59 protein-coding genes, 1 tRNA gene and 1 pseudogene (1 of these 61 cut by a window edge) are annotated in these 55,438 nt (G+C 64.5%); 24 read left to right on the forward strand and 37 right to left on the reverse strand.

The annotated features are described in order from the left end of the window. The first annotated feature begins 243 nt into the window (after positions 1-243). The 3 genes from ASD45_RS13285 (at position 244) to ASD45_RS13295 (ending at position 3,143) form a co-directional block, all read left to right on the forward strand. Positions 244-906: a pyroglutamyl-peptidase I gene (locus ASD45_RS13285; protein ID WP_056911916.1), complete on the forward strand. Its 663-nt coding sequence runs from the start codon at positions 244-246 to the stop codon at positions 904-906. Between the two features lie 24 nt (positions 907-930). Then, positions 931-2,253: a TIGR03808 family TAT-translocated repetitive protein gene (locus ASD45_RS13290; RefSeq protein ID WP_056911917.1), complete on the forward strand. Its 1,323-nt coding sequence runs from the start codon at positions 931-933 to the stop codon at positions 2,251-2,253. Between the two features lie 110 nt (positions 2,254-2,363). After that, a complete protein-coding gene (locus ASD45_RS13295) occupies positions 2,364-3,143 on the forward strand; it encodes a DUF3750 domain-containing protein (RefSeq protein WP_244485353.1) in 780 nt (259 codons plus the stop codon). Here ASD45_RS13295 and ASD45_RS13300 read toward each other — a convergent pair. From ASD45_RS13300 to ASD45_RS13345, 10 genes are all read right to left on the reverse strand, one after another. Then, entirely contained in the window at positions 3,140-4,237 is a 1,098-nt protein-coding gene (locus ASD45_RS13300) for an NADH:flavin oxidoreductase/NADH oxidase (RefSeq protein ID WP_056911918.1), read from the reverse strand. The two genes, ASD45_RS13295 and ASD45_RS13300, sit on opposite strands and share 4 nt — an antisense overlap. 68 nt (positions 4,238-4,305) lie before the next feature. Beyond that, positions 4,306-4,629 (reverse strand): cytochrome c, encoded by a 324-nt coding sequence (locus tag ASD45_RS13305; RefSeq protein WP_056911919.1) that lies wholly within the window; start codon positions 4,627-4,629, stop codon positions 4,306-4,308. Between the two features lie 26 nt (positions 4,630-4,655). Beyond that, positions 4,656-4,913 carry a TIGR03809 family protein gene (locus ASD45_RS13310; RefSeq protein ID WP_056911920.1) on the reverse strand — a complete coding sequence of 86 codons (258 nt, stop codon included), beginning with the start codon at positions 4,911-4,913 and terminating at the stop codon, positions 4,656-4,658. A 243-nt stretch (positions 4,914-5,156) separates the two neighbouring features. Continuing rightward, complete coding sequence (locus ASD45_RS13315; RefSeq protein WP_244485464.1) at positions 5,157-6,059, reverse strand: branched-chain amino acid ABC transporter permease; 903 nt, start codon at positions 6,057-6,059, stop codon at positions 5,157-5,159. A 68-nt stretch (positions 6,060-6,127) separates the two neighbouring features. Then, complete coding sequence (locus tag ASD45_RS13320; RefSeq protein WP_056911922.1) at positions 6,128-7,015, reverse strand: branched-chain amino acid ABC transporter permease; 888 nt, start codon at positions 7,013-7,015, stop codon at positions 6,128-6,130. A gap of 140 nt (positions 7,016-7,155) precedes the next feature. Then, the gene (locus tag ASD45_RS13325) at positions 7,156-8,367 is read right to left on the reverse strand and encodes an ABC transporter substrate-binding protein (RefSeq protein ID WP_056911923.1); all 1,212 of its coding nucleotides are present in this window, start codon (positions 8,365-8,367) and stop codon (positions 7,156-7,158) included. Positions 8,368-8,407: 40 nt separating this feature from the next. Beyond that, positions 8,408-9,124 carry an ABC transporter ATP-binding protein gene (locus tag ASD45_RS13330; protein WP_056911924.1) on the reverse strand — a complete coding sequence of 239 codons (717 nt, stop codon included), beginning with the start codon at positions 9,122-9,124 and terminating at the stop codon, positions 8,408-8,410. Further along, entirely contained in the window at positions 9,117-9,875 is a 759-nt protein-coding gene (locus tag ASD45_RS13335; RefSeq protein ID WP_056912775.1) for an ABC transporter ATP-binding protein, read from the reverse strand. The genes ASD45_RS13330 and ASD45_RS13335 overlap by 8 nt, the downstream gene beginning before the upstream one ends. Positions 9,876-10,058: 183 nt before the next feature. Continuing rightward, positions 10,059-10,829, reverse strand: a complete 771-nt coding sequence (locus ASD45_RS13340) for an aldolase/citrate lyase family protein (protein WP_056911925.1) — start codon at positions 10,827-10,829, stop codon at positions 10,059-10,061. Positions 10,830-10,935: 106 nt separating this feature from the next. Beyond that, positions 10,936-11,151, reverse strand: coding sequence for a SlyX family protein (locus ASD45_RS13345; protein ID WP_056911926.1), 216 nt, complete (start codon positions 11,149-11,151; stop codon positions 10,936-10,938). Positions 11,152-11,265: 114 nt separating this feature from the next. Between ASD45_RS13345 and hydA the strand changes: the two genes are divergently transcribed. Beyond that, positions 11,266-12,681, forward strand: coding sequence for a dihydropyrimidinase (gene hydA, locus ASD45_RS13350; protein WP_056911927.1), 1,416 nt, complete (start codon positions 11,266-11,268; stop codon positions 12,679-12,681). Positions 12,682-12,690: 9 nt separating this feature from the next. Then, complete coding sequence (locus tag ASD45_RS13355) at positions 12,691-13,698, forward strand: NADP-dependent oxidoreductase (protein ID WP_056911928.1); 1,008 nt, start codon at positions 12,691-12,693, stop codon at positions 13,696-13,698. Between the two features lies 1 nt (position 13,699). Here ASD45_RS13355 and ASD45_RS13360 read toward each other — a convergent pair whose 3' ends face one another. The 4 genes from ASD45_RS13360 to ASD45_RS13375 all read right to left on the reverse strand — a co-directional run bounded on the left by ASD45_RS13360 (position 13,700) and on the right by ASD45_RS13375 (position 16,016). Beyond that, on the reverse strand, positions 13,700-13,981 hold the full coding sequence (locus ASD45_RS13360; protein ID WP_056911929.1) for a hypothetical protein: 282 nt from the start codon (positions 13,979-13,981) through the stop codon (positions 13,700-13,702). Positions 13,982-14,105: 124 nt separating this feature from the next. Continuing rightward, positions 14,106-14,774 (reverse strand): CoA transferase subunit B, encoded by a 669-nt coding sequence (locus ASD45_RS13365; protein WP_056911930.1) that lies wholly within the window; start codon positions 14,772-14,774, stop codon positions 14,106-14,108. Then, on the reverse strand, positions 14,774-15,505 hold the full coding sequence (locus ASD45_RS13370) for a CoA transferase subunit A (RefSeq protein ID WP_056911931.1): 732 nt from the start codon (positions 15,503-15,505) through the stop codon (positions 14,774-14,776). Before ASD45_RS13370 ends, ASD45_RS13365 begins: the two co-directional genes overlap by 1 nt. Positions 15,506-15,647: 142 nt before the next feature. Beyond that, positions 15,648-16,016, reverse strand: coding sequence for a hypothetical protein (locus ASD45_RS13375; protein WP_056911932.1), 369 nt, complete (start codon positions 16,014-16,016; stop codon positions 15,648-15,650). Between the two features lie 139 nt (positions 16,017-16,155). Between ASD45_RS13375 and ASD45_RS13380 the strand changes: the two genes are divergently transcribed. Then, positions 16,156-16,563 (forward strand): RidA family protein, encoded by a 408-nt coding sequence (locus ASD45_RS13380; RefSeq protein WP_056911933.1) that lies wholly within the window; start codon positions 16,156-16,158, stop codon positions 16,561-16,563. A gap of 11 nt (positions 16,564-16,574) precedes the next feature. Here the strand turns inward: ASD45_RS13380 and hpxZ are convergent, their stop codons facing one another. From hpxZ to ASD45_RS13395, 3 genes are read right to left on the reverse strand one after another with little or no spacing between them, the layout of a single operon-like run. Then, positions 16,575-16,964 carry an oxalurate catabolism protein HpxZ gene (gene hpxZ / locus ASD45_RS13385; RefSeq protein ID WP_056911934.1) on the reverse strand — a complete coding sequence of 130 codons (390 nt, stop codon included), beginning with the start codon at positions 16,962-16,964 and terminating at the stop codon, positions 16,575-16,577. Positions 16,965-17,024: 60 nt separating this feature from the next. After that, entirely contained in the window at positions 17,025-18,410 is a 1,386-nt protein-coding gene (locus tag ASD45_RS13390; protein WP_056911935.1) for an AtzE family amidohydrolase, read from the reverse strand. Between the two features lie 2 nt (positions 18,411-18,412). Beyond that, positions 18,413-18,592 (reverse strand): DUF4089 domain-containing protein, encoded by a 180-nt coding sequence (locus tag ASD45_RS13395; protein ID WP_056911936.1) that lies wholly within the window; start codon positions 18,590-18,592, stop codon positions 18,413-18,415. 227 nt (positions 18,593-18,819) lie between these two features. Here ASD45_RS13395 and ASD45_RS13400 point away from each other — a divergent pair, with 227 nt between their 5' ends. From ASD45_RS13400 to ASD45_RS13415, 4 genes are all read left to right on the forward strand, one after another. Further along, on the forward strand, positions 18,820-19,851 hold the full coding sequence (locus tag ASD45_RS13400) for an amidohydrolase family protein (RefSeq protein WP_056911937.1): 1,032 nt from the start codon (positions 18,820-18,822) through the stop codon (positions 19,849-19,851). 12 nt (positions 19,852-19,863) lie between these two features. Next, positions 19,864-20,763 carry a hypothetical protein gene (locus ASD45_RS13405; protein WP_056911938.1) on the forward strand — a complete coding sequence of 300 codons (900 nt, stop codon included), beginning with the start codon at positions 19,864-19,866 and terminating at the stop codon, positions 20,761-20,763. Positions 20,764-20,871: 108 nt separating this feature from the next. Next, on the forward strand, positions 20,872-21,591 hold the full coding sequence (locus ASD45_RS13410; protein ID WP_056911939.1) for a Crp/Fnr family transcriptional regulator: 720 nt from the start codon (positions 20,872-20,874) through the stop codon (positions 21,589-21,591). Next, positions 21,588-21,806, forward strand: a complete 219-nt coding sequence (locus ASD45_RS13415; protein WP_056911940.1) for a hypothetical protein — start codon at positions 21,588-21,590, stop codon at positions 21,804-21,806. Before ASD45_RS13410 ends, ASD45_RS13415 begins: the two co-directional genes overlap by 4 nt. 10 nt (positions 21,807-21,816) lie before the next feature. On the opposite strand, the gene ASD45_RS13420 is transcribed toward ASD45_RS13415, so the two are convergent. The 3 genes from ASD45_RS13420 to ASD45_RS13430 form a co-directional block, all read right to left on the reverse strand. Continuing rightward, positions 21,817-22,560 (reverse strand): DUF72 domain-containing protein, encoded by a 744-nt coding sequence (locus tag ASD45_RS13420; protein WP_056911941.1) that lies wholly within the window; start codon positions 22,558-22,560, stop codon positions 21,817-21,819. Between the two features lie 99 nt (positions 22,561-22,659). Next, positions 22,660-23,715 carry a DNA topoisomerase IB gene (locus ASD45_RS13425; RefSeq protein WP_082540823.1) on the reverse strand — a complete coding sequence of 352 codons (1,056 nt, stop codon included), beginning with the start codon at positions 23,713-23,715 and terminating at the stop codon, positions 22,660-22,662. Between the two features lie 67 nt (positions 23,716-23,782). After that, positions 23,783-23,962 (reverse strand): DUF3606 domain-containing protein, encoded by a 180-nt coding sequence (locus ASD45_RS13430; protein ID WP_056912776.1) that lies wholly within the window; start codon positions 23,960-23,962, stop codon positions 23,783-23,785. Between the two features lie 430 nt (positions 23,963-24,392). Between ASD45_RS13430 and ASD45_RS13435 the strand changes: the two genes are divergently transcribed. Both ASD45_RS13435 and ASD45_RS13440 read left to right on the forward strand, forming a co-directional pair. Next, positions 24,393-26,618, forward strand: coding sequence for an ATP-binding protein (locus ASD45_RS13435; protein ID WP_056911943.1), 2,226 nt, complete (start codon positions 24,393-24,395; stop codon positions 26,616-26,618). A 33-nt stretch (positions 26,619-26,651) separates the two neighbouring features. Further along, positions 26,652-26,849 carry a hypothetical protein gene (locus ASD45_RS13440; protein WP_056911944.1) on the forward strand — a complete coding sequence of 66 codons (198 nt, stop codon included), beginning with the start codon at positions 26,652-26,654 and terminating at the stop codon, positions 26,847-26,849. A 98-nt stretch (positions 26,850-26,947) separates the two neighbouring features. Here ASD45_RS13440 and ASD45_RS13445 read toward each other — a convergent pair whose 3' ends face one another. From ASD45_RS13445 to ASD45_RS13470, 7 genes are all read right to left on the reverse strand, one after another. Next, entirely contained in the window at positions 26,948-29,011 is a 2,064-nt protein-coding gene (locus ASD45_RS13445) for a hypothetical protein (RefSeq protein WP_082540824.1), read from the reverse strand. Positions 29,012-29,098: 87 nt separating this feature from the next. Next, positions 29,099-30,541, reverse strand: coding sequence for a glycosyl transferase family protein (locus ASD45_RS13450; protein ID WP_056911946.1), 1,443 nt, complete (start codon positions 30,539-30,541; stop codon positions 29,099-29,101). Next, a complete protein-coding gene (locus ASD45_RS13455; RefSeq protein ID WP_056911947.1) occupies positions 30,538-32,388 on the reverse strand; it encodes a cellulose biosynthesis cyclic di-GMP-binding regulatory protein BcsB in 1,851 nt (616 codons plus the stop codon). Before ASD45_RS13455 ends, ASD45_RS13450 begins: the two co-directional genes overlap by 4 nt. Further along, positions 32,385-33,599 (reverse strand): UDP-N-acetylglucosamine 2-epimerase (non-hydrolyzing), encoded by a 1,215-nt coding sequence (gene wecB, locus ASD45_RS13460; RefSeq protein ID WP_082540825.1) that lies wholly within the window; start codon positions 33,597-33,599, stop codon positions 32,385-32,387. The genes ASD45_RS13455 and wecB overlap by 4 nt, the downstream gene beginning before the upstream one ends. 15 nt (positions 33,600-33,614) lie before the next feature. Continuing rightward, entirely contained in the window at positions 33,615-33,773 is a 159-nt protein-coding gene (locus tag ASD45_RS23505; protein WP_156380842.1) for a hypothetical protein, read from the reverse strand. A 235-nt stretch (positions 33,774-34,008) separates the two neighbouring features. Continuing rightward, a complete protein-coding gene (locus ASD45_RS13465) occupies positions 34,009-34,236 on the reverse strand; it encodes a hypothetical protein (protein ID WP_056911948.1) in 228 nt (75 codons plus the stop codon). 384 nt (positions 34,237-34,620) lie between these two features. After that, positions 34,621-34,893, reverse strand: coding sequence for a hypothetical protein (locus ASD45_RS13470; RefSeq protein ID WP_056911949.1), 273 nt, complete (start codon positions 34,891-34,893; stop codon positions 34,621-34,623). 258 nt (positions 34,894-35,151) lie between these two features. Between ASD45_RS13470 and ASD45_RS13475 the strand changes: the two genes are divergently transcribed. Continuing rightward, on the forward strand, positions 35,152-35,388 hold the full coding sequence (locus tag ASD45_RS13475; RefSeq protein ID WP_156380843.1) for a hypothetical protein: 237 nt from the start codon (positions 35,152-35,154) through the stop codon (positions 35,386-35,388). Between the two features lie 67 nt (positions 35,389-35,455). On the opposite strand, the gene ASD45_RS13480 is transcribed toward ASD45_RS13475, so the two are convergent. Beyond that, a tRNA-Gln gene (locus ASD45_RS13480) sits at positions 35,456-35,530 on the reverse strand. A 156-nt stretch (positions 35,531-35,686) separates the two neighbouring features. Here ASD45_RS13480 and ASD45_RS13485 point away from each other — a divergent pair. Further along, a complete protein-coding gene (locus ASD45_RS13485; RefSeq protein WP_056911951.1) occupies positions 35,687-37,411 on the forward strand; it encodes an acyl-CoA dehydrogenase in 1,725 nt (574 codons plus the stop codon). A 104-nt stretch (positions 37,412-37,515) separates the two neighbouring features. Here ASD45_RS13485 and ASD45_RS13490 read toward each other — a convergent pair whose 3' ends face one another. Beyond that, complete coding sequence (locus ASD45_RS13490) at positions 37,516-37,893, reverse strand: hypothetical protein (RefSeq protein ID WP_156380844.1); 378 nt, start codon at positions 37,891-37,893, stop codon at positions 37,516-37,518. Positions 37,894-38,039: 146 nt separating this feature from the next. Here ASD45_RS13490 and ASD45_RS13495 point away from each other — a divergent pair, with 146 nt between their 5' ends. Both ASD45_RS13495 and ASD45_RS13500 read left to right on the forward strand, forming a co-directional pair. Next, entirely contained in the window at positions 38,040-38,900 is an 861-nt protein-coding gene (locus ASD45_RS13495) for an NAD(P)-dependent oxidoreductase (RefSeq protein WP_056911953.1), read from the forward strand. Positions 38,901-39,080: 180 nt separating this feature from the next. Beyond that, on the forward strand, positions 39,081-40,010 hold the full coding sequence (locus tag ASD45_RS13500) for a histone deacetylase family protein (protein ID WP_056911954.1): 930 nt from the start codon (positions 39,081-39,083) through the stop codon (positions 40,008-40,010). Positions 40,011-40,085: 75 nt separating this feature from the next. Here ASD45_RS13500 and ASD45_RS13505 read toward each other — a convergent pair whose 3' ends face one another. Next, complete coding sequence (locus tag ASD45_RS13505) at positions 40,086-40,802, reverse strand: SDR family oxidoreductase (RefSeq protein WP_162249422.1); 717 nt, start codon at positions 40,800-40,802, stop codon at positions 40,086-40,088. A 51-nt stretch (positions 40,803-40,853) separates the two neighbouring features. Here ASD45_RS13505 and ASD45_RS13510 point away from each other — a divergent pair, with 51 nt between their 5' ends. From ASD45_RS13510 to ASD45_RS13535, 6 genes and pseudogenes are all read left to right on the forward strand, one after another. Beyond that, on the forward strand, positions 40,854-41,666 hold the full coding sequence (locus tag ASD45_RS13510; RefSeq protein WP_056911956.1) for an SDR family oxidoreductase: 813 nt from the start codon (positions 40,854-40,856) through the stop codon (positions 41,664-41,666). A gap of 76 nt (positions 41,667-41,742) precedes the next feature. Then, positions 41,743-41,994 (forward strand): exodeoxyribonuclease VII small subunit, encoded by a 252-nt coding sequence (locus tag ASD45_RS13515; protein WP_056911957.1) that lies wholly within the window; start codon positions 41,743-41,745, stop codon positions 41,992-41,994. A gap of 168 nt (positions 41,995-42,162) precedes the next feature. Continuing rightward, positions 42,163-44,085, forward strand: coding sequence for a 1-deoxy-D-xylulose-5-phosphate synthase (dxs, locus tag ASD45_RS13520; protein ID WP_056911958.1), 1,923 nt, complete (start codon positions 42,163-42,165; stop codon positions 44,083-44,085). 10 nt (positions 44,086-44,095) lie between these two features. After that, positions 44,096-44,823 (forward strand): annotated as a pseudogene (locus tag ASD45_RS13525) (TlyA family RNA methyltransferase). 129 nt (positions 44,824-44,952) lie between these two features. Further along, positions 44,953-46,380 carry an MATE family efflux transporter gene (locus tag ASD45_RS13530; protein ID WP_056911959.1) on the forward strand — a complete coding sequence of 476 codons (1,428 nt, stop codon included), beginning with the start codon at positions 44,953-44,955 and terminating at the stop codon, positions 46,378-46,380. 43 nt (positions 46,381-46,423) lie between these two features. Beyond that, positions 46,424-47,662, forward strand: coding sequence for a methyltransferase (locus ASD45_RS13535; protein WP_056911960.1), 1,239 nt, complete (start codon positions 46,424-46,426; stop codon positions 47,660-47,662). Between the two features lie 39 nt (positions 47,663-47,701). On the opposite strand, the gene ASD45_RS13540 is transcribed toward ASD45_RS13535, so the two are convergent. The 5 genes from ASD45_RS13540 to fabI all read right to left on the reverse strand — a co-directional run bounded on the left by ASD45_RS13540 (position 47,702) and on the right by fabI (position 52,526). Further along, entirely contained in the window at positions 47,702-48,550 is an 849-nt protein-coding gene (locus tag ASD45_RS13540; protein ID WP_056912777.1) for a DUF1194 domain-containing protein, read from the reverse strand. Between the two features lie 82 nt (positions 48,551-48,632). Beyond that, a complete protein-coding gene (gene ribB, locus ASD45_RS13545) occupies positions 48,633-49,724 on the reverse strand; it encodes a 3,4-dihydroxy-2-butanone-4-phosphate synthase (protein WP_056911961.1) in 1,092 nt (363 codons plus the stop codon). Positions 49,725-49,863: 139 nt separating this feature from the next. Further along, complete coding sequence (aroC, locus tag ASD45_RS13550) at positions 49,864-50,982, reverse strand: chorismate synthase (RefSeq protein ID WP_056911962.1); 1,119 nt, start codon at positions 50,980-50,982, stop codon at positions 49,864-49,866. An 80-nt stretch (positions 50,983-51,062) separates the two neighbouring features. After that, positions 51,063-51,656, reverse strand: coding sequence for a histidine phosphatase family protein (locus tag ASD45_RS13555; protein WP_056911963.1), 594 nt, complete (start codon positions 51,654-51,656; stop codon positions 51,063-51,065). A 57-nt stretch (positions 51,657-51,713) separates the two neighbouring features. Beyond that, complete coding sequence (fabI, locus tag ASD45_RS13560) at positions 51,714-52,526, reverse strand: enoyl-ACP reductase FabI (protein WP_056911964.1); 813 nt, start codon at positions 52,524-52,526, stop codon at positions 51,714-51,716. Between the two features lie 190 nt (positions 52,527-52,716). Between fabI and ASD45_RS13565 the strand changes: the two genes are divergently transcribed. Together ASD45_RS13565 and ASD45_RS13570 are read left to right on the forward strand one after the other, a co-directional pair. After that, complete coding sequence (locus ASD45_RS13565) at positions 52,717-53,208, forward strand: sigma-70 family RNA polymerase sigma factor (protein ID WP_156380945.1); 492 nt, start codon at positions 52,717-52,719, stop codon at positions 53,206-53,208. A gap of 12 nt (positions 53,209-53,220) precedes the next feature. Beyond that, positions 53,221-54,018, forward strand: coding sequence for an anti-sigma factor (locus tag ASD45_RS13570; RefSeq protein WP_056911966.1), 798 nt, complete (start codon positions 53,221-53,223; stop codon positions 54,016-54,018). A gap of 21 nt (positions 54,019-54,039) precedes the next feature. On the opposite strand, the gene ASD45_RS13575 is transcribed toward ASD45_RS13570, so the two are convergent. Together ASD45_RS13575 and ASD45_RS13580 are read right to left on the reverse strand one after the other, a co-directional pair. Next, on the reverse strand, positions 54,040-55,041 hold the full coding sequence (locus tag ASD45_RS13575; protein WP_056911967.1) for a J domain-containing protein: 1,002 nt from the start codon (positions 55,039-55,041) through the stop codon (positions 54,040-54,042). Between the two features lie 132 nt (positions 55,042-55,173). Further along, positions 55,174-55,438 carry the 3' portion of an RT0821/Lpp0805 family surface protein gene (locus ASD45_RS13580; protein ID WP_244485355.1) on the reverse strand. Its footprint extends 254 nt past the window's final position, so the window shows 265 of its 519 coding nt (coding positions 255-519); its start codon lies beyond the right edge, outside the window; it ends in the stop codon at positions 55,174-55,176.

The raw sequence follows: 55,438 nt of genomic DNA on the forward strand, positions 1-55,438 counted from the left end.
ATTCGCCAAGCCCGCGGGCACCGCATCCTGCTCCACCGTCACGACGCCTCATGAAAGCGCCCTCGTTTGAGCCGGACGGAAGGAATATAGTCTAAGAGCAGATTTGGGTCAATAGTCCTAGATCAGGATAACTGTCTTTTTGGCGCGCTCGATATCGCCGGCCGCAATTTCCCTTTATTTATCAATCAACAATCACGCGAATGCCCCCGCCGGCAGACTCGAGTCCGGAGCAGAATCTCCTCCATGCCCACCATCCTCATTACCGGCTTCGGTCCCTTCCCCGGCGCGCCGTACAATCCGACGATGAAGCTGGTGCGCGCGCTCGCAAGGCTGCGACGGCCGGCGCTGGCGGATACGACGATCGCCACGCACATTTTCACGACCAGCTACGCCGCCGTCGACCGCGACCTGCCGGCGCTGGTCGCGCAGCATAGACCCGACGCGCTGCTGATGTTCGGCCTGCACGGCCGCGCCAAGGCGATCCGCATCGAGACGCGGGCGCGCAACGCGCTGGCGCTGCTGCCCGACGCTTCCGGCAAGGTTCTGCGGCGCGGGGTGATCGCTCCTGGATCGCCTGCCGCGCGGCGGATGCCGATGCCGGCGCAGCGCCTGCTCGCGGCCTCGCGCGAAACCGGAATGCCCGCCGTGCTGTCGCGCGATGCCGGGCGCTATCTGTGCAATTATCTGTGCTGGCGCAGCGCCGAGAGCAGCGTGCGGCTCGCGGCCTTCGTCCATGTGCCGCCCGTGTCGCGGTTCGCGCGGCCGAAGAAACCGCATAAGTCATTCCGGGTGCGCCCGCTTCCCGCCCGTCGTGGAGTGACCGGCAAGCGCTTGTCCGCCGCCGATCTCCTTCGTGTTGGTGAAAAAGTGCTGGCGGCTTTGAATGCCGCCGTTAACCGGACCTAATCAACTTTTCCGCATGCTGGCGGCATGCCGCTCACACGCCGCTCGCTAACCGCCGGACTTCTCGCCAGCGCCTTTGCTGCGCCCGTTGCCGCGCGCGCCGACGAGCCCAAGGGCTTTGACGCCGCGCGATTTGGCGTCCGCGCCAATGCCGAAGCCGACCAGACGCAGGCGCTGCAGCGCGCGATCGATGCCGCGGCCAAGTCGCGCACGCCGCTGTGGCTCGCGCCCGGCCGCTACCGCACCGGCCCGCTGACGTTGCCCGCGGCCGTCCAGATCGCCGGCGAGCGCAACGCAACGCGCCCGACGCTTACCGGCGCCGGCAGTTTGCTGTCGGCGCGGGGCGGCGCCATCGCGCTCAGCGGCGTGACGCTGGATGGCGGCGGACGCGCCGAGGCGCTCATCGATTTCACCGCCGTCGCCGACCTGCGCATCGCCAATTGCGCTTTTACCCAGGCGCGCGGCAACGGACTGACGCTGACGCAATGCGCCGGCACCGTCTCGGGCAACACCATCGCCGATTGCGGCGACAACGGCCTGATGAGTCTCGACAGCCGCCTCACCGTCCGCGCCAATACGATTCAGCGCACCGGCAACGGCGGCATCCGCGTCTGGCGCAGCGCCAAACAAAGCGACGGCAGCGTCATCGAGGACAACGTCATCGAGGACACCGCGGCGCGCGCCGGCGGCGACGGCCAGAACGGCAACGCCATCAACGTCTATCGCGCCGCCGATGTCACGGTGCGCGACAATGTCATCCGCCGCGCCGCTTTCACGGCGATCCGCGGCAACGCCGCCTCGCGCATCAAGATCATCGGCAATCAGTGCTTCGCGCTCGGCGAAGTGGCGATCTATTCGGAATTCGAGTTCGAAGACGCCACCATCGAGCGCAACCTGATCGACATCGCCGCCGTCGGCATCGCCGTCACCAACATGGATCGCGGCGGTCATGGCGCGGTGGTGCGCGACAACACCATCCGCAACATGATCAACAAGCGCCCGCAAGGCGGCCCGGATTCCCACGGCGTCGGCATCGGCGTCGAAGCCGATACCGAGGTCACCGGCAATACGATCGAGAATGCGCCGGTGATGGGCATCGAGGTCGGTTCCGGCAAATACCTCCGCGACGTCACGGTGGCGCGGAACACGCTGCGCCGGACCGGCATCGGCATCGGCGTCACCGTGGTCGAGGGCGCCGGAAAGGCGTCGATTACCGACAATGTCATCGCGCAGGCCAGGGACGGCGCCGTGGTCGGCATGCACTGGGACAAGGCGGCGACCGGCGACCTCACCCGCGGCGGCGCCGAGCGGTTCCCGAACCTGACGATCCGCGACAATAAGGTGAGCTGACGGGCCTTTTCCCTCGCCCGCGAAGCGTCAGAACGGGGCGCAGGCCTTGTCTCATCGGCGCCGCGAACCCAGCTTAAGGGCTGGGCCGAACCACACCCCGATCCCTCACCATGACATCCCGTCGTTTCAACCGCCGCGTCGTCTTCATGCTTTTGCTGTTTGCCGTGTTTCTCATGCCGCTGATCGCTCGCGCCGCGCTGTATGCCGCCGGCGACGCGCCGCGTTCGTGGCGCGACGCCGACTGGTCCTCGACCGGCGCGCTGCCGGCCGCCAAGGACTATGGCCCGGCGCGGCTGGTCGTCTTCACCGGCGCCACCGGCGCCTGGAAGGCCATCTTTTCGGTGCACAGCTGGGTGGTGTTCAAACGCGCCGGCGAGACGCGCTGGACGCGCTATGACGTGGTCGGCTGGGGCTCGCCGGTGCGGCGCAACGGCTGGCCCGCCGACGGCCGCTGGTACGGCAACGTGCCGGCGACCCTTGTCGATGTCAGCGGCGCCGAAGCCGAAAGCGTGATCCCCAAGGTCGAGGCCGCGGTGCGCGACTACGCCTATGCCGCCAATGGCGACTACCGCATCTGGCCTGGCCCGAACTCCAACAGCTTCACCGCCGCGGTGCTGCGCGCGGCGCCGGAACTCAAGACCGCCCTGCCCGCCAATGCCGTCGGCCGCGATTACCGTCGCGGCCTCTATGCCGGCTTCACCGACAGCCGCACCGGCGTCGAACTCAGCGCCTTCGGCCTCGCCGGCATCAAGGCCGGCTGGATCGAAGGCTTCGAGGTCAACCTGCTTGGTCTCGTCGCCGGCTTCGACCTGCGCTACCCGGCGCTGAAACTGCCCGGCTTTGGCTGCGTCGGCATGACGCCGCCGGTGGCGACCGAAGCCAACAGCTAGGCCTTCGGCGTCGCCGACCACATCTTCGCGCCGGCGCGCAGATATTGCGGCGGCACCGCAACCTCGCCGCCCAACGCCTTGGCGCAGTGCCAGCCGAAATGCGGATCGTCGAGGAAGGCACGCGCCGCCGCCACCATGTCGGCCTTGCCCGACGCGACGATCTCCTCGGCCTGCTGCGCCGTGGTGATGAGGCCGACGGCGCGCACCTTGATGCCGGAGCCTTTCTTGACCGCCTCGGCGAGCGGCACGTTGTAGCCGAGCCCAGTCGGGTTATGGATGCCGGCAGCGACACCGCCGGACGACACGCAGACGAAGTCCAGGCCCGCGGCCTTGAGCGCCTTGGCGAGCGCGGCGGCTTCGTCCGGGGTGATGCCGCCTTCCTTCCAGTCCGAGCCGGTGATGCGCGCGCCGAGCACGACTTCCTTCGGCACCACGGCGCGGACCGCCTCGGTCACCGACAGCGGGAAGCGCATGCGGTTCTCCAGCGAACCGCCGTATTGGTCGGTGCGCTTGTTGGAGATCGGCGACAGGAACGTGTGCATCAGATAGCCGTGCGCCATGTGCAGCTCGATTTCGTCGAAGCCGATGCGCAGCGCGCGCTTCGCCGAATTGACGAAGGCGTCGCGCACGCGGTCCATGTCGGCTTCGGTCATTTCGCGCGGCGTGTGCCAGCCGTCGCCGAACGGAAGCGCCGACGGCGCGATGGTCTGCCACGGATCCTCGTTGGGGCGCAGATAACCGGCGCCGTCCCATGGCTTCTGCGACGACGCCTTGCGGCCGGCATGGGCGAGCTGCACGCCGAACTTGGCGGTGCCGAAGGTCTTGGCGGCGGCGATGACGCGGCCGAGCGCCAGTTCGTCGTTGTCCGAATACAGCCCCATGCAGCCATGCGTGATGCGGCCGTGGCGCTCGACATGCGTCGCCTCGACCACCACCATCGCCGCGCCGGAATTGGCCAGCATGCCGAGATGCATCATGTGCCAGTCGGAGGCGGCGCCGTCGTCGGCGGAGTACTGGCACATCGGCGCGACGATCAGGCGATTGGCAAGTTGAACGCCGGCCAGCGGAAGCGGCGAAAACAGCGCACTGCTCATGGGGGATACTCTCACTGCGAAGGATGACGGAGGACGGTCGAGGCCGTGGCCGCGCCGCACCAGGAGCGTCAGCGCTTGACCTGGATGGAGTTCAGATAGTCGATGATGGCACCGACGTCATCCGACTCAAAGCTGATTTCAGGCATGTCCGGATGGCCGGACATGATGCCCTCGCCCAGCGACTCCTCGAGCGAGTCGATCGGATATCGTTGTCCGAGCACGCGAAAGGCCGGCGCATCCGGCCGCGGGCTGGCGCCGGTGCGGCCCACCGCATGGCATTGACCGCAACTCTTCGTGAGCAATTCCTCGCCTCGCTTCAGGTCGGGGGCGGCGGGAGCGTCTTGCGCCGACGCGGCGGCCGGCCAGCCGACCATCAACAGCGCCGCCGCCATGGCGATCAGCGCCGGATGTGAGCGGCTCAGGCGGCCGGGCGAATGAAGTCCCGCCGCGGCGTTTCGCGCGGTATGGGAGTCTCCGGCTGGCCGGCCAGTTGGCGCCATTTCTTCGCCGCCTCGATCACGTCGAGCATGCGGGCCGCGAACGCTTCCTGAGTGTAGTAATGCTTCCAACGGCCGCTGCGGTACAGTTCGGTAAAATAGGCAAGACGCTGTTCGGCGAGATCGTGCCATCGATGCGCGATCTCCTGCAACTGCGGACTGCCGGGGGGACCCTGCATGGGTTGCTCGGATAGTCGTTGGCCAGTGCCGAATCGTCTACCCCCTGATCGTTACGTGACTGGTAACGACGAACAATCCTACAATGACGACCCCGCACGCATGTGGATAACACTGGTTGTTTAAGCTGATTCGCCAGTGTTTAAAATAGCCTAGCGGCTACCGGGTTTAATAATTTGTTATTTTTAATTGCCGGCACGGGCGCCGTTATTGCCGGCGCCCGCCTGTGCAATCAAACAAACAGGTCAGCGTTTAAACAGCGCGGCGATCTCGCCGACGATGCCGCGGCGGAACAGCAGCACGCAGGTGACGAAGATCACGCCCTGGATGACCAGCACCCATTCGCCGACCACCGACAGCTTGAACTGCATGAACAGGATGACAAAGGCGCCGACCACCGGCCCGAAGATGGTGCCGAGGCCCCCAACCAGCGTCATCAGCACCACCTCGCCCGACATCGGCCAGTTGACGTCGGTCAGCGATGCGATCTGCAAGGTGATCGCCTTGGTCGAGCCGGCGAGACCGGCGAGCGAGGCCGACAGCACAAACGCGATCAGTTTATAGCGCTCCGTCCGGTAGCCGAGCGAAATCGCCCGCGGCTCGTTCTCGCGGATGGCCTTGAGCACCTCTCCGAAGGGCGAGTGGATGATGCGGTAGATCAGAAAGAAGCCAGCCAGAAAAATCACGAGCACGACGATGTACATCGCGGTCGTGTTGCGCAGATCGATCAGCCCGAACAGATAGCCGCGCGGCACCGCCTGGATGCCGTCCTCGCCGCCGGTGAATTTCGCGCGCAGGGCGACGAAATACATCATCTGCGCCAGCGCCAGCGTAATCATGGCGAAATAGATGCCCTGCCGGCGGATTGCGAGCGAACCGGCAACCAGGCCGAGGACCGCCGCCGTCAGCGTGCCGAGGAGGATGGCAAGCTCGGGCGTCAGGCCCCAGCCCTTGGCGGCATAAGCGCAGACATAGCTCGCCCAGCCGAAATAAAGCGCGTGGCCGAAGGACAAAAGCCCGACATAGCCGATAAGCAGGTTGAAGGCACAGGCAAACAGCGCGAAGCACATCGCCTGCATCAGGAACAGCGGATAGGTGAAGAACGGCGCGACGATAAGGCCGACGATCATGATGGCGAAGAAGATCATGTCGCCGTTGCGCCGCAGCGCCGAGGGTTGTCGCGAGCCGGTGACGGCGAGAGAGGGCGTCGTGTCCATCAAGCTCTCCGTCCGAACAGTCCGGCCGGGCGCACCAGCAGAACGATCGCCATGACGACGAAAATCACCGTGTTGGAGGCCTCCGGGAAGAACACCTTGGTCAGCCCCTCGACGATGCCGAGGCCGAACCCGGTGACGATGGCGCCCAGGATCGAGCCCATGCCGCCAATCACGACGACGGCAAAGACCACAATGATCAGCTCCGAGCCCATCTGCGGCGACACGTTATAGATCGGCGCCGCCATCACGCCGGCAAAGGCCGCGAGCGCCACGCCGAAGCCGTAGGTCAGCGTAATCATCAGCGGCACGTTGATGCCGAAAGCCCGCACCAGCGTCGGGTTCTCGGTCGCGGCCCGCAAATAGGCGCCGAGCCGCGTACGCTCGATCACCAGCCAGGTGGCGATGCAGACGGCGAGCGAGGCGACGATCACCCAGGCGCGATAATTCGGCAGGAACATGAAGCCGAGGTTCTGCCCGCCGCGCAGCGAATCCGGCAGCGTGTAGGGCAAACCCGCGGAGCCGAGGAAATTGCGGGCGATGCCTTCGACGATCAGCGCCAGGCCGAAGGTGAGCAGCAGCCCGTAAAGATGGTCGAGCTTGTAGAGCCACTGCAGCAGCGTGCGCTCGATGATGATGCCGAAGGCGCCGACGACCAGCGGCGCTACGATCAGCGCGGTCCAATAGCCGAGCCCGGTCCATTGCAGCAGCAGGAACGCCGCCACCGCGCCCAGCATGTACTGCGCGCCGTGGGCGAAATTGATGATGTTGAGCATGCCGAAGATGACGGCCAGGCCGAGACTGAGCAGCGCATAGAACGAGCCGTTGATGAGACCGATCAACAACTGGCCGAACAGAGCCGCCGACGGAATGCCGAATATCGTAACCATGCTCTCTCTCTTTATATCCCTCCCCCGCAGGGGGAGGGTGGATCATCGCGAAGCGATGAGCCAGGCGGGGTCATGGGCAACCCCACCCGGCTCGCTATGGCTCGCCACCCTCCCCGCGAGCGCGGAGAGGGATAAGCCGATCAGCCGCTAACCATCGGGCAGTTGCCGTCCTTGAGCGGGCGGAACGCTTCATCCGGCGGGATCGTGGCCTTGATCTTGACGATGTCGCCCGGATATTTCGATTCTGCCGGGCTCTTCACCTCGAACAGATAGGCCGGGTGCATGCCGCGTCCATCGGCGCGGATCGTCGTCTTGCCGTAGACCGGATCTTCGGCCGGTGTCTTCTTCATTTCGGCGACGATGGCCTTGCCGTCCTTGGAGCCGCCGACGGCCGCAACAGCGTTGAGATACTGCAGCGTGCCGGAATAGACGCCCGCCATGTTCATGCTCGGTACCTTGCCGGCCGAGTCGCGCATCTTGTCCCAGCGCTTCGTCCACGCCCGGGTGCCGTCATTGAGGTCCCAATACCAGGTCGAGGTGTAGGTCAGGCCTTGCGCGGTCTTCAATCCCAGCGCCAGAACGTCCGGCGCGAAGATGAGCAGGCCGGCGAATTTCTGGCCGCCCGCGACGATGCCGAATTCCGCGCCCTGCTTGATGGCGTTGATGGTGTCGCCGCCAGCATTGGCGAGACCGATGACCTTGGCCTTCGAAGCCTGCGCCTGCAACAGGAACGACGAGAAGTCGTTGGTGTTGAGCGGGTGGCGAACCTTGCCGACGACCTTGCCGCCGTTCTTCTCGACCACCGCCGCGGTGTCACGCTCGAGCGCGTGGCCGAAGGCGTAGTCCGAGGTCAGGAAGAACCAAGTGTCGCCGCCGGTCTTGACGATGGCCTTGCCGGTGCCGTTGGCGAGCATCCAGGTGTCGTAGGTGTAGTGCACCGTGTTTGGCGAGCACTTCGGGCCGGTGAGATCGGACGAAGCCGGACCCGAGGCGATGAACACGCGATTCTTGGCGCGGGTCACTTCGTTGATCGCGAGCGCCACGCCGGAGTTCGGCACGTCGGCGATCATGTCGACGCCGTCGCGATCGATCCACTGGTTGGCGATGTTGGTGCCGACGTCGGCCTTGTTCTGATGGTCGGCGCTAACAACCTCGACTTTGTAATCCTTATGTTTGGCCATGAAGTCTTCGGCCGCCAGTTTGGCGGCGATGACCGAACCGATGCCGGTGTCGTCGGCGTACAGCGACGACATGTCGGTGAGGACACCGATCTTGACGGTCTTGTCCTGCGCGGACGCCGTGCCGCACAGCAGAAGAGCGGTCAATGCCGCCAGGCCTAGGGTGTTACGCATCGATGTATTCCTCCTGTTTTGTTATTGAACCGTAAGAACATCAAACTCCGAGATAGTCGTGAAGCTTGTCGACATTCGCATCCAGTTCGTCATTGGCGAACCTGTCGATGATACGTCCATGTTCCATGACGTAGTAGCGATCCGCCACGGTCGCGGCGAAACGGAAATTCTGTTCGACCAGCAGAATGGTGAAGCCCTGCTGTTTGAGCGCCCTTATGGTCTTGCCGATTTGCTGGATGATGACAGGAGCAAGACCTTCGGTCGGTTCGTCGAGCAGCAACAGCCGCGCGCCCGTGCGCAGGATGCGGCCGATCGCCAGCATCTGCTGTTCGCCGCCCGAAAGCTTGGTGCCCTGGCTGGAGCCGAGGCGTTCCTTCAGGTTGGGGAAGAGATCGAAGATCTGCTCGATGCTCAGTCCGCCGGGTCGCACGACCGGCGGCAGCATCAGGTTTTCCTCGACGCTGAGACTGGCGAAAATGCCGCGCTCTTCCGGACACAACGCGATGCCGGTGCGCGCGATGTGGTTGGACTGCTTGCCGATGAGTTCCTGGCCCTCGAAACGAACCGAGCCGGTGCGGTTGGTGACGATGCCCATGATCGACTTCATGGTCGTGGTCTTGCCGGCACCGTTGCGGCCCAGCAGCGTCACCACCTCGCCTTCGCGCACGTCGAACGAGACGCCGTGGAGAATGTGCGACTCGCCATACCAGGCCTGAAGCTCTTCAACCGCGAGCAGCGGGGTGGTCACGTCAAGCATGGCCCGTCCCCATATAGGCTTCGCGGACGTCCGCGTTGTTGGAGACCGTGGCGTAGTCGCCTTCAGCCAGCACGCGGCCGCGCGTCAGCACCGTAATGGTGTCAGACAAGTCGGCGACCACCGAGAGATTATGCTCGACCATCAGCACCGTGCGATTGGCGGCGACGCGGCGGATCAGGTCGGCGATGCGGGCGATGTCCTCATGCCCCATGCCGGCGGTCGGCTCGTCGAGCAACAGCATCTCCGGCTCGAGCGCCAGCGTGGTGGCAATTTCCAGCGCGCGCTTGCGGCCGTAGGGCAGTTCGACCGCGTTCCAGTGGACATAATCCGACAAACCGACATCGGCGATCAGTTCAAGCGACCGCTCGTTATATTCGTCGAGCACCGACTTGGAGCGCCAGAAATCCAGCGAACTGCCGCGCTTCAGCCGTTGCAAGGCGATACGGACATTCTCCAGCACGGTCATGTGCGGAAACACCGCCGAAATCTGGAACGAGCGCACCAGCCCGAGCCGCGCAACATCGGCCGGCTCCTTGTCCGTGATGTCCTCGCCCTTGAACACAATGCGTCCGCTGGTGGGCTGGAGGAACTTGGTCAGCAAATTGAAACAAGTGGTCTTGCCGGCGCCGTTCGGGCCGATCAGCGCGTGAATGGTACCGCGCCGGACCCGCAGGTCCACGCCGCCCACCGCGGCAAAGCCGGCAAATTCCTTGGTCAGACCCTCGGTTACGAGGATCAGTTCCGCATCCATGAGCATTTCCCCTCGCCCTCATTCTCGGGAACATTTTCTGTTCCGGCAAGGGCCTTGCGCTCAGGGGTATTTGATTAGAAGCGATCTGGCAATTAGCCTTACGCAGGAAGGCTGCCTCAAGTGGAGGCAGCACCCGCTGCAACATTAAATCCCTGTAACAGAACGATGAAACCGGCCGTCGTGTCAGGCCGGCTTGAACTTCTTGGCCAGGGCATCCGCGTTCTTGGCCAGAAGGCCGACGTCAGAACCGACGGCCACGAACAGGAAGCCCCAGTCGATATAGCGGCGGGCTTCTTCCTCATTGCTGGTCAGAATACCGGCGGGCATGCCCACCTTTGTCAGGCGCTCGACCGCATCCTTCATCGCCGCCTGCACGTCGGCATGCGCCGGGTTGCCGAGATGGCCAAGCGAGGCGGCAAGGTCGGACGGTCCGATGAACACGCCATCGACGCCATCGACGGCGGCGATGTCCTCGAGCGCATCGAGCGACTGACGCGTCTCGACCTGAACGAGGACGCAGATCTCGCTGTTCGCCTTGGTGAGATAGCCGGAGACGCGGCCATAGCGGCTGGCGCGCGCCGAAACCGACACGCCGCGAATGCCATGCGGCGGATAGCGCGTCGCCGCGACCGCGGCCTTCGCTTCCTCGACCGACTGCACATAAGGAATGAGCAGCGCCTGCGCGCCGATGTCGAGGCAACGCTTGATGAGAACGGCGTCGTTCCAGGCCGGCCGGATGATAGCCGTCGCCGTGCCTTTCTCCATGGCCTGGAGCTGCGACAAAAGATCCGGGATCTCGTTCGGCGAATGTTCGGTGTCGAGCAGCAGCCAGTCGAAACCGGAGTCGGAACAGATCTCGACCGCGACGTTGCTGCACAAGCTCTGCCACAGGCCGACCTGCAGTTTCTTGGCGCGGATGGCGGCTTTGAAGGCGTTGCGCCTGAATTCGGTCATGGATCGTTCCCGTCCCGTTTTGTTGTCGGTCGCACCGATGCTGTACCGGCTCGACCGAGAAAATCAAATGCCTAGGTGCGCGGGCGCGCGTCCCCGGTCCGCCTCCTCAATAATGCGGCGGCGGCGGTTCCGGCTCGCCCGGCGCGGCGATCGCCGCCTCCCGCACCTGGTCGGCAAGGCGCTCGACTTGCCGCTTGAGCTGGTCGATCAGCTTCCACTGCTCGGTAACCGCCTCGCTCAAATCCTCGATGGCGCGCTCCTGGTGGCTGCGGTCGGTCTCCAGGGCAACGAGGCGGGCATTGAGCGCAGCAAGATCGTCCATGGGTTGAAGTCCCTTGAGATGAGTGTCACCCGTTTACCGGGCGACCATATCGCAGTTGCAGCAAAAGTCTGAGATACTGCCGCGACCCGGCAACTCGACCAAGATTCAGGACCCATGACCTTCGACACCATCATCCGCGGCGGCACGGTCGCGACGGCTTCCGACACCTTCGCCTGCGATGTCGGCATCACGGCCGGCCGGATCACCGCGCTGGGCACCGATCTCGGCCAGGCCGCCGAGATCGTCGACGCCAAGGGCCTGCTGGTGCTGCCCGGAGGCATCGACAGCCACGTGCATATCTCGCAGCCGTCCGGCCCCGGCATCGTCATGGCCGACGACTTCGCGTCGGCGACGCGCTCGGCGGCCTTCGGCGGCAACACCATGGTGCTGCCCTTCGCCATGCAGCAGAAGGGCGAAAGCCTGCGCGAGGTGGTCAAGGACTATCACAAGAAGGCGGACGGACAGTGCTACGTCGATGTCTCCTTCCACCTCATCATCGCCGACGCCAGCGACCGCGTGCTCGGTCAGGAACTGCCGGCGCTGGTCAATGACGGCTACACCTCCTTCAAGGTGTTCATGACCTATGAGGGCCTCGCCCTCTCCGACATGGAAATGCTCAATGTCATGACCGTCGCGCGCGAGACCGGCGCCCTCGTCATGGTGCATGCCGAGAACTACGACGCCATCCGCTTCCTCACCGACCGCCTCGAACGCGCCGGCAAGATCGAGACCAAGTACCACGGCACGTCGCGGCCGATCGCGGTCGAACGCGAGGCGACGCACCGCGCCATCTCGCTTGCCGAAATCATCGACGTGCCGATCATGATCGTGCACGTGTCGAACCGCGAGGCGATGGAAGAGATCGCGCGGGCGCAGCGCCGCGGCCTCAAGATCTACGGGGAGACCTGCCCGCAATATCTGGTGCTGACCGAGAAGGACATGGATGGCCTCAACATGGAGGGCGCCAAATATGTCTGCTCGCCGCCGCCGCGCGACGAGGCCAGCCAGGTCGCGTGCTGGGAGGGCTTGGAGCAAGGCATTTTCTCATTGTTCTCCTCGGACCACTGCCCGTTCCGTTACGACGATCCGCAGGGCAAGCTCAATCCGAAGGGCCGCACCTCGTTCCGCTGGGTGCCGAACGGCATTCCCGGCGTCGAAACGCGGCTGCCGATCCTGTTCTCGGAAGGCGTCGGCAAGGGCCGCATCTCGCTCAATCAGTTCGTCGCCCTGACCGCGACCAACCATGCCAAGACCTATGGGCTCTATCCGAAGAAGGGCACGGTCGCCGTCGGCGCCGATGCCGACATCGCGATCTGGGATCCGAAGCGCACGGAAACCATATCGCAAAAGCTGATGCACGGCGGCTCGGACTACACGCCCTATGAAGGCATCGAGGTCACCGGCTGGCCGGTGTCGACGATGGTGCGCGGCAAGTTCGTCGTTCGCGACGGCAAGCTGGTCGGCGCGCTCGGCGCCGGCGCTTACGTTCCGCGCGACAAGTCAGAACTGGCGAAACCGCGGGTGGCTTAAGGAATGCCCATGCCAATCAACCGCCAGGTCCGCCTCAAATCCCGCCCGAGCGGCATTCCGCAGGCCGAGCATTTCGAACTCGCCGAAGCGCCTGTGCCGGAGCTTGGCGACAAGCAATTCCTCGTCCGCAACGAATTCCTCTCGGTCGAGCCGGCGATGCGCGGCTGGGTGTCGGCGGTCGCCAACTATTCGACGCCGGTCGCCATCGGCGAAGTCATGCGCTCGTTCTCGGCCGGCACGGTCGTCAAATCGCGGCATCCCGGTTTCGCCGAAGGCGATCAGGTGATGGGCATGCTCGGCTGGCAGGACTACGCCGTATCCGACGGCAGCAACATCACGCGCAAGCTCAAGGAAGCCGACCTGCCCTTATCGCTGTCACTCGGCGTGCTGGGTCTCAACGGCGTCACCGCTTATTTCGGCCTGCTCGATCTCGGCCTGCCGAAACCCGGCGACACCGTCGTCGTCTCCACCGCCGCCGGGTCGGTTGGCTCCGCCGTCGGCCAGATCGCCAAGCTGATGGGCTGCCGCACTGTCGGCATCACCGGCGGCGCCACCAAGGTGGCGCTGTGCAATGACGCCTTCGGCTACGATGCAGCGATCGACTACAAGGCCGGCGATCTCGACGCGGCATTGAAGGCCGCCTGCCCGCGCGGCGTCGACGTCTATTTCGACAACACCGCCGGTGCGATCAGCGACACCGTCATCCAGCAGATCGCCACCGGTGCCCGTATCGTCATCTGCGGCACCGCCTCGATTGCGTCCTGGGATCCCTGGCCGCTGGGCCCGCGCGTCGAACGCCACATCCTGGTCAAGCGCGCCCGCATGAGTGGGCTGCTCATTTTCGATTACGCGCACCGCTATGAAGAGGCGGTCGGCCGGCTGGCGCAATGGATCCGCGACGGCAAGCTTCAATACCGCGAAGACATCGTCGACGGCATCGAGCATGCGCCGGGCGCCATCGCCGAACTGTACCGCGGTGAAAATCTCGGCAAGCGGCTGATCAGGCTCAAAGCCTGAATCAGGTCGGCGCGAGTTTGCGATTGATGTAGCCGAGCAGCCGGGCCAGTGGCGCACGCAGGAAAGGCACGTCGAGCGCCAGCAGCGCTAGGCCGAGCGGGATCATCCAGAACCCCAGGATCGGCAGAAAGCCGACAACGCCGCCCGCCACTAGCACCAGCGACAGCGGCACGCGCACCCAGACCGCGCCGGGCTTGCGCACGCGATCGAGCGTGCCCGCCATCCACGAGGGCAGATGCTTGTTGAGTGCGTCGAGCTGGCGGTCGAGGTCTTCCTTGGCCATGCCTTGTCAGGCCGGAACCGCCGCTTTGGTTCCCGGAAAGGCGGCGGATGCAACGCCGCAGCCCGAAAAGAAAATGCCCGGCGCAAGGCCGGGCATTTTGCGTTTTCAGTGCTTCGCCGAAGGCCTAGTGCTTGACCTTCGGATCGACCTTGAAGGTCGCCTGCGTGTTCTTCTTGATCTCGTCGAGCGTGACGCCGGGCGCCAGTTCGATCAGCGTCATGCCGCCGTCGCCCTTCTTGTCGATGGTGAAGACGCCGAGATCGGTGATCACCATGTCGATGACGCGCGAGCCGGTCAGCGGCAGATCGCAGGTGTGCAGCAATTTCGGCGAAACGCTGCCGTCCTTGGCCTTGGCGACGTGCTCCATGATCACGACCACCTTCTTGACGCCGGCGACGAGGTCCATGGCGCCGCCCATGCCCTTCACCATCTTGCCGGGGATCATCCAGTTGGCGAGGTCGCCGTTCTCGGCCACCTGCATCGCGCCCAGCAGCGCCAGATCGATGTGACCGCCGCGGATCATCGCGAACGAATCCGCCGACGAGAAATAGCTCGTGGTCGGCAGTTCGGTCACCGTCTGCTTGCCGGCATTGATCAGATCCGGATCCTCGTCACCCTCATAAGGGAACGGGCCGAAGCCGAGCATGCCGTTCTCGCTCTGCAACTGCACGGTCATGCCGTCGGGAATGTAGTTCGACACCAAGGTCGGAATGCCAATGCCGAGATTGACGTAGAAGCCGTCGCGCAGCTCCTTGGCGGCGCGCTCGGCCATTTGATCGCGGGTCCACGGCATTAGACTTCCTCCCCTGCACCGAACGCGCCTGCGGCGGGACGCTTGCGCGTCGTGCGCACTTCGATGCGCTTTTCGGCATTGGTCTTGATAATACGTTGCACGAACACACCCGGCGTATGGATCTCGTCGCCGTCGAGTTCGCCCGGCTCGACGAGGTGTTCGACCTCGGCGATGGTGATGCGGCCGGCGGTGGCCATCATCGGGTTAAAGTTGCGCGCGGTCTTGCGGTAAACGAGGTTGCCTTCGGTGTCGCCCTTCCAGGCGTGTACCAGCGCGATGTCGGCGACGAGGCCGGTCTCGAGGATGTAGCGCTCGCCGTTGAACACCTTCTCTTCCTTGCCCTTGGCGATCTCGGTGCCGACGCCGGTCTTGGTGTAGAAACCGGCGATGCCGGCGCCGCCGGCGCGCATGCGCTCGGCCAAGGTGCCCTGCGGGTTGAACTCGATCTCCAGTTCCCCGGCGAGGTACTGCTGCGCGAACAGCTTGTTCTCACCGACATAGGACGCGATCATCTTCTTGATCTGCCGGGTCTCGAGCAGCAGGCCGAGGCCCGCTCCGTCGATGCCGGCGTTGTTCGACACGCAGGTCAGGTTCTTGGCGCCGGAGTCGCGCAGCGCTTCGATCAGCGTCGAGGGCATGCCGCAGAGGCCGAAGCCGCCGGCCATGACCATCATGCCGTCTTTGACGATGCCGGCGAGCGCCGACTTCGCATCAGGAAATACTTTCTTCATTCTGTCCCTGCCGTTTCACCCGGGTTCGATGTTCTTGCCTGGCCCGTTTCTAGCCGGACTTTTGCGGGAGCGAAAGGTCATCTCGCAGCCGCGAATTGGCGTTCCGGGGTGGCGAACCGGCGGCGCTCAACCGGCCGAACGACTAGCGCTGCGGCGTCACGTCAGTCACGGGGTTGCGCGGCGGCGTCACGTCGGTGACCGGATTGCGCGGCGGGGTGATGTCGGTGACGGGATTGGCCGGACGCGTGGGCGCGGCCGGCACCGCCGGCTTGGGCGGCGCTGCGGGCACGGCGACGGGCGTCACCGGGGCGCCCAACCGCGTCGGCAGCGGCAGACCGTGCGGGTAGTAGCTCCAGGCAATGAACAGCACTGCGAACAGGATGGCGGTCAACCCGGCGGCCGTGGAGCGGCTTTGCCAGGACAGAAGATTGCCGATCAGGCTGGCGATGAACACGAAGAAGGCCAGGATGATGACATAGAGCCAGTTCACCTGGGCAAGATCGATCGGCATGGGTCGTGTTCCAACGTTGTTCGGCGTTCAATCTAACCATTGCCGTGCCAGGCCGCCACCCGCCCCCTCCGCGGCCGCGCGTTCAACTTATGCTATACCGTCTCTCGACGGGTGCGGACTTCTTTATAGGGAGGCGACAGTGGCCGATATCAAAATCATCAATCCGGAGGGGCTGGGAAAACCGCTCGGGCAGTATTCGCATATGACGCGGGTGAAAGCGTCGGAGTTTCTGTTCATTGCCGGCCAGGTCGGCGTCGACAAGAGCGGCAACGTCATTGGTGTCGACGATTTCGACGCCCAGTGCGTGCAGACCTTCGCCAATGTCGAGACCGCGCTGAAAGCCGCAGGCGCCGGCTGGGGCAACATCGTGCAGTTCACCACCTATCTGGTGCATTCGCAGGACATCCCGAAATTCATGAAGTACAGGCTGCGCGAATTCCCCAAGATGTTTACGAACGGCGCCTACCCGCCGAACACGCTACTGATGATCGACCGGCTGGTGAAGGAAGAACTGCTGGTCGAGGTGCAGGCGGTCGCGGCGGTCTGACGCCACCGCTGCTATTTCGGCGCGTCGATCAGGCTGACATGGGCGGCGACGACGCGCCAACCTTCGGGGAATTTTACCCAGGTCTGCATCTGCCGACCGATCTTGCCCGGCGCTGACGGCCGCTCGTACAGCGTCGCGGCGGTGGCGAACTCGCGGCCATAGGTGGTGATGGCGGTCTTCGACAGCGTGCGGCCAAGCCCGACGGGCGAGCGCGCCGCGCGGAACGACTTGATCTCGGCATAGCCGTAGAGGATTTCGCCGGCGCCGTAGCGGATGGTGCGCGGATCGTCGCGGAACAGTTCATCGAGCTTGGCGACGTCATTGTTGACCAGGGCCTTTTCGTATTCGTCAAAGGCCTTGCGCACTTCGGCGACGACTTCGGGGATATCGATTTCCGGCATGTTCGTTCTCGTCTCTTCTTTTCCGTGATCCCCGGGCTTGCCCCGTGATGACGGCTTTTGTTACAGCCTCGGCCTTGGCGCCGCCGCCACGCCCATTTTCTCCAGCGCATAGGCGACGCGCAGCGCCACATCCTCGCGCCACGGCGCGGCGATGATCTGCACGCCGATCGGCAGCGGCTTGAGCGGCACCGGCACCGCGGCCACCGGCAGGCCGATGAAGGAGATGGGCTGGGTATAGAGCCCCATGTTCGGCCGCACCGACAGTTCGACGCCGTCCAGCGTGAAGTTGACCTGGCCGAGCTTTGGCGCGGTTACCGGCGTCGCCGGGGCGATGATGGCGTCGCACTCCTTGAACAGCGCGAGCACCGCCTCGCGATACCAGCGGCGGAAATTCTGCGCCTTGACGACCAGAGTCGAGGGCACCATGGCGCCGGCGATGAGGCGGTCGCGCACTGCTGGATCGAAATCGCCGGCCTGACGACGCAGGCGCTCGAGATGCAGCGCTGCGCCTTCAGTCGCGGTGATGACGTAAGCCGCGGCACGGGCGCGATGCGCATGCGGAATTTCAATCTCGCGCGCGTTGAGCGCCTTCGCCACGGTGTCGAGCGCGCCTAAGGCTTCGGGCGATGCGCCTTTGCGGAAATAGCCGCCGGCCACCGCGACGCGGAGGCCATTAAGCCCCTGCTCCAGGAATGGCGCCGTCGATTCCGCCGGCCGGTCGACGCAGGCGGCATCATCGGCGTCGAAGCCCTGCATCGCGTCGTAGCTGAGCGCCAAATCGCGCACCGTGCGCGCGAACGGCCCAAGATGATCGAGCGAGGCGACGAAGGGAAACGAGCGCGCGCGCGTCAACCTGCCGTAGGTCGGCTTCAGCCCGAAGATGCCGCACAGCGATGACGGCACACGAATGGAGCCGTTGGTATCGGAGCCGAGCGCCAGCGGCACCATGCCGCCGCCGACGGCGCTCCCCGAACCACCGGACGAGCCGCCGCTCATGCGTGCCGGATCGTGCGGATTGCGCGAAGGGCCGTCATGCACGTTCTCGCCGGTGAAGTCGTAGGCGTATTCGCCCATGTTCAGCGCGCCGACCAGCACCGCGCCGGTGGCTTCCAGTCGCTCGATCAGCACGGCGTCGCGCGACGCCGGCGTGCGCGCGCGGTTGATCTTCGAGCCGGCCACCGTCGGCAGTCCTTCGATGTCGAACAGGTTCTTCACTGCGAACGGCACACCGGCGAGCGGCAGCTTCGATTTGCCAGGCGAAGCGTCGATCGCCCTGGCGCGCGCGACCGCGCGTTCGGCGGTCACCGCGGTGAAAGCATTGAACACTGGATTGCGCCGGTCGATGACGGCGAGGATCTGCGCCGTCACCTCGGCCGCGCTGACATTCCCCGATCCGACCGCGCTCGCGATCTCGGCTGCGGTGCTCCAGGTGTGATCGCCGCTCATGGTCACACCTTGTAGATCGGCGCCGGCTCTGCCTCGTCCGGCAGCGCGAATTCAGCGACGGTGGCAGCGTGGCCGAGCGTGACCGCGAGATTGGCTTTGACGGCCGGCTTCCAGGCCGGGTCGAGGGGCAGGTTCAGCGCCTCGGCGGCGGCTTCGATATAGCTGTCAAGCTTGTCGGTCATTCGGATCTCGCGGGAAGCGGCGGAGCTTTAGATCCCACCGGGTTGTAGCGCAGGGCCCTGGCCATGCAAAATCGAAGCCAACGGCGGCGCGCCCTCCCCTCCACGGCCGCGGTATCCCTGCCATTCGTACCGGGGACGTGGACCCAATGCCGTTGACCATGTATGACCGCGCCATTATCCGGGCGCGGGCGCGGCCGGGACGCGACCAGTTCTAAGGGAAACGATCCATGATCATCGATTGTCACGGGCACTACACCACCGCGCCCAAGCAGCTCACCGCCTTCCGCGACCAGCAGATCGCCGGCCTCAAGGATAAGTCGCAGCGGCCGACCTCGACCAATCTCGGCATCACCGACGATGAGATCCGCGAGAGCCTCGAAGGCGCGCAGCTCAAGCTGCAGCGCGAGCGCGGCACCGACCTGACGATCTTCTCGCCGCGCGCCTCGGCCATGGCCCATCATGTCGGCGACGAGGCGACGAGCGCGCAGTGGGCGGAAGTCTGCAACGACCTGATCTACCGGGTGTGCAAGCTCTATCCGCAGAATTTCGTTGGCGTCTGCCAGTTGCCGCAGGTGCCGGGCGTGCCGCCGCAGAACTGCATTCCCGAACTCGAGCGCTGCGTGAAGGAGCTCGGCTTCGTCGGCCTGAACCTCAATCCCGATCCGTCGGGCGGCTGGTGGAAGGAGCCGCCGCTCACCGACCGGCACTGGTATCCGATCTACGAGAAGATGGTCGAGCTCGACGTGCCGGCGATGATCCACGTCTCGGCGTCCTGCAACCCGTGCTTCCACGCCACCGGCGCGCACTACATCAACGCCGACACCACCGCGTTCATGCAGTTGCTCACCGCCGACCTGTTCAAGGATTTCCCGACCCTGAAGTTCATCATCCCGCACGGCGGCGGCGCCGCGCCCTATCACTGGGGCCGCTATCGCGGACTGGCGCAGGACATGAAGAAGCCGCCGCTCGCCGAGCATTTGTTGAAGAACGTGTTCTTCGACACCTGCGTCTATCACTATCCCGGCATCGAACTGCTGACCAAGGTCATTCCGGTCGACAACATCCTGTTCGCCTCGGAAATGGTCGGCGCGGTGCGCGGCAAGGATCCGGAGACCGGGCATTTCTTCGACGACACCAAGCGTTACATCGACCAGCTCTCGATGCTGAGCCCGGAGAACCGCACCAAGATCTTCGAGGGCAATGCCCGCAAGGTGTTCGGCCGGCTCGACGCCGTGCTGAAGGACCGTGGCCTCAATTAATCAAGAGCATTCATGACGGACTATCCAGCCGCGGGCCCCGTCACGCTCGCCACCAACCTTGCCGACTATCCGGTCACCCGCGCCCTGAAATCGGGCGCGGTGAAATCCGAGCTGGTAAACTTCGACTTCTGCGGCCCGAAGATCGCCAACCAGGGCTTCAAGCCGATGGTGCGCGAGGGCAAGTTCGATGCCGGCGAGCTGGCGATCGTCACTTTCCTGCAGGCCAAGGTCTACGGCAAGCCGTTGACGTTGCTGCCCGCGGTGGTGATGGCGCGCGGCCAGCACCACACCATCAATTACAATGTCGCACGCGGCCCCCTCGCGCCGAAGGACATCGAAGGCAAGCGCTTCGGCAGCCGCTCCTATTCGGTGACGACCGGCGTCTGGGTGCGTGGCATCCTCAAGGACGAGTACGGCGTCGACAGCAGCAAGGTGACGTGGTGCACCACCGACGACGGCCATCTCGCCGAATACCAGGACCCCGCTAACGTCGAACGGCTGCCGGCCGGCTCGAATGTCGAGAAAATGCTGATCGAGGGCGAACTCGACGGCGCCATTCTCGGCGGCGACCTGCCGGATGAGCCGCGCGTCGCGCATCTGATTCCCGAGCCGCAGAAGGTCGCGGAAGCGTGGTCGAAGAAACACGGCATGGTGCCGATCAACCACCTCTTCGTCGTGCGCAGCGACCTGGCGCGGCAGCGTCCCGACGTGGTGCGCGAGATCTTCCGCGTCCTGAAAGAGAGCAAGGCGCAAGGTGTGCTGTCAGGCGGCATCGACCCGGTGCCGTTCGGCGTCGAGAACAATCGCAAGGCGCTCGAGACGATCATCCGCTACAGCTACGAACAGAAAATCATCCCGCGCCTGTTTACGGTCGATGAGCTGTTCGACGACGTGACGCGCGATCTCGTCTGATTTCGCTCGAATCCCGGAGGCGACACGCTTCCCGCGCGCGGCGCGGGAACAATTGTTCGCGCGGCCAGTTGGAAAACAAACTCCACAATCCAGCCGATAAGCGAGCGCATGGCCTTCGTCGAGCCTCTCATCACCAAGATGCAATCAATTGGCGCGCTGGACGACAAGGATCGTGCGCTGATCGAGACGCTGGCGGTCAATCCGAAGCGGCTGACGCCACAGGAATATCTGCTGCATCAGGGCGATCACCCGACGAACAGCGTCATCGTGCTGAGCGGCGTGCTGGCGCGCTTTCAGGAGTTGCCGGAAGGCGACCGCCAGGTCGTCTCCTTCCATCTGCCGGGAGAAATGCCCGATCTGCACTCGCTCTTCATCGGCCACATGGATCACTCGCTTGTCGCCATCACCGAAGCCGTCGTCGGACAGGTCCCGCATGACGAGCTGCGCCGCGTCGTCCGCGAGTCGGCGACCTTGATGGGTCTGTTGTGGCGCGAAACGCTGATCGACGCCGCGATCTTCCGCCAATGGATCGCCAACAATGGCCGACGCGGTGCGCTGGCGGGCACGGCGCACCTGCTTTGCGAGCTGATGCTGCGCGCGCGCTCGATCGGCGGGCTGCGCTCCGACGGCTCCTGGCCCATGCCGTTCACCCAGCAGCAGCTCGGCGACGCCCTCGGCCTGAGCCTCGTCCACATTAACCGGACGCTCAAGACGTTGCGCGAAGCCAACGTCGCCGTCATCGAACGCGGCGTTCTGCGCGTCCTCGATTGGGACGAACTGAAACGCATCGCGGGCTTCGATCCGGCTTACCTGCATCTGAAGTCTTGAAAGTCGAATTCAAACAAGTCCGCCTGGCAATCGACGACGAGGCCCGCCTCGTCGAACTTGACGGTCGCCTCCTCGGGATTGTGACGCTGCATGACGCCGGAGAGCTTGGTCCGCTGGTGCATGTCGAGACCTATTTCCGCGGCGATGCACCGGACACCTTCAAATCGCTGGCCGACATGGAAGCCTGGATCCACAGCTCGCTCGCAGCGAAATGACCAACGGCGGTCAGCGCAACGTCAGGCGTCGCATCAGCTTCAAGGCATCGAAGGGCGCGGCGCTCTTCTGGTCGTTGTCAAAATATACATAGACCATGCGCCCTTCGTCACGCCATGCCCGACATCGCTCGGCCCACCGGCGCAAGGTCCGCTCGGAATACGCGCCCTCGTAAGCGCCGCCCGGGCCATGGCCGCGGACATAGACATGCGCCGCCGTTACCTCCCACGGTGACGGTGCGTCGTGGTGGTCGGACAGACACAGCGAGATGCCGTTGCGCTCGAGAATGCGCAGCACCTCGTCGCAATACCAACTTCGGTGACGAAACTCGAAAGCGTATTGCCTGCGCCGCGGCAGCAGTTTGATGAAGCTACGCAGCCGCGCGGCATCGAGCTCGAATTGCGGCGGCAGTTGAAACAGCACCGGCCCGGCCTTGCGGCCGAGAATCTTGAGCCGCTCTTCGATCAGCGCCAGGCTGTTCACCGAGGTCTCGCCGAGCCGCTTCCAGTGCGTGATGAATTTCGACGCCTTCCAGGCGAACACGAAATCATCGGGAGTCCGTTTGGCCCAGTCGGCCACGGTCGTCAGGCTCGGCGTGCGATAGAACACGCCATTGAGCTCGGCGGTTGCGAACTGCGTTGCATAATACTCAAGATGATGCTTCAGCATCACCTCGGTCGGAAAGAACGGGCCGCGCCAGGATGCGTAATTCCAGCCCGACGTCCCGATCAGAATGCGGCTCTTCTTAACGCGCATAACGTTCCAAAACCCCGATGCCTCTCCTCCAACGGCTCATGGGTGGCGGAAGTTCACTGACGCCAGGCCCGGGCCCGCGATGCCGTCATGCGGGCGAACTCAACGCGCGTCGCTGGCGACGTTGAGCAGGGTACGCAACATGGCCTCGCCCCCGGCGGCCTTGCGGCGCGCCATCGCCAGCAGCGAGCCGTTTTCGAAGGACTGCACCACGACCGCGTGCACATAACTCTTGCGACAGATCGCCGGCGTGTTGGCGAGCTCTTCCGACACGACGCAGAAGCATTCCTTGAGCTGCCTCCGCCGGCCGGCGTCGCTCGGCTTGGGCTCGATCTTGACCAGGGTCTCCAGGGCGCGGGCGCACGCGATCAGCGTGCGGAAGTCCTTCAGGGAGATGTCGGCGCTGGCGATGGCGTGCAGGAGATCATTGGCATCGCGCCGCCGCGCCACGGCGACGGCGCCATCGGCCGTGCGATACTGGAACAGCCGCTTGCCAGGCAGCGCCTGCAGCCGCTTGATAGCCTTGGCGAGGCGTCTGGATTTGACCTCCCGTTCGATGAGCTTGCCACCCTTGCCGCGAAACTTGAGCGCGATGCGGTCGCCGCGCAGCGTCACGTCCGACTTGAGCAAAGTCGCCGCGCCGCGCGTACCATGCTCGCGCGCATACACCTCGCTGCCCGGCCGCAGCGCGGTCAAAGCGATCAGGTCGATGACCGCAGCGAGGGCGAACTCCCGCGTCAGCTCCTTGTCGCGGAGATGGCGGCCGAGCGCACGGCGAATTTTCGGCAACAGACGGACAAGCTCCTTGAGCCGCCGCGCCTTTCGCTGTTCGCGCCGCTTGTCCCAGTCCGGATGGTAGCGATATTGGATACGGCCCGCGCTGTCGCGGCCGATAGCCTGAATGTGGGCGTTCGGGCTCTCGGCGTAGCGCACGTCTTCGTATGCGGACGGTACCGCCAGTCTCTTGAAGCGGTGCAGGAGGCGCTCGTCGGCCACGCGCCGGCCGTCCCGGACGTACAAGAAGCCGCGGCCGTTACGGCGGCGCTCGATCGCCAACTCCGCGACATCGACGCGCCGCAGCCGCACATCGCCGTTTTTCGCGGCGAGCCGAGCCTTCAACTCTCTTGCCGCCCTCTGAGCGGTGTTGGCTGCTGGCATGATCAGGCCACCCTGACGGTCACAACAGTGGCCTGCGCCGGCGGATTTTCGGTGAGGTCAAACACGATTATGAGCGGCCCAAGACTTCGCGGACCGCCTTCGCGGAATTGCCGTGCTGATCCACGAGGCCGGTGAGCCGCTCTCTGGAAATGCCGAGAGCCTTGGTCCAGTAGCGCACTTCCCACTCCTCACTGAGGCTGATGCGGCGCGCGTCCTGCAGCGTAAGCCCCTTCAATTTGTCGGCCATGCATTCCTCCAGCTGGTGGCGAATCAACGGCACGACGGGTCCGCGGTTCCACAAGGTGAAGAGGGCGAACCTCGCCACCCCGCCAAAACTTGTTTGCGGGTCTCGACGGGCTCTACCTTCCACGGCTGAATTTGGTTTAGGTGCCCGCTGGCAAAGCCGACTCGCGAGGCCCCGCCGTTATCGAGTGCCGATATCGCCCCGCAGGAGGCGCGGGACGAACTTTGCAACTCCAGGGGCCCTGCGCCGTTAAGACAGGGGGCAAAGAAGCGAGTCCGTCCAGGGCGATGTTGAAACGTTGCACTGCAGCACGAAAAGCGAAGGGCGTTAACGCACCGCAGGCCCGAACGGTTGCCTGGTTGCGCAATAAATAATTTGAGTCCAGCGAGCGGTCGCTCGTGGTAGCTCGATATTCCAGGGGGACAATTCTTCTATGGCCGACCGCGAGGTAATTTCTACACCCTTGCTCATCACGGCACCGCAGTGGCGGCAGATCGTCAACAGCGCCACCGATACCGCCATCATCACCACCGATCCCGACGGAAAGGTGACGAGTTGGAATGAGGGCGCGCGTCGCCTTCTTGGCTGGCAAGAGCTGGAGATGCTCGGCCAAAGCCTGGAACGCCTGTTTACCGACGAAGACCTGCAGAACGGCACGCTGGCGCGGGAATTTCGCGACGCCGCAGACAACGGCCGCGGCGGCGGCGAAGAAGGTTGGCGCGTCCGCAAGGACGGCGCGCGCCTGTGGGCGACCGGCGAGATCACGCCCATCCTCAGCGAGGGCGGCGACATCATCGGCTACGTCAAGATTCTGCGCGACCGTACGCAACGCCGCGAAGCCGAAGAAAGCCTTCGCGACGAACGGCGCGCGCTGGAAATCCTCAACCGTGCCGGCTCGGCGCTTGCGCTCGAGAACGATCTGCAGCGCGTTGTGCAAATTGTGACCGACGCGGGCGTCGAACTGTCCGGGGCCGAGTTCGGTGCCTTCTTCTACAATGTCACCAACGACAACGGCGAGAGCTACATGCTCTATACGCTGTCGGGCGCGCCATTCGAGGCTTTTTCGAAATTTCCGATGCCGCGCAACACGGCCATCTTCGCGCCGACCTTCAACGGCGAAGGCATCCTGCGCTCCGACGACATCACGAAGGACCCACGCTACGGCCGCAACACGCCGCGCAAGGGCATGCCCGAGGGCCATTTGCCGGTCCGCAGCTACCTTGCGGTGCCGGTGAAGTCGCGCTCCGGTGATGTGATCGGCGGTCTGTTCTTCGGCCACGCGGCCACCGGTGTGTTCACCGAACGGGCCGAGCGCGGCATGGAGGGGCTTGCCGCCGAGGCCGCAGTCGCCATCGACAATGCCCGGCTGACGCGGTCGGCGCAGAGAGAAATCGACGTGCGCAAGCACGCCGAAGAAGCGCTTCGCGAACTGAACGCGACCTTGGAGCGCCAGGTCGCGGAGCGGACCGAGGAATTGCGGATCAAGGACGAAGCACTGCGCCAATCGCAGAAGATGGAAGCAGTCGGCCAACTTACAGGCGGCGTCGCGCACGATTTCAACAATTTGCTGCAGATCATCATCGGCAATCTCGAAACGCTTCAACGCACGGTGCCGGAGTCATCTGGCCGCATGCATCGGGCGGTGCAGAGCGCCATGAACGGCGCGCGGCGCGCTGCTTCGCTGACGCGGAGACTGCTCGCCTTCTCGCGGCGTCAGCCGCTTGATCCGAAGCCGATCGACGTCAATGTTCTCGTCACAGGAATGTCGGAACTGCTGCACCGCTCGCTTGGCGAGACCATCGAGACCGAAACGGTGAGCGCCGCGGGCTTGTGGCGGGTCGAGGCCGACGCCAACGAACTCGAATCCACGATCCTCAATCTCGCCGTCAACGCCCGCGACGCCATGCAGACCGGCGGCCGCCTGACCATCGAAACCGCCAACACCTATATCGACGAGGCCTATGCCGCCGGCCAGGCTGAAGTCACGCCCGGTCAATACGTTGCGATCTCGATTTCCGATACCGGCGAAGGCATGGACGCCGACACCATGGCGCGCGCCTTCGAGCCGTTCTTTACCACCAAGCCGGTCGGGCGCGGCACCGGTCTCGGCCTCAGCCAGGTTTACGGCTTCGTCAAACAGTCGGGTGGTCACGTCAAGCTGTACTCGGAGCCGGGTCAGGGCACGACGGTCCGCATCTATCTGCCGCGATGGGACGGAGACCTCGAGGTCGTCGAGCCGCAGCATGACACTCCCATCCCGGAAGGCGAGCGTGAGGAAACGATCCTCGTCGTCGAGGACGATGATGATGTGCGCGCGTTCTCGGTCGAATCGTTGCGCGAACTGGGTTATCGCGTGGTCGAGGCCCATGACGGCGCCGCGGCACTTCGCCTGATCGAGCGTCAGCCGCGCATCGACCTACTCTTCACCGACGTGGTGCTGCCCGGCGGCATGACAGGCGCCCAGATCGCGGCGCAGGCCCGCGCCATGCGCACCGATCTCAAGGTGCTCTTCACCACCGGCTATGCGCGCAACGCCATCGTTCATCACGGCAGGCTGGACAAGGGCGTGCAGCTTCTGACCAAGCCCTTCTCGTTTAAGGATCTCGCGGCCAAGGTCCGTGACATTCTCGATGGCACGGGCAGATCGGCAGAATCGTGACCGACGCCTCTCGGCCCGCGACAGGCGGCATATATGGCCAACATTTCACTTAGGATTCGTCTGTTCAACGAATCCTATCGTATCGCCTGGCAACGGCTGACGATGAGCGACGAGAAGACGGCGCCCAGCGATCTCGCGGTCCGCCTGAGCGAAAACATCCAAGCCCTGATCAAGGCCGGTTACGAGGATGTCGACGCCATTGTCGACGAGACCGTCAGGCGGATGAGCTGAAGGCCGGCTGTGTCCTGCCGAGCCTGTTTCGCGTGATATCGCAGCCTTGTTCTGTCGGCCGCTGACCGCGGCGGAACGCGGGGCCAAGAGTGGCGGCTTTAGTACGAAACCGAGGTCGTGAAAAACCAGCCCCCGCCGCGCGAGTCGCCCGCCACTTTGACCCGGTATTGTCCCGTCAGGTCTATATAGGACGCAGGGCCTGAGTATTTGTCCTCCCGAAACCAGACCCTGATGTTGAGACCAACTCCCGCACCAAGCGTGCTGGGGGTCGCGAGCAGAGAGTCATACGCTGTACCCGCCACCAGGAACGGCGTCGCGACAACGTTCTTGCTCGAGGCAGGAAGGCGAAACGAATGGCCGAAGCGCAATTCGGCATTGGCAAGCGTTTCATGGACCTCCGTGAAGCGATCGACTTCTCCGTATATCTGCCAGTATCGCCAGTGCTCCGCGTCGTAGCGCAGCTCTCCTCCCTCTCCTTTTGAATAGGCGAGTCGGAAGAGCCAGTCGTGCCGGGCGGCGTCGCCAAGAGGAACGAGGCGGCTCGCCTCGAGGATCAGATTGTGCTCGGCCAGAGGCTTCCATCGAGCGCCGACGCTGCCCTGGATCGTCTTGGAGCCAGTGGCGCCGCCGCTGCCATCGTAGAGTGTCTCGAACGCGCGCACGAATAACTCGACGGTCTGGCCATTGCGGTTACCAATGACGGGCGGCCGCCAGTAGATCTCGCCTCCGACCTGGAGCGTATTGGCGCCAGAACCTGGTATCGAAAAACCGGGATTGCTCCCGATTCCGATCGGCCCATAGATCATCGACGCATAGGCGCCCCAGGTGCGGCTGGTATTCGAAACGTCACGGCGGATTTCGAGCAGGCGCTGCGGCGTCAGATCGATAATACCATCCGCGTGAGCGTCGATCGCCCTGCGAAACAGGCTTTCCGCCCGCGCATTATCGAAACGTCGTTTGGCGACATAAGCCGCGTCGAGCAGCGCGTTGCCTCTCAGCGCTCCAGCGTGGTCCGCGCGCGAGAAGTAATCATCCGCCGTGGCGTCGTCGCCGACCTGGTTTGCCAGATACGCGATCTCGAGCGGCTTCATATCCGCCAACTCACCGGACGCCATCGCGGCGGAAAACCGGCTTTGCGCTTCGCCGTTGCGCCCGAGGGCGACGAGTGCGGAAATGGCACCGCGGGTCATAGCGGCGCGCTCGGTTCTATTCCGGGCGCCCGGCCGCGCCAGCGTGAACGCTGCCAGCGCTTCGTCCTGGCGGCCCAGCGCCTGAAGCGCGAAACCCCGCCGAGCTACGACGTCGTAGCCCCGCTCCCCTGCCAGAGGCTGCAAGACTGCGAGCGCGCGGGCCGGCTGTTTGGCCGAAAGCGCGGCGTCCGCCAAGGAGAGACGTGCGGTTCGCCGCTTGTCGGCCGCGAGACCCGGCTCTCGCAAGGCTCGCGACAAGTCATCCATGGCCGGGCCGAAGCGACCAAGACGTTGACGCAGATAACCGCGCTGCAGCCGCAGTTCGGCGGAGCCCGCGTTAGCAGCCAGGCCCTCGGTCGCCGCACTTTCTGCCTCCGCAACGCGACCCGCCGCCGCCAACGCATTGACCAGCAGCAGCCAGTATTCCGGTTTGCCGGGGGCAAGCGCCACGGCGCGCCGGCCGCTCGCAACAGCAGCGGCATAGTCTTTCCGAGCGAAAGCCTTGTAGCCAGCGTCGGCGGCCGTGAATGCCTCGTCGACGCCCGCGGCCGGAGTTGCTATCCGCGAGGCCAACCGATCGCGGATGCTGCGCAGTTCATTGACGCCGACGTTCGCAGCGATCGCCTGATCCGCGGCAGCAATAGCGCCCGGCAGATCGCCCGCGGCAGCCAGTGAATTCACCAGAAGAATGCGAAGCTGCGGCAGATCCGGCCGCAGCGCCACCGCTCCCCGTGCCGACTCGACGGCCTGCCGATAATCTCGAGCTTCGTAAGATCGATACGCGCGGTCGGCGAGCGTCCATGCGGGGCCGGAAAGCTCCTCCAATTGCGCAAGAGCCGGATAAGGACAAATCGCGACAGTCCAAATAACGATCGCGCCTGCGAGGTCACGCCAGCGGCAAAATGAAACCAGTTTTGTGAACGGGGCGCCGACGTGCGGGGGCCAAAGCGGATCGGGACATTGGGCAACCATAAAACCCTGCCTGGACCGAGGAAGAGGCGATCCTAGTCCAGACGCAACCCGCGCTTCCTACCCTATAATACCAACTCGCATCATCCGCTAAACAGGATAGGTATGCATCGTCTTGTCCCAGACGATTTGCCGCCCGGTAACTTTGTGCCGCACGAATATGTACACGGCACGCGCGGTCGCAAAATAGTTCAGGAAATTCGACACGATCATGCGCGGGCCAGCCATAAGGCCGTTCGCCAAGCCGTAGATACTCGCCGTAAAGAAGGTTCTCTGAAGGATGCGATTGAACAAAAAGAAAAGATTGAAGCCAAGCAACATTCGATATGTATCTGTATCGAGCCACTTGTACTGCAACACCTGATCGCTCGGAAACAGATGAAACAGAAAGTGCAGGACGATCAGGTTCAACATCACGAAATAAGCCAGCAGCGCCGCCGGCGCGGTGATCAGGCTCTTACGGTCGCGCAAGAAGAAATACTTGGCGCCGGCGCCGCCGATCCACCCATGCTGCGACCACCCCTGGAACACGATGCCGATCAACCAGCGCGCCCTTTGCCGGTACGCCGCCCGGAAGTCTGACGGAAACAATTCGCGGGTCGCGATCGGCAAGCGCTTTTCCACGCGAATCGGCTGCCCCGCCTCGTCCAGCGTCTCGATGGTAAAAGCGATAGGAAATCGAACAAAGACTTCCCGCATCTGCAACTTGCTGAGCCGAAACGCGATGTCGTAATCCTCGGTCAGGCTTGCCGTAGAAAATATCTCCCCCTTCCGCTCGTCGCGCAGCGCGCCAATCGCACGGCGACTGAAGCACGCCGACACGCCGGCACAGGGTACGACACCGGTTATGCTCTCACGAACAACGAGGTCCTTCGAATGCCATTCGGCAAACTCGTCCATATAAGTGCCGGCGACGAAGTGATGCAGCTCGCGCGGAAATGAATAGACCGGCAACTGGATGAGATCCATCCGATCCAGCAAATAGTTGAAAAGCAGAAGCTCATAGGGATGGATCACGTCTTCGCTGTCGTGCAACGCAATGCCGACAAACTCCATATTGGCGTTTCGTTCGAATTCGACGATCTTGGCCATGACGATATTGAGGCAGTCCGCTTTGTTTGTCGGACCGGGCCACGGCACGACGGCCATGGTGACGTTCGGCACAACTGCCGCCGCGGCGCTGACTTCGGCGATTGTTTCCGGATCGTTCTGGTAGACGCCGACGAAGAACCGATAATTCCTGTAGCGCAACGACTTGTAGTTTGTTTTCAGCATCGCCTGGATGACATCGTGTTCCATCCAGGCCGGCACCATGATCGCGATCGGCCGCTCGGCTTTGGCTTCCAGCACTTCGACCTTGAGCGCGGGATACTGCGATTTGATCCAGTACCAGCGGTAAAGCTCGCGCAGCCAGTACCAACAATCGATGAAGAGGTCGTCAAGGCTGACGATCAATATAACGACCGTCATGCCATAGGTCAGGATCTCAGCGACCTCCTGGTAAACGACGAGGGTATAAAGGAACTGATTCATTTGCCGTCGGTGCGCCTGTGACGGTCGAACATCGCCTTGAGAATGGCGCGGCTGCTCAGAATCAGGCTCACAAGGGCAAGGCCAACGAGCCAGAACGCGATACCGGCTTTGCTGGAGATGCTCTGCCAGAGCGACCAGGCCTGCGTGCCGATCGAGGGACCCTCATGCGTGGCAGTGTTCTGCCAGACGACCCCGCTATTGGCCACCAACGCTTTCGATCCCTCGCCAAGGTACAGTGCCCGCGGCTGCGGGATGTCCTGGACATCGCTCAATTGCACAAGCAGTGTGCGGCCACCGTCATCCGCCGACAGGACGGCGAGCGGCGAATTGACTTCGTAGCGGAGCTCTCGCGCTGCGATCTGATCCGCCATGGTAAGGGTGAGCCCCGCGGGCCCGACGACCTCGAAGCGGATCGTTCCGGTGTCGCTCGGCGATGATGGCGTTCCGAACGCAACGGAAAGCTTTCTCGCCTGCGTTCCAAGCGACGCCAGTATCTTCGATGAGAGCCGCAGAAACGGACCGATAACGTTTGCGTCTGCAGCGCCCGCGGGAAGAACGACCAGCCCCTCAACAGCGAATGCATTGGCTACGCCGACGAAGCCGTTCCCCTTGCTGTCGCCGAGATTCAACCCTGAACCGGGCAATATCTGTGCCGCCTGCCCCCGGTCTGTCGCCGCACAATAGATTTTGCCGGCGGCCCGCTCGATTGTCACCCGCAACGTATTTGAAAACCGCAGCAGAGATTCCGGCAGGTTGACGGAGATATCTCCTTGGCCGGGTTCAGGCCGCGTAGCGCCGACGATCTGATCGTTGAGGTACATCGTTAGAATGGGATTCTCTCCCGACCAATCCGGCGCAATGAAGAACTTGAGTAGTGCGCTTTCCGGCAATCTGCCGTTGCTGGTCACAAGCGGAAAATTCAGACGCCACTCGCCAAAGCGTTTGATTTGCTGCGCCGACGGCAGAACCGGGAATGCGCGAAAGTGTTCCTCCGTCGGCTGGTCCTTCACCGGCCCTTGGGAGGCCACCACCTTCCCTCCCACCAGCGCGCCGGGCGCCACCTGCAGCATACGCTCGAATGCCGTGAAATCGGCGGCCGGATCGACCACGATGTCGACCCTGTTGCCATCGCGCTCGATCCGGACCGACGGTGAACCTGCCGTCGCTTCCTGGACAGGTGCGATGCGGACCGCCACTGCGTCTGCGCCCCGCATGGTCTCAAAACGAGGTTCCCGCCCTTGACCCATCAGAAGCGTGCCGACACGAAGTGCGGTTGCGGCAATCTCCGGCGTAACGGCCTGCTGCGCGGGCAGAAGCACCAGCGCGCGGTACGGTAACAAAGCGATAGCATCGGCGACCGAATTGACACGACCAATATCGACATCAAAGGCTATACGGCTCGTCGGCGCGACCGTGACCGAATTGGCGAGATCGACATCGTCGCTGCATGAATCGGCATCGGTCCGCAGGTCGGCATCGAACCGAATGTTCAGTGCATCGACACCGTTGAGTCTTTCGGAGCCCAGTGCGATCGTGCGTTGAAACGGGGTGGCGCCGCTTGTGGCATTTAATCCGAGCGCGTCGACCGGCCGGCCGTTCAAGTCAACGCCGAAGCTGCCATGCCGCAATGTCGGCGTGCTGGATTGCCCGTCAATTGTGAGGCGCCCATTGGTGATCGGCACATTTCGTGGCAGCGCGACATAGACACTCGAGGTCGCCTGGCCGCGGAGAACAACGCCATCGGGGAAGCCGCGCTCACCCACGGTCGTCTCGATCGTCACCGGCTGCGCCTGAGCGCTTCCTGTCAGCAAAGCGACAACGATCGCGGTCTGCGCTAAATTCTTCACGGTTGGCCCTCTACAATTTCGACCGCGCCCGGCCTCAAATAGTTGCGTTCGATTTTCGAATTCTGATCCGGCACCAATCGTAGGCGCATGGCATCGACGATCCGTTCTCCCGCGTGACCGTCGCCATAGGGAAAGACCGAACGCGCCATGCGCCCGTAGGATTGTGGATCGTCATGGAGCTCCGAGACTGCACGCACGATGCGCCCGCGATCGGTACCGACGAGCTTCACGACGCCGGTGTCCAAAGCTTCCGGCCGCTCCGTCACTTCCCTGAGGACAAGAACGGGTTTGCCCAAAGCCGGCCCCTCCTCCTGCATCCCGCCGCTATCGGTCACCACCAGCCAGCTCGCCTGCATGGCGGCAACAAGCTGCGGATAGTTCTGGGGCTCGCTCAGGATGATGCGAGGATGTCCACCGAGAATACGTTCGGCGACGAGTTTGGTATTGGGATTGGGGTGCACCGGAAAGAAGATGGCAATGTCCGCATAGCGATCAACCACCTCGCGGAGCGCGAGAAATGCCTCCTCCAACGGCCGCCCATAATTCTCGCGGCGATGGGCGGTGAGAAGAATGGTTTTGTGCGATGTCGGAAAACCGGCCGGCAGATGCGGCTTGCGCGGGACCATCTCAAGCAAGGCGTCAATTACGGTATTGCCCGACATGATGCAGTCGGCACCACGAACGCCTTCGGCGGCCAGCGCGGCCATGGCTCTTGTAGTCGGCGCGCAGTGAAGTGAGGTCGCCAAAGCGACGGCTCGACGATTGAATTCCTCGGGGAACGGCGCGGTGATATCGTCGGTGCGCAGGCCTGCCTCGATGTGCACAAACGGAATGCGCCGATAGAACGCGACAATGCCGGCAGCCAGCACGGTAGTCGTGTCACCTTGCGCCACGACGCAGGATGGATTGAGGGCTTCCAGGCTTTGGTCGAGACCATCGATCGCGCGCGCCATCACCTCGGTGATTGAGCCGCGCGAGCGCACGATTTCGATGCGCTCGTCGATAGAGATGTCGAAATCCTTGATCGCCAGATCAAGCAGATGCGTATGCTGGCCGACGGCAATCACATGGGGCCGAGCCCACTCACTCGCTGCCAGACACCGAATGACCGGCGCCATCTTTATGACTTCTGGTCGCGTGCCCATGATACACGCGCAGAGGCGACGGGCCTGATGCGGGATGTCGGCATCGCGCCTTTGACGATCATGCATCTATCTGTCGATTCACTATCGGCCTGCTACGAATGCCGTGGCGAAGAACGACATTCCGAGACCCACACCAATGCCAATGAACGCACCGGCATGCCCTGCCGACCACGCGCCGAGAAGCCCCAGCAATATGGCGAAGACAAACCCGATAAACGTGAGCATGACGGCAACGGGCATTTATCTCTCGACAACCGGTCGCGTAAAAGCACCACTCTCTTAACGCTAAGTCGAAGATGGTGGCCGGTCGGAGATTCTCAATAGTGCACAAAGCCGCTTATGCGGCGCGCGGTCATCATCGTACCATCAATGGCGAAATTATTTATGCTCGCGCCTGTTGGCGAACGCGTATGGAAAGCGTGAGTGGTACGATGGCACGCATTTCATATAAAACAGCGCGGTAGAAATGACGACCCTACGGGTCTTTTCGCGCCTTGTTTAATCGGCCAACGCCGCAAATGACGGCCCCAAAGGCAATCAGCTGGAGCGTTGGATACGAGATGAGTGCGGCCAGGACTGCCCATGAGGCGGCAATCAGTATGACATCCTGGGCCGAGGTGAAAGCATTCTCGCCCTTCACCTTCGCCGGGGCAGCGACACCGGCATCATGACTAATAATTTGTGGCGCCTCGTCGCAATCCATATCAACGCCCCGCCGTCGAAGACTGTGCAACAAGATTTGTCTATCGGGCGGCGATAAAGATCGCGTGGCGTGCATGCTCTCAAGTTGATTGGCCATGCACACGCATTATTAATCAACCCGGGACGGCGGTGGCGCCGTGCGCAGACTTGCCCTGCAACACCTCGCTGCATCGATTGCCGGCCGCTGCACTAGGCCTTCCATTCATCGCTGACGTCGATCCAAGATCGTTGGGACGCGACGCGCCATTGATTGGCGCACGGCGCCACTACTCGAAATTTTGGCTCGCCCTGCGGCAGTCGCAAATGATGGAAGCGGGCCGCGACACCAAGACGCGCGAACGCCGCCCCCGATCGCAAGGACGGAGGCGGCATCGATCGGCACGGCTCAGCGCGAACCCAGTCCGATGAGCGAGCGGTCGAACACCATGTGGACCTTGCCTTTGTGCTGGAACATCACGGTCCCCGGCTGAAGCTCCTGGGCGCGCGCCATCATGGCGTCGTCGATCTTCAGGTTGATGATCCGCGGCTCGCCGTCCTTGCCGACGGCGTAGCCCTGGTTCGGGCCCATGAGCCAGTTGCCGGCATCATTGGCAAACGCAACGGCGCCAAGCGTCAGCATGAAGCCGGCCGCCATCGCAATCTTATTGAGTCGGGACATTGAGCATCTCCATCCATGTGAAAACGGGGTTGTCGACGCCGCGGACCCTATTCAATCGGAGACAGCTCTTCTTTTTTGTTCCACCTCTCTTTTCGGAATCGACAGGTCGTCGTCGCCGACGCCGCACATACCTTCGTATGAAACAACGAGCCGGGCGCACGATTCCCTTCAAGGCCCGTCGGCAGCAGAACAACGACACATAAGCGATTGGCGCTCGAGCGCGCGTCGTCAGCGACCACCTGCGAGAGGACGTGACACATGAGCCGGATGTTTGCGCTGTTGCTCCTGTCGATGCTTACCCTGTCCGCTGGATCGGCAAGCGCCGCCGACAACTCGGCGCTTCGCCTGCCGCCGGAACGACCGTTCGTGGCGCCGCCCGACGAACGACAGCCGACGCTGCGCAGCCTGCCGCAGGATCTCGCGCATAGCGAAGGCAAGCGGACGCAGGGCCAAAAGGATTTGGACAAGGCGCTTCGGATCTGTCGCGACTGCTGAGCCGGCGAACGCGGCGCGCCGCGTCAACGCCGCTCACCACATCGCCAAAGGAGAAAGCCGGACGGCTTGGCTGGGGCGGGAGGGATCGAACCTCCGAATGGCGGAATCAAAATCCGCTGCCTTACCGCTTGGCTACGCCCCAATGCGCCGGAAAGAGCCCAAAACCTGACACTCGGTCATGAACGGGCCGGACCATAGCGGCGCCGCCCGGCATCCGCAACGGACCTCTAAACCCTTGACCACAAATCCTTTCCCGCCGCGCTTGGACCTGCGGACGGGGCCCGCTAGATTGCCCGCCATGACATATCGCGCCCCCGTTGCCGACATCGCTTTCGCCCTCAAATACGCCGCCGGCCTCAAGGCCGCCCTCGACGAGGGCCTCTACGGCGACCTCGACGAACCGACCGTGGATTCGGTGCTGGAAGAGGCCGGAAAGTTCGCTTCCGACGTCATCGCGCCGCTCAACAGCGTGGGGGACAAGTTCGGCACACCGTTCAAGGACGGCAATGTCACCACCCCGCCGGGCTGGAAGGAGGCCTACACCTCCTGGGCCGCCGCCGGCTGGAACGGCCTTGCCTCCCCCGCCGATTTCGGCGGCCAGGAACTGCCGCACGCCGTCAACGCCGCCTGCATCGAGATGTGGAACGCCGCCTCCATGGCCTTCGGCATCGGCCCGGTGCTGACCATGGCCGCGGTCGATGCGCTGCACGCCTATGGCAGCGACGAGCTCAAGCGGAAATATCTCGAGAAGCTGATCAGCGGCGAATGGATGGGCACGATGCAGCTCACCGAGCCGCAGGCCGGTTCCGACGTCGGCGCGCTGCGCACCAAGGCCGAGCGCGCCGGCGACGGCACGTACCGCATCACCGGCTCGAAGATCTTCATCACCTATGGTGAGCACGACCTCACCGACAACATCATCCACTTCGTGCTCGCCCGCCTGCCCGACGCGCCACCCGGCACCAAGGGCATTTCGCTGTTCCTGGTGCCGAAAGTTATGCCCGACGGTTCGCGCAACGACGTGCGCGCGCATTCGCTCGAGCACAAGCTCGGCATTCACGCCTCGCCGACCTGCACCATGGTCTATGGCGATAAGGGCGGCGCCGTCGGCTGGATCATCGGCGAAGAGCACAAGGGCATGCTGTGCATGTTCACGATGATGAATCGCGCCCGTCTCGCCGTCGGCCTGCAGGGCGTGGCGATCGCCGAACGCGCGTTGCAGCAGGCACACGCCTATGCGCGCGAGCGCAAGCAGATGGGCAAGACGATCATCGAATATCCGGACGTCAAGCGCATGCTGCTGACGATGCGCTCGCTGACCGGCGCGGCGCGCGCCATCTGCTACGCGACCGGCGTCGCGCTCGACCGCTCGATCCGCAGCAAGGATGAGGCCGCGCGCACCAAGGCGCTGGCGCGTTGCTCGCTGCTCACCCCGGTGGCGAAGGCCTTCTCCACCGATATCGGCATCGAGGTCGCCTCGCTCGGCGTGCAGGTGCATGGCGGCATGGGCTTCATCGAGGAGACCGGCGCGGCGCAGCACTATCGCGACGCCCGCATCGCCGCGATCTACGAAGGCACCAACGGCATCCAGGCGATCGATCTCGTCACACGCAAGGTGCCGCTCGAAGGCGGCAACACCGTGCGGCTCTACATCAACGAGTTGCGGGAGATCGTGAAGGCGGTGCAGGCCAGCAATGTACCGACCTTCGGCGAAACCGGCGCGCGCCTGAATGAGGCGATCGACAGCCTGGAGCGCGCGACGCAATGGCTGCTGTCGCAGAAAACCTCGGACACGACGCTGGCCGGCGCCACGCCCTATCTCAGGCTGTTCGGCAACGCCGCCGGCGGCTGTATGCTGGCCGAGCAGGCGCTGATTGCGCTGCGCGAGAACGAAGACGGCGCCGCGCGCACGGCACTGGCGCGCTTCTTCGCCGAGAACATCGCGGTGACATCGAGCGGGTTGGAGCGCAGCGTCACCGAAGGCGCGCAAAGCATTACCGACGCCGAAGCGGCGCTGGCGTAAGACTCCGCTCGTCCCCGCGAAGCGGGGACCCAGAGCTGGATTCCCGCTTAGGCGGGAATGAACGGAGTTTTGCGGGGCTCACAGCGCGCTACGCACGCGGTACCTCACGGCAGGCGGCCGCCTTCGAAATCGAATTGCCAGCCGGCGTCGGTGACGGCCTTCTCGGCCGCGCCGCGGACCTGTCCGTAATTTACGGTGCCGCCGCCGGACGCCGATGCATCCGTGCGGCTGCCCGAGCGCGTCCAGCCGCTGGTCGTCGTTACTTCGACCGACAGGGTTGGCGGCGGCATGCCCCAGCTCTTCTCCAGGACGACCTCGCGGAAGTGCGCCGTCCGGGCGGCCTCGTCGAAGCGGCAGGACATGCGGTAGGTGACCTTGCGGCTGCCGAGCCACCACTTGGCAAGGATCTTCTCGGCCTCACCGGCCAGCCCGCCATTCTTGTCGGTCACGGCGATACCGGCCGCGGCCAGCGCGGTTCTCACGCTGGCTTTTAAGTCGGCGGCTGCGGCTGGCGTCTGCATAAGGGAAGACTAGGCAGAGCGCCAAAATCCATCTTGACCCATATCAACGCCGGGCCGGCCGCAGTAGATTGCACAGAACTCAAAGGTCGACACATACGAGGGCGGACATGTCACTGAAGGGCAAAACCCTGTTCATTACCGGCGCATCGCGTGGCATCGGGCTCGCCATTGCGCTGCGGGCCGCCCGTGACGGCGCCAATATCGCCATCGCCGCCAAGACCACCGAGCCGCATCCCAAGCTCGAAGGCACCATCTACAGCGCCGCCGAGGATATCGAGAAAGCCGGCGGAAAGGCGTTGCCGCTGGTCGTCGATGTGCGCGAGGAAGCCCAGGTCAAGGAAGCGCTCGACAAGACGGCGGCGCAGTTCGGCGGCCTCGACATCGTCGTCAACAATGCAAGCGCCATTTCGCTGAGCCCGGTGGCGCAGACCGACATGAAGCGCTTCGACCTGATGCACCAGATCAATGCGCGCGGCACCTTCATGGTGTCGAAATACGCCCTGCCCCATCTCGCCAAATCGGTCAGCCCGCATATCTTGATGCTGTCGCCGCCGCTCGACATGGCGCCGAAGTGGTTCGCGCCGCACACCGCCTACTCGATGGCCAAGTTCGGCATGAGCCTCGTCGTGCTCGGGCTTGCCGGCGAGCAGCACGGCAAGATCGCCGTCAACGCGCTGTGGCCGCGCACCACGATCGCCACCGCCGCGGTGAGAAACCTGCTCGGCGGCGACGCACTGATGAACATGTCGCGCACACCGGACATCCTCGCCGACGCAGCCTGGCGCATTTTCCAGAAGCCGAAGTCATTCACCGGGAACTTCCTGATCGACGACACTTTCCTCGCTGCCGAAGGCGTCACCGATTTCGACAGGTACCGCGTTAATCCCAGCCAGCCTTTGCAGGTCGATTTCTTCGTGCCGGATTCGATCCCGGCGCCGGCGGGCGTGAGCTTGAAGGCGTTGAAGTGAAAACCGTCGTCCCGGGCGAGCGAAAGCGAGACCCCGGACCCATAGCGACCGCTTTATCCGGGATGTGACATCGGTGGTTGTGGGTCCCCGCCATAGCGTTCTGTAAGAACGCCGTCCTTTGGACGGCCACGCGCGGCGACGACAATTGAATCAACCCTGCTTCAGGGCTACATACTGAAGATGTCCACTCTCCTCATCTCCCATCCTGCCTGCATCGATCACGAGGTTCCCGCCGGTCACCCCGAGCGGCCCGACCGCATGCGCGCGGTCGACGAGGCGCTCGCCGCCGAACCGTTCCAGATGCTGGCGCGCGAGCAGGCGCCGATGGCCGACGGCGATATCGTCAGCCTCGCGCATCCGCTCGAGTATTTCGAGGCCATCCGTGAAGCCTCGCCCTCCGAAGGCATGGTGCGGATTGACGCCGACACCTCGATGTCGCCGGGCTCGTTCGAGGCGGCCTTGCGCTGTGCCGGCGGCGCCGCGCTCGCCGTCGATGAGGTGATGTCCGGCAAGGTCGCGAATGCCTTCGTCGCCACGCGGCCGCCCGGTCACCACGCCGAGACGGCGCGGCCGATGGGCTTCTGCTTCTTCAACAACGCGGCGATCGCGGCGCGCTATGCGCAGAAAAAGCACGGCATCGAACGCGCGGCCATCGTCGATTTCGACGTACATCATGGCAATGGCACGCAGGACATCTTCTGGGCCGACAACACCGTGCTTTATGAATCGACGCACGAGATGCCGCTTTATCCCGGCACCGGAGCGATTGGCGAAAGGGGCGAATTCGATACCGTCGTCAACGCGCCGCTGCGCGCCGGCGACGGCGGCCAGCAGTTTCGCGAAGCCTTCGAGACCGTGATCCTGCCGCGGCTGCGCCGCTTCAGCCCGGATCTCATCATCATCTCGGCCGGCTTCGACGCCCACATGCGCGATCCGCTCGCCAATCTCAATCTGCTCGAGGCCGACTATAGCTGGGCGACCAAGAAGCTGATGGAAGTGGCCGACGAGACTGCCAAGGGCCGCATCGTGTCGTTGCTCGAAGGCGGTTACGATCTGCAGGCGCTGGCGCGTTCGGTCGCCGTCCATGTCAGCGCGCTGATGCGGGGGTAACTTCGCAACGAAGATCACCCCACCCCGCTCGCTTCGCTCGCGACCCTCCCCCTCCAGGGGAGGTAAGAGAGCAACTTACCGCGCCGTCAGCCCGCCATCGATCGGCAGATCCGTGCCGGTAATGAAGGCGCTCTGATCCGACAATAAATAGAGACACAGCGCGGCGACTTCCGACGGCTTGCCCATACGGCCGAGCGGAATTTCGGCGCTCATCTTTTCCATCGCACCCTGCGGGTCGCGCGCGGTCTTCGCGATATCGTCAACCATCGGACCTTCGAGGAACGCCGGACACACGGCGTTGCAGCGGATCGGCGGTTTGTTGCGCGCGCCGAGCAGCGCCACCGATTTGGTCAGCAGCGACACTCCACCCTTCGACGCGTTGTAGGCGGCGAGGTTGTGGCCGCCGACCAGTCCCGACACCGACGACAGATTGACGATCGAGCCGCCGCGTTCCTTCAGCAGCGGAAAGGCGTATTTGCAGCCGAGAAAGGTGCCGTCGAGATTGATCGACAGTACGCGCCGCCAAGTTGTGAAGTCGAGCTTCTCGATGCTGCCGATGGCGACGATGCCGGCGGCATTGACCACGCCGTCGAGCCGGCCGTGGCGCTGGCGTATGTCGGCCACGACGCGCTGCCAGTCCGCTTCCGACGTGACGTCAAGCGTCATGTCGGCGCCCTTGAGATCGGTCGAAATCGCGACGCCGCCGGCCGCGCGCACCCCGGCGATGACGGATGCGCCGACGGCGCCAGCCGCACCGGTCACGAGAATGATCTTGTCCTTGAGTGAGTCCACACGCGTTTCTTTCATTGCCTTGTCGCGGCATTCTGTTGCATTCACTCAAGGATGTCACCCAACGGATCGTCCCTCAGGCCCGTCTGCCTGATCACCGGCGCCAGCGCCGGGATCGGCGCCGAGCTGGCACGCATCTTCGCCGCGCACGGCCACCATGTCGTGCTGACGGCGCGGCACGAAGCGACCTTGAACGCGGTGGCCGACAGCATTGCCGCGGCCGGCGCGCCGCGGCCGCACGTCGTCGCGGCCGATCTGACGCAAGCGGACGGCATCGAACGGCTGGCGCAGGCGCTGGTGGCCGCAGGTCTCGAACCGGCTTATCTCGTCAACAATGCCGGCTTCGGCCTGGTCGGCGACGCCGCCGTCATCGACCGCGCCGAACAGCTCAGGATGATCGACCTCAACAACCGCGCGCTGACCGACCTCACGCTACGCTTCATCGGCAGCGTCACGCGGCGCAGAGGCGGCATCCTCAATGTCGCTTCGATCGCGGCGTTCCTGCCCGGCCCGGGCATGGCCGTCTATCACGCCTCGAAAGCCTATGTGCTTTCGCTGAGCGAGGCGTTGCACGAGGAGTTGAAGGACGACGGCGTCCGCGTCTGCGCGCTGTGTCCGGGCCCGTCGCCGGCGACCGGATTCTTCCGCCGCGCCGGGCTGCCGGCCGGCTATTTCCCCGCGGCGCTGATGCGCGACGCGGCCAGCATCGCGCGCGCCGGGTATGACGGCTTCATGGGCGGGCACCGCGTCGTCGTGCCGGGCAAGCCGAACCGCATCGTCACGCTGCTGCCGCGGCTGCTGCCGCGCGGACTGATCCGGGCGGCGGGCGACTGGCGCTGGCGGCGCAAGCGGCGGGCGCTTATGTGAATAACGTGGGGCCGCGGCCCTATCCCCCGAGCGGCCAGGCCATTAGGATGCCGCCCGCAGAAGGACACCGAGACCGATGGCCGAGACCTCCAACACCGACATCAAAAAACTGACGTTCGAGCGCGCCATCGAAGAACTCGAATCGATTGTGAAACGCCTCGAGGAAGGCAAGGTGCCGCTCGAGGAGTCGGTGGCGATCTACGAGCGCGGCGAAGGCCTGAAGTCCCGCTGCGAGGAACTGCTGCGCCAGGCCGAGGCCCGGGTCGAAAAGATCACCCTCGATGCCTCCGGCAAACCGGCCGGAACCACGCCCCTCGACGTCGATTAGCCCCGGCAAGCCTTCTGGCCCGGCAAGCCTTCTGGCCCAGCAAGTCTGCGGGTCGGCCGCCCGGGGCCGCGAATTGCCCCGCCCGGTCAAACTGGTGTAAGCCATAAAAACGGCACCGGAACGCCGTACCGGGGCTGAAATACGTCATTGCGACGACCGGAGTTCCTTTTGTCCGAGCTTTCGAAGACCCCGCTGCTCGACCGCGTGCATATCCCGGCCGATTTGCGGAATTTCTCCACCGAGCAGCTCAAACAGCTCGCGGATGAACTGCGCACGGACACCATCGACGCGGTGGCCAAGACCGGCGGCCATCTCGGCGCCGGCCTCGGCGTCGTCGAACTCACCGTCGCCATCCACGCCGTTTTCGACACCCCGGCCGACCGCCTGATCTGGGACGTCGGCCACCAGGCCTATCCGCACAAGATCCTCACCGGGCGGCGCGACCGCATTCGCACCCTCAGGCAGGCCGGCGGTCTGTCCGGCTTCACCAAGCGCGCCGAGAGCGAATACGACCCGTTCGGCGCCGCGCATTCCTCGACCTCGATTTCCGCCGGCCTCGGCATGGCCGTGGCGCGCGACCTCAAGGGCGACAAGAACAACGTCATCTGCGTCATCGGAGACGGCGCGATGTCGGCGGGCATGGCCTATGAAGCCATGAACAATGCCGGCGCGCGCAACGAGCGCCTGATCGTCATTCTCAACGACAACGACATGTCGATCGCGCCGCCGGTCGGCGCCATGTCGGCCTATCTCGCGCGCCTCGGCTCCGGCGCGACCTATCTGAAGCTGCGCGACGTCGGCAAACAGCTCACCAAGCATCTGCCGAAGAGCTGGGACCGCGCCATCACCCGCGCCGTCGAGCACGCGCGCGGCTACGTCACCGGCGGCACCCTGTTCGAGGAACTCGGTTTCTATTATTGCGGCCCGATCGACGGCCATAACCTCGATCACCTGCTGCCGATCCTGCGCAACGTGCGCGATGCCGAGATCGGCCCGATCCTCGTCCATGTCGTGACGCAGAAGGGCAAGGGCTACGCGCCGGCCGAGACCTCGGCCGACAAGTATCATGGCGTGGTCAAGTTCGATGTCGCCACCGGCGCGCAGGCAAAGTCGAAGGGCGGCGCGCCGCAATACACCAGGGTGTTCGCCGACGCGCTGATCAAGCAGGCGCGCAAGGACGATCGCATCCTCGCCATCACCGCGGCGATGCCGTCCGGCACCGGGCTCGACCTGTTCGAGAAGGAATTTCCGAACCGCTGCTTCGATGTCGGCATCGCCGAACAGCATGCGGTGACCTTCGCCGCGGGCCTCGCGACCGAGGGCTTCAAGCCGTTCTGCGCGATCTACTCGACCTTCCTGCAGCGCGGTTACGACCAGGTGGTGCATGACGTCGCCATCCAGAGCCTGCCGGTGCGCTTTGCCATCGACCGCGCCGGTCTGGTCGGCGCCGACGGCCCGACGCATGCCGGCTCGTTCGATGTCGCCTATCTCGGCTGCCTGCCGAACTTCGTGCTGATGGCGGCGGCGGACGAAGCCGAACTCACCAACATGGTGGCGACCTGCGCGGCGATCGACGACCGGCCGTCCGCGGTGCGCTATCCGCGCGGCGAAGGCACCGGTGCGGTCATCCAGGCCGAAGGCGTGCCGCTCGAAATCGGCAAGGGCCGCGTACTGCGCGAGGGTCACAAGGTCGCGCTGCTGTCCTACGGCACCCGGCTCGCCGAAGCGCTCAAGGCCGCCGACGAACTCGGCGCGCACGGCCTCTCCACCACGGTCGCCGATGCGCGCTTTGCCAAGCCGCTCGATCTCGATCTGGTGCTCAGGCTGGCGCGCGAGCACGAAGTGCTGGTGACGATCGAGGAAGGCTCGGTCGGCGGCTTCGGCTCCTTCGTCATGCAGGCTCTGGCCGACCACGGCGTGTTCGACGCCGGCCTCAAATTCCGCGCCATGGTGCTGCCCGACGCCTTCATCGATCAGGACACGCCGGCCGCGATGTATGCGGCCGCCGGACTCGACGCCAAGGGCATCGTCGCCAAAGTGTTCGAGGCGCTCGGCAAGGACGTCGCCGCCGAGACGGTGAAGCTGGCGTAACGCCGGCGCCATGCCCGCCAAAACCCGCATCGACCGCCTGCTCGTCGAGCGCGGGCTGTTCGACAGCCGCGCCAAGGCGCAGGCGGCGATCGAAGCGGGCCTGGTGAAGGTCAACGGCAAGACGATAGCCAAAGCATCCGAGGACGTCGCCGCCGACGCTGCCATCGAAGCGACGCCGGCGCATCCTTATGTCTCGCGCGGCGCGCTCAAGCTCGTCGCCGCGCTCGATCATTTCAAGTTCGACCCCAAGGACCGCATCTGCCTCGATGTCGGCGCCTCGACCGGCGGCTTCACGCAGGTGCTGCTCGAACGCGGCGCAAAGCGCGTCTACGCCGTCGACGTCGCACCGCGCAATTGCACGCGAGCCTGCGCAACGATGCGCGTATCGTCTCGCTCGAACAAACCGACATCCGCAAGCTCGGCGCCGCGCTCGATCCCAAACCCGATCTGATCGTCTGCGACGTCAGCTTCATCTCGCTCAAGCAGGTGTTGCCGCCGGCGCTGGCGTTCGCCGCGAAACCGGCGCAACTCGTCGCGCTGATCAAGCCGCAATTCGAGGCCGGCCGCGCGCAGCTCAAGAAAGGCATCGTGCGCGACGAGACGGTGCGCAAAGCCGTGTGCGACGACATCGCGACACTCGCCACCTCGCTCGGCGGCCGGGTGCTCGGGATCATCCCCTCGCCCATCGAAGGCGGCGATGGCAATGTCGAATATCTCATCGGCGCCGAGGTTTCATAACCGGCGGCGATGCCTGCCATCGCTTTGCTTCATCATTCTGTGGCGTCACCGCCACGCAACACGTTCAAATCGCGCCTGCGACAACCCGTGGCCTTTCTTGCGCCACATCGGGCACGTTACTGCCGCGCCATGACGGCAGAACCATTAAACAATGCCGCCGGCCTCGAGGCGCCGGCGGGCGGTCGCCTTTGGCGCGATGAAATGCGCGCAACGGTGAAGCTCGCCTTGCCCATCGCGCTGACGCAGCTCGGCCAGGTGGCGATGATGACGAGCGACCTCATTCTCATCGGCCGGCTCGGCGATGTTGCCATCGCCGGCGCCGCGCTGGCGCACATCATCCTGTTCGTCTGCTTCGTGCTCGGCATGGGCCTGATGTCGGCGGTGTCGCCGCTGGCGGCGCAGGCTTACGGCGCGCGCGAACCGCGCATGGTGCGCCGCGCGCTGCGCGTCGGCTTATGGGCCGCGGTGATGATCGGCGCGCCTTTGACCGTGGCGATGTTGGGCGGCGAAACCCTGCTGCGCGCGCTCGGCCAGGACGAAACCGCGGCGCGCCTCGCCGGCCAGTATCTGATGGGCCTGAGCTGGTGCCTGGTGCCGGGCTGGTGGTTCATCGCCCTGCGCGGCTTCATGGGCGCGGTGAACCGTCCCGAGCCGGCTTTATGGATCATGCTCGCCGCGGTCCCGGCCAATCTGCTGCTCGCCTACGTGTTGATCTTCGGCGAATTCGGCATGCCGCAGCTCGGCATGATCGGCGCCGGCATCGCCACGACCATCGTCAATCTCGGTATGTGCGCCGCCTGCCTGTGGGTCTGCTACACGCAGCGGCCCTTCCGCAAATTCCAGGTGCTCGGCAGGTTCTGGCGCATGGATTGGGCCTTGACCGGCAAGCTGTTCATCATCGGCCTGCCGATTGCGGGAGCGTTCCTGCTCGAATACGGGCTGTTCGCCATCGCCGCGATCCTGATGGGCTGGATCGGCACAACGGCGCTGGCCGCGCACCAGATCGCGCTGCAAATTGCCTCGATCCTGTTCATGGCGCCGTTCGGCATTTCGATGGCGGCGACCGTGCGCGTCGGTCATGCCGTCGGCCGGCGCGACCCGGCGGGCACGCGGCGCGCCGGCTTTTCGGCGATCGCGCTCGGCGCCGCCTTCATGGCGGCGATGGTGGTGCTGATCCTGGCGACGCGCCATGTCATCCCGCTCGCCTTCCTCGATGCGAACGGCGCCGACGCCAGCGCGACTTTGGCGCTGGCGTCGACGCTGCTTGCCGCCGGCTCGACCTTCTTCATCGCAGACGGCGTTCAGACCATCGCGGCCGGCGCGCTGCGCGGTCTCAACGATACGCGCGTGCCGCTGCTGTTCGCGGCGCTGAGCTTCTGGGGCGTCGGCTTCGGCACTTCGTATGGGCTTGCCTTCGCCGCGAACCTCGAGGCGGTCGGTATCTGGATCGGTTTCACCGTGGGGCTCGGGATTTACGCGCTCCTGCTGGTCTGGCGGTTCAACGCCCTGACCCGGCACGGCTACCTCCCGGACCTGCCGGGGCACGCGCACGCCTGATCGCCCCTTTCAGGCGAGGGATAAGCAAGCTAAGTCCCTCTCCATGACGGAACAGCTCACCATCTCGCGCATCGGCCATCGCGGCGACGGCATCGCCGAAACGCCGGCCGGCGCTGTCTATGTGCCCTACACGCTGCCGGGCGAGACGGTGACGGTCGAGCCGGTCGCCGGCCATCCGGATCGGCGCACGCTGCTGCATGTGGACACGCCGAGCCCGCAGCGCATCGTGCCGGTGTGCAAGCATTTCGGAGTCTGCGGCGGCTGCGCCGTGCAGCACTGGGCCTTCGCCGACTATCTGACGTGGAAGCAGTCGCTGGTGGTCAAGGCGCTGTCCCACGCCGGCATCGAAGCGCCGGTCGAGGCGATCATCGACGCCCATGGCAAAGGTCGCCGCCGCGCCGTTCTTCATGGGCGGCGGCCGAGCGCCAATCTGTTGCAGGTCGGCTTTGCCGCGCCGCGCGCCCATCACATCGTCGCCATCGACGAATGCCCGATCCTGGCGCCAAGCCTCGACGGCTGCATTCCTGCCGCGTGGGCGATTGCTGAAGTGCTCAGGACCACCGGCAAGCCGCTCGACATTCATTTCACCGCCAGCGACCGCGGCCTCGATGTCGATGTCCGCGGCACAGGTCCGCTACCGCCGGCGCGTCTTACCGAGCTCGCGCGCCTCGCCGACAAGCACAACCTTGCCCGCATCACCCGCCATGGCGAACTGGCACTGCAACGCACCGAGCCGACATTGAAGATCGGCCGGGCCGACGTGCCGCTGCCGTCCGGTGCATTTCTACAAGCAACCGCCGAGGGCGAGGCCGCCCTCGCCCGCCTGGTGCAAGGTCATGCCGGCAAGGCCAAACGAGTTGTCGATCTGTTCAGCGGCATCGGCACCTTCACGCTGCGGCTAGCCGAGACGGCCCGTGTCGCCGCCGTCGACAGCGAGGCGAACGCGATCAAGGCGCTGGAGCGCGGGGTCAAGAGCACGCCGGGTCTCAAGTCCGTCGAGGCGAGAACGCGCGACCTTTTCCGCAATCCGATGGTGGCGATGGAGATGAAGGGCTTCGACGCCGTGGTGTTCGATCCGCCGCGTCAGGGCGCCGAGCGCCAGGCGCAGGAGCTGGCGGCAAGCAAGGTGCCGATGGTCATCGGCGTGTCGTGCGATGCGTCGACCTTCGCCCGCGATGCCCGCATTCTCATCGACGGTGGCTACAAACTCACGAGCGTCACGCCGGTCGATCAGTTCCGCTATTCGCACCATGTGGAGATCGTGGGACGGTTTGAGCGGTGAGCTTTCTTTCACCTCTCCCGCATACGGGGAGACGGAAGATCACCTGAAATCCATGCCGCCGCCCCAGCGATCCTGCCACATCTTCTCGCCGATGGTGCAGGAGACGCGCGGCTTGTCGCCGCTCGCCGGGATCACCCGCGGCTCCGGCTGACGCCCGGCAACCTCGAGGATCAGTTTGGTGCGTGTCGCTTCGACAAACTTCTCACGCTCCTTGATCGGCACGACGAAGGCGCCAGGACCGCCGATCACGCAATCCTCGTAGTAGATGTCGAGTTGCTCAATATCGAGCGTCGCGAAATTGGACCGCTTGAGCATGATCGGCAGGCCGTTGATGGTAATGCCCGCGTTGACGACTTCGTCGCGCACCGGTGCGACGAAGTCGCCGGAATTGTTGGCACCGTCGCCGGAGACGTCGATGACGCGGCGCACACCGCGATAGCCGCTATTGTCGAACAAGGGCCGGGCGAATTTCAGTGCGCCCGAGATCGAGGTTCGCGACGCTCGCCGATAGGGCGCACGCATGATTTCGGTGGCAACGGCGTCTGCCGCTTCCGGGCTGTCGATCAGTCGCCACGGCATGATGACGCGCTGGTCGTTGGCGCCGGCCCATTCGACATAAGTAATGGCGATTTTGCCGTGCCCGCCTTCGCGCAAGGCGGTGAGGAAGTCACGCGACGTCAACGCCTGGGCGTAGCCTTCGCGCTGCAGAGCCTGCTCATCGGGATCCATCGAATAGGAAACGTCGACCGCGAGCACCAGTTCGACATCGACCGGAACGGCGTTCGCGCTGGTATCGGCGAAGCGGGCGTGTGGTGCAGCCAGCGCAGCGATGGCGAAGGCAAGGCTCAATCCGCCCGCCACAGCACCATAAAGACGAGACCGCCTCATGCCGCCCTCCTGCGTCAACGCACAGGGCTTCATGGTGCCATGACGCGGCGGCCGATAAAAGGCCGCCCGCGCATATCTCCTGTCAGCTTTCCAGCACCTCGGTTCCGGCGATCTCGATGCCGAAGCCGCCGAGACCGACATACGTGCGGTGGCTCGACGACAGCAGCCTGATCGAGGAAATGCCGAGATCCTTGAGGATCTGCGCGCCGAGGCCGACGTCGCGCCACTGCTGCGAGCGAGCGGTGTCCGTCTCGGTGGCGCCTTCCTGCGGAATTTCGGTGACCGGCACGCCGGCGGTGCCGTCGCGCAGATAGACGATGACGCCGCGTCCCGCGCCCTTGAACAGCTTGAGCGCGGCGCGGATCGACTTCGCGCCGCCGAACACGTCGCCGATCACGTCGGCGCGGTGCAACCGCGCCGGAACGTCCTTGCCATCGCCGATGTCGCCATAGACGAAGGCCATGTGATGGACGCGGTCGAACGGTGTGACATAGGCGTAGCCCTGCATCGCGCCGATATCGGACGTCAGCGAGAATTCGCCGACGCGCGTCACCAGCTTTTCGCGGGCCTGGCGATAGGCGATGAGATCGGCGACCGAGATCTGGACGAGCTTGTGCTTCTCGGCAAAGGCCGCAACCTGCGGGCCGCGCATCACAGTGCCGTCGTCGTTCATCAATTCCGACAGCACGCCGACCGCCGGCAGACCGGCGAGCTTGCACAGATCGGTGCAGGCCTCGGTGTGTCCGGTGCGCATCAGCACACCGCCCTCGCGCGCGATCAGCGGAAACACGTGGCCCGGGCGGGCGAAATCCGCAGCGCCCATATTGTCATTGGCGAGCGCGCGGACGGTGTTGGTGCGTTCCTCAGCCGAGATGCCGGTGGTGAGCCCGTGCTTGACGTCGACGGTCACGGTGAAGGCAGTACCGAGCGGCGCGTCGTTCTTCGCCACCATCGGTTCGAGGTGCAGGCGCCGCGCATCTGCCGCGGTGATCGTGGCGCAAACGATGCCGGAGGTGTGGCGGATGATGAAGGCCATCTTCTCCGGCGTGCACAGCGAGGCGGCGACGAACAGATCGCCCTCGTTCTCGCGATCATCGTCGTCGGTGACGACGACGATCTCGCCCTTGGCGAACGCCTTGATCGCCGCTTCGACTTTGCTGTGGGTGTTTGACACTAGAAACTCCGTCTTCTCATCCTTCGAGACGCGCGCCTCGCGGCGCGCTCCTCAGGACGAGGGCACTGCCCTGCTCCGCCCTCATGGTGAGGAGCATCGCGTAGGCGATGCGTCTCGAACCATAGGGCGGTCCCATTCCTCATTTCTTCTCGAACGGCCAGGGCTTGCTCTCGCCGACCTGTCCGCGATGCATCAGATAGTGATCGGCGATCACGCACGCCACCATGGCTTCGCCGATCGGCACCGCGCGGATGCCGACGCAGGGGTCGTGGCGGCCCTTGGTGAATAACTCGGTGTTGGCGCCGTAGCGATCGACCGTCTTGCGCGGCGTCAGGATCGACGAGGTCGGCTTGACCGCGAAGCGCGCGACGATCGCCTGCCCGCTCGATATGCCGCCGAGGATGCCGCCGGCATGGTTCGACAGGAACAGCGGCTTGCCGTCGTTGCCCATGCGCATCTCGTCGGCATTGTCCTCGCCCGACAATTCCGCCGCGGCAAAGCCGTCGCCGATCTCGACGCCCTTGACGGCGTTGATGCCCATCAGCGCGCCGGCAATGTCGCCATCGAGCTTGGCGTAGACCGGCGCGCCTAGCCCCGCCGGCACGCCTTCGGCGACGACTTCGATCACCGCGCCGATCGACGAGCCGGACTTGCGCACGCCATCGAGATACTCTTCGTAAAACTTCGCCTGCACCGGGTCGGGGCAGAAGAACGGATTGTTGTCGACCTCGGCCCAGTCCCAGCGCGAACGATCGATCTTGTGCGGGCCCATCTGCACCAGCGCGCCGCGCACCAACAGATCTGGCACGACCTTGCGCGCGATCGCACCAGCCGCGACCCGCGCCGCGGTCTCACGCGCCGACGAGCGGCCGCCGCCGCGGTAGTCGTTGATGCCGTACTTCACATCATAGGTGAAGCCGGCATGACCAGGACGATACTTGTCCTTGATCTCGGAATAGTCCTTCGAGCGCTGATCGACATTCTCGATCATGAGCATGATCGGCGTGCCGGTCGTCACCTGCTGTCCGGTCGGCTCGTCGGTGAAGACGCCGGACAGGATCTTCACGGCGTCCGGTTCCTGACGCTGCGTGGTGAAGCGCGACTGGCCCGGGCGACGCTTGTCGAGGAAGGCCTGGATCTCCTCGGCCGTGATCGGGATGCGCGGCGGGCAGCCATCGACCACGCAACCGATCGCCGCTCCGTGGCTTTCGCCGAAGCTGGTGAACCGAAACAGATGGCCGAAGGTGTTGAAGGACATGGGCTTTCGAATAACCGGGAGTGCCGCCGTTATCGAAGTTAGGTAGCCCGAGCCCTACCCGCCGTCAAATTGCTCCAGGGTCAGGCGTAACGCGCCAGTTCGCTGCCGCGAAACACGTAGACTTCACCCTGGACGATATCGACCAGCGGCGCCACCGCCGGCTTGGCCACGCCGAGGCAGGTCATCAGGCCGCGGCAGGTGCCGCCATGCGCCGTCGCCACGACGTCACCGGTCAGCCCGTCGTACCAGCGCTTCATCCGCGCCTCGACCATCCGGTAGCTCTCGCCATTCGGCGGCACGAAGTGATACTTGTCGTGTTCGCGCTGCGCGATGCGGACCGGATCGTTCTGGTGCAGAAGCGCGATGGTCGATCCCTCCCAGTCGCCGAAGGACAGCTCGATCAACTGCGCGTCGCGCCGGAAGCCGTCGCGCGGCAGGCCGAGACCCTCGCGCACCAGCTCCATCGTTTCGCTGGCGCGCACCAAGGGACTCGAAACGTAATCGATGGAAGACGGATCGCGGCCTTCCTTGACGAACAGGTCGCGCAGCACCTGGCCGCAGTGCCGCGCCTGCCGGCGGCCGTTGTCGTTGAGCGGAATGTCGCGATGGCCCTGCAGCCGGCCGGCCACGTTCCAGTCGGTCTCGCCGTGACGGATGTAATAGACAGTCTTCATTTCAAGCGGCGCATGATCCTGTTCGAAAACCGGTAGCCACTTTTCGGGATCATGCGCCTATTTTACGGGGAAGTCGGGCGCGTCCGGATGCTTGATGCCGACGACGTGATAGCCGGCATCGACGTGCTGGATTTCGCCGGTGACGCCGCTCGACAGGTCGGACAGGAAGAACACGCCGGCCTTGCCGACATCCTCCAGCGTGACGTTGCGGCGCAGCGGCGTGTTGTACTCGTTCCACTTCAGGATGTAGCGGAAGTCGCCGATGCCGGACGCCGCCAGCGTCTTGATCGGGCCCGCCGAGATGGCGTTGACGCGGATGTTCTTCACGCCGAGATCGGCCGCCATGTAGCGTACCGAGGATTCCAGCGCCGCCTTGGCCAGACCCATGACGTTGTAATGCGGCATCCACTTCTCGGCGCCGTAATAGGTCAGCGTCAGCATCGAGCCGCCATTCTTCATCAGCTTCTCGGCGCGCTGCGCGATGGCGGTGAAGGAATAGCAGGAGACCAGCATGGTCTTGGTGAAGTTGTCTTCGGTCGTATCGACGTATCGGCCGTCGAGCTGGTCCTTGTCGGAATAGGCGATGGCGTGCAGGACGAAATCGAGCGAGCCCCAGGCCTGCTCGACCTGGGCGAAGACGGCGTCCAGGGAGGCGGGATCGGTGACGTCGCAGTGGCCGACGACCAGGCCATCGACCTCCTCGGCGAGGGGCTCGACGCGCTTCTTCAGGGCATCGCCCTGATAGGTAAAGGCGAGATCGGCGCCGTGGTCGCGACAGGCCCGGGCGATGCCCCAGGCGATCGAGCGGTTGTTCGCCACTCCCATGATCAGCCCGCGTTTGCCACGCATCAGGCCAGAGACTTCAGCCATTTCCGTCCTCACTTGCCCGGCAACCGCCGGAAGCCCCCGTATGGCATAGGGTTCTAGGTCCATCAAGCAAACCGGGGCGCCGCAGGGCCCATGGTGTGAATTCAATTCAGCTCATGGAATATGTCTGATCTTGCGGGGTTTTTTGTCACAATGGGCGCGACTCACAGGGCGGCGACCGCAGGAGACCATGGTGCCGACGTTCCGGCAGGAGGTTGAGACAACTATTCCGGCGCTGCGCCGTTTCGCGCGGGCGCTGACTCGCGACGCCGAGACGGCGGACGACCTGGTCCAGGACACGCTGGTGCGGGCGCTCCGCTCGGAACACCTGTTCCACGGCGGCGACCTGCGAACCTGGATGTACACGATCCTGGCCAACCTGAACCGCAACCGCCTGCGCTCGCTGGCGCGGCGGCCGGTGCTGGTCCCGATTGACGAAAACGATGCCGCCGCGCTTGGCGGATCGGACAATGGCGGCCGCGACATCGAACGGGGCCTGGCGACCCTGGTCGACGAGCAACGCGATGCCCTGCTCCTCGTCGCGCTCGAAGGGCTGAGCTATCGCGAGGTCGCGGAAATTCAGGGCGTACCGATCGGCACCGTGATGTCGCGCCTCGCCCGTGCACGCCATCAACTCAAGACTTTTCTCGAAGGCGGGCGCCCGGCGCTGCGCCGCGTGAAATAGGAAGACGAAGCGATGACCGAACGTGACAGACCCGTGACCGAGGATGAATTGCACGCCTATGTCGACGGCGAATTGCCGGACGACCGCAAGGATGCGATGGCCGCTTGGCTGGAAACTCACCCGGACGACGCCGGCATGGTCGCTGCCTGGCGCGCGCAGGCCGACAGCATCCGGAGCCGCTATGGCGCGGTAGCGCATGAGCCGGTGCCCGAACGCCTGCAGATCGACCGCATCATCGCGGACGCCCAGCCGCGCGGCCGGCGATTCATGGCGATGGCGGCGGCGGCGGTTTTTGTTGCCTTCGTGGCCGGTGGCGGCGCTGGCTGGATCGCCCATGGCGCTACTGTGACGAAGCCGTCCGGCTTTGACGCCATCACGGCCGATGCGCTCGACGCCTATCGGCTGTACGTGGTCGAGGTCCGCCATCCGGTCGAAGTGCCGGGCTCGGAGCAGGCGCATCTGCGGCAGTGGCTGTCGAAGCGCGTCGGCTACGAACTGAGCATTCCCGATCTGTCGGCGCTCGGCCTCAAGCTGGTCGGCGGCCGGCTATTGCCCGGGCCCACCGGCGATGCGGCCGCGTTCTACATGTACGAAGGAACGTCCGGCGAGCGTTACACGATCTACTGCGCCAAGGCGACGCAGACGCAAACAGCGTTGCGCTTCAAGGGCGGTGAGCGCGATGCGGCGATCGCCTGGGTCGATAACAAGGTCGGCTATGTTGTCAGCGGCCCGTCCGACCGCGACAAGCTCGAGACCGTGGCGAAAAATGTCTACGATCAGGTGGACAAAGGTACGGCGAAGAAGGGCTAGCTATAAATCCGGGCGGAATGACTAGCCCAAATCTTTCCGCGGATCGTACGGCGTTTCATCGCGCAGCTTCTCGATCTCGTTTTTGAGCTCGTCGCTGATGCTGTCCGGCAGCATCACGCGCACGGTGGCGAGCAGGTCACCATGGGTCTTGCTGCCCTTGGCTTTGAGACCTTTGCCCTTGAGACGAAAAGTGCGGCCCGAATTCGTACCCGCGGGGATCGCCAGTTCGACCGCGCCATCGAGCGTCGGCACGCGAACCTTGCCGCCAAGCACCGCCTCATAAAGCGTGATCGGCAGTTCAAGGCGCAGGTCATCGCCGTCGGTTTTGAACAGTGGGTGCGCGGCAATGTTGATGGTGATGATGGCGTCGCCGTTGCGGCCAAGGGGCCCCGCATAGCCCTGCCCCTTCAGCCTGATCTGCTGACCGCTGGCAATGCCGGCGGGAATCTTGACCTCGACCTCTTTGCCGGTCGGCAGGCTGACACGCCTCGTCGCGCCCTTGGCGGCGTCGGCGAGCGAAATGGTGAGCGAGGCCGCCAGATCCTGTCCGGTCGCCTGTGAGCCGAAATCCTCCGGCTCGAACTCCGCTGAATGGCCACGGCCGCCGGCGCCCGGCTGTGCCCGCCCGCCGAACATGCCGCGCAGCAGATCCTCGAAGCCAGAACCGCCAGAACCGCCCGCGCGGCGCTGAAAGCCGTCGGGCCCGAACGAGAAACTTTCAAAGCCGCCGCCCTGCCCGAAGCCGCCCGCGCCTGGGTGAAAACCACCACCCGGCTGCCCGGAGAACCCCTGAAAGCGCGGCTTGCCTTCGGCGTCGATCTCGCCGCGGTCGAACGCCTTGCGCTTCTCGTCGTCGCCGACGATCTCGTAGGCCGCATTCAACTCGGCAAAGCGCGAGGCCGCCTTGGCGTCGTCCTTGTTGGCGTCGGGATGGTGCTTTTTCGCAAGCTTGCGGAATGCGGATTTGATCTCCGCCTCGCTCGCAGACTTGGACACCCCCAGAACGGTGTAGGGGTCACGCATCCTTGCTAACTCCGTAAAACCTTGGAATTGCCCCTGTCCGGCAGCCGATTGCCGCCGAATCGATCTTTAATGTGGGGTTCCGAGACCGTGGATTCAACGGAGTTACCGGCAATCTCGGGCGGCAATCCGCCACTACGACTGCTTCCAGGGCTTCATCGACCGAACTTCCCAGCCGCCGGCGCGCGGCTTGCAGGCGGCCCCTTGGAGCCAGGCCTCGGAACTGCCGTTGACGTAGCTCGCCAGGAAGTCGTGGCAGGTCTGATCACCGTCGGCATAGGCCTGCGAGATCGGGGTTACCGTACCGCGCGCGCCGGTCGCCGGGTTTTCCCAGGGCAGGCTCGAGTCCTTGCTACCGCGCGCCAGCACCTCTTTGACCGCGGCGCGGGCGAAAGCCAGA

The sequence above is a fragment of the Pseudolabrys sp. Root1462 genome (genome assembly GCF_001426945.1).
In the GTDB taxonomy this organism is placed as follows: Bacteria; Pseudomonadota; Alphaproteobacteria; order Rhizobiales; family Xanthobacteraceae; genus Pseudolabrys.

Coding starts and splice junctions, on each gene's coding strand:
- ASD45_RS13285 (WP_056911916.1), top strand. CDS start 244: ATGCCCACCATCCTCATTACCGGCTTCGGTCCCTTCCCCGGCGCGCCG.
- ASD45_RS13290 (WP_056911917.1), top strand. CDS start 931: ATGCCGCTCACACGCCGCTCGCTAACCGCCGGACTTCTCGCCAGCGCC.
- ASD45_RS13295 (WP_244485353.1), top strand. CDS start 2,364: ATGACATCCCGTCGTTTCAACCGCCGCGTCGTCTTCATGCTTTTGCTG.
- ASD45_RS13300 (WP_056911918.1), bottom strand. CDS start 4,237: ATGAGCAGTGCGCTGTTTTCGCCGCTTCCGCTGGCCGGCGTTCAACTT.
- ASD45_RS13305 (WP_056911919.1), bottom strand. CDS start 4,629: ATGGCGGCGGCGCTGTTGATGGTCGGCTGGCCGGCCGCCGCGTCGGCG.
- ASD45_RS13310 (WP_056911920.1), bottom strand. CDS start 4,913: ATGCAGGGTCCCCCCGGCAGTCCGCAGTTGCAGGAGATCGCGCATCGA.
- ASD45_RS13315 (WP_244485464.1), bottom strand. CDS start 6,059: ATGATCTTCTTCGCCATCATGATCGTCGGCCTTATCGTCGCGCCGTTC.
- ASD45_RS13320 (WP_056911922.1), bottom strand. CDS start 7,015: ATGGTTACGATATTCGGCATTCCGTCGGCGGCTCTGTTCGGCCAGTTG.
- ASD45_RS13325 (WP_056911923.1), bottom strand. CDS start 8,367: ATGCGTAACACCCTAGGCCTGGCGGCATTGACCGCTCTTCTGCTGTGC.
- ASD45_RS13330 (WP_056911924.1), bottom strand. CDS start 9,124: ATGCTTGACGTGACCACCCCGCTGCTCGCGGTTGAAGAGCTTCAGGCC.
- ASD45_RS13335 (WP_056912775.1), bottom strand. CDS start 9,875: ATGGATGCGGAACTGATCCTCGTAACCGAGGGTCTGACCAAGGAATTT.
- ASD45_RS13340 (WP_056911925.1), bottom strand. CDS start 10,829: ATGACCGAATTCAGGCGCAACGCCTTCAAAGCCGCCATCCGCGCCAAG.
- ASD45_RS13345 (WP_056911926.1), bottom strand. CDS start 11,151: ATGGACGATCTTGCTGCGCTCAATGCCCGCCTCGTTGCCCTGGAGACC.
- hydA (WP_056911927.1), top strand. CDS start 11,266: ATGACCTTCGACACCATCATCCGCGGCGGCACGGTCGCGACGGCTTCC.
- ASD45_RS13355 (WP_056911928.1), top strand. CDS start 12,691: ATGCCAATCAACCGCCAGGTCCGCCTCAAATCCCGCCCGAGCGGCATT.
- ASD45_RS13360 (WP_056911929.1), bottom strand. CDS start 13,981: ATGGCCAAGGAAGACCTCGACCGCCAGCTCGACGCACTCAACAAGCAT.
- ASD45_RS13365 (WP_056911930.1), bottom strand. CDS start 14,774: ATGCCGTGGACCCGCGATCAAATGGCCGAGCGCGCCGCCAAGGAGCTG.
- ASD45_RS13370 (WP_056911931.1), bottom strand. CDS start 15,505: ATGAAGAAAGTATTTCCTGATGCGAAGTCGGCGCTCGCCGGCATCGTC.
- ASD45_RS13375 (WP_056911932.1), bottom strand. CDS start 16,016: ATGCCGATCGATCTTGCCCAGGTGAACTGGCTCTATGTCATCATCCTG.
- hpxZ (WP_056911934.1), bottom strand. CDS start 16,964: ATGCCGGAAATCGATATCCCCGAAGTCGTCGCCGAAGTGCGCAAGGCC.
- ASD45_RS13390 (WP_056911935.1), bottom strand. CDS start 18,410: ATGAGCGGCGATCACACCTGGAGCACCGCAGCCGAGATCGCGAGCGCG.
- ASD45_RS13395 (WP_056911936.1), bottom strand. CDS start 18,592: ATGACCGACAAGCTTGACAGCTATATCGAAGCCGCCGCCGAGGCGCTG.
- ASD45_RS13400 (WP_056911937.1), top strand. CDS start 18,820: ATGATCATCGATTGTCACGGGCACTACACCACCGCGCCCAAGCAGCTC.
- ASD45_RS13405 (WP_056911938.1), top strand. CDS start 19,864: ATGACGGACTATCCAGCCGCGGGCCCCGTCACGCTCGCCACCAACCTT.
- ASD45_RS13410 (WP_056911939.1), top strand. CDS start 20,872: ATGGCCTTCGTCGAGCCTCTCATCACCAAGATGCAATCAATTGGCGCG.
- ASD45_RS13420 (WP_056911941.1), bottom strand. CDS start 22,560: ATGCGCGTTAAGAAGAGCCGCATTCTGATCGGGACGTCGGGCTGGAAT.
- ASD45_RS13425 (WP_082540823.1), bottom strand. CDS start 23,715: ATGCCAGCAGCCAACACCGCTCAGAGGGCGGCAAGAGAGTTGAAGGCT.
- ASD45_RS13430 (WP_056912776.1), bottom strand. CDS start 23,962: ATGGCCGACAAATTGAAGGGGCTTACGCTGCAGGACGCGCGCCGCATC.
- ASD45_RS13435 (WP_056911943.1), top strand. CDS start 24,393: ATGGCCGACCGCGAGGTAATTTCTACACCCTTGCTCATCACGGCACCG.
- ASD45_RS13440 (WP_056911944.1), top strand. CDS start 26,652: ATGGCCAACATTTCACTTAGGATTCGTCTGTTCAACGAATCCTATCGT.
- ASD45_RS13445 (WP_082540824.1), bottom strand. CDS start 29,011: ATGGTTGCCCAATGTCCCGATCCGCTTTGGCCCCCGCACGTCGGCGCC.
- ASD45_RS13450 (WP_056911946.1), bottom strand. CDS start 30,541: ATGAATCAGTTCCTTTATACCCTCGTCGTTTACCAGGAGGTCGCTGAG.
- wecB (WP_082540825.1), bottom strand. CDS start 33,599: ATGCATGATCGTCAAAGGCGCGATGCCGACATCCCGCATCAGGCCCGT.
- ASD45_RS23505 (WP_156380842.1), bottom strand. CDS start 33,773: ATGCCCGTTGCCGTCATGCTCACGTTTATCGGGTTTGTCTTCGCCATA.
- ASD45_RS13465 (WP_056911948.1), bottom strand. CDS start 34,236: ATGGATTGCGACGAGGCGCCACAAATTATTAGTCATGATGCCGGTGTC.
- ASD45_RS13470 (WP_056911949.1), bottom strand. CDS start 34,893: ATGTCCCGACTCAATAAGATTGCGATGGCGGCCGGCTTCATGCTGACG.
- ASD45_RS13475 (WP_156380843.1), top strand. CDS start 35,152: ATGAGCCGGATGTTTGCGCTGTTGCTCCTGTCGATGCTTACCCTGTCC.
- ASD45_RS13485 (WP_056911951.1), top strand. CDS start 35,687: ATGACATATCGCGCCCCCGTTGCCGACATCGCTTTCGCCCTCAAATAC.
- ASD45_RS13495 (WP_056911953.1), top strand. CDS start 38,040: ATGTCACTGAAGGGCAAAACCCTGTTCATTACCGGCGCATCGCGTGGC.
- ASD45_RS13500 (WP_056911954.1), top strand. CDS start 39,081: ATGTCCACTCTCCTCATCTCCCATCCTGCCTGCATCGATCACGAGGTT.
- ASD45_RS13510 (WP_056911956.1), top strand. CDS start 40,854: ATGTCACCCAACGGATCGTCCCTCAGGCCCGTCTGCCTGATCACCGGC.
- ASD45_RS13515 (WP_056911957.1), top strand. CDS start 41,743: ATGGCCGAGACCTCCAACACCGACATCAAAAAACTGACGTTCGAGCGC.
- ASD45_RS13530 (WP_056911959.1), top strand. CDS start 44,953: ATGACGGCAGAACCATTAAACAATGCCGCCGGCCTCGAGGCGCCGGCG.
- ASD45_RS13535 (WP_056911960.1), top strand. CDS start 46,424: ATGACGGAACAGCTCACCATCTCGCGCATCGGCCATCGCGGCGACGGC.
- ASD45_RS13540 (WP_056912777.1), bottom strand. CDS start 48,550: ATGAGGCGGTCTCGTCTTTATGGTGCTGTGGCGGGCGGATTGAGCCTT.
- aroC (WP_056911962.1), bottom strand. CDS start 50,982: ATGTCCTTCAACACCTTCGGCCATCTGTTTCGGTTCACCAGCTTCGGC.
- ASD45_RS13555 (WP_056911963.1), bottom strand. CDS start 51,656: ATGAAGACTGTCTATTACATCCGTCACGGCGAGACCGACTGGAACGTG.
- fabI (WP_056911964.1), bottom strand. CDS start 52,526: ATGGCTGAAGTCTCTGGCCTGATGCGTGGCAAACGCGGGCTGATCATG.
- ASD45_RS13570 (WP_056911966.1), top strand. CDS start 53,221: ATGACCGAACGTGACAGACCCGTGACCGAGGATGAATTGCACGCCTAT.
- ASD45_RS13575 (WP_056911967.1), bottom strand. CDS start 55,041: ATGCGTGACCCCTACACCGTTCTGGGGGTGTCCAAGTCTGCGAGCGAG.